Origin of the sequence: Mycobacterium sp. E802, from assembly GCF_001666875.1 — a bacterium.
Classification (GTDB): Bacteria; Actinomycetota; Actinomycetes; order Mycobacteriales; family Mycobacteriaceae; genus Mycobacterium.
The window spans coordinates 1-55,093 of sequence record NZ_LZJD01000074.1; the positions used below are offsets into that span (position 1 = coordinate 1).

Here is a 55,093-nt window from a genome sequence, read left to right on the forward strand (position 1 = left end):
GCCGAGCGCCTCGGCCACCACTGCGCGCAAGAACGAGCCCAGCGGTGGGGGCCGCCGCAGCAAGCGCGGCAAGAAGGGCAACTCCCAGACCGACAGCGCTCGCCCGGAAGAGGTGCAGGTCGCCAAGGTGCCGGCACATGCCGCCGGTGAACATCCGATGTTCAAGGCGATGGCCGCGGCGAACGGACGCCACGATGACGATCACGAAGGCGACGATCACGAAGGCCAGGACCACGAGGACGACGGCGATCACGCGGAGCACGAGGACTTCGACGAGCACGAGCCCGAGCACACCGACGGCGAGGCTCGCGCGGTAGCGGACGACCAGCAGGCCGGCCGTGACGACGCTGATGAGTCCGATGAGGACACTGAGGACACTGAGGACTCGGACGAGGACACCGATGAGGACTCGGACGAGGACACCGACGAGGACACCGACGAGGACTCGGACGAGGACGAGATCGACCTCGATGACCTCGACGATGACGACGAGGACGATGATCTCGACGACATCGACTCCGACGACGAGACGGATGAAGACGACGAGGCGGATGACGACGACACCGACGACACCGACGATGTCTACGAGGCGCCGGTGATTTCCGAGGTGCCGGTCAGCCGCGGACGTTCGCGTCGACGTGCCGCGGCCCGGCCCGCGGGGCCGCCCTCCCACGAGTAGAGGGCGGTTTGACCCTCTACCCGCTGGTCAAGTACCCTTGACCAGTTGTCTCCAGTGCCTGCGGTAGTCGCAGGCCGGTGACGGCGGGGCATCCCGCCACCCAAGACCCGCGCACGCACCGACCGGTAGCGCGCGCCCGCAGAGAGCAGCAGAGCAGAGGACACGATGGCGACATACGCAATCGTCAAGACCGGCGGCAAGCAGTACAAGGTCGCTGCCGGTGACGTGGTGAAGGTTGAGAAGCTCGACGCCGAGCCCGGCGCGTCGGTGTCACTGCCGGTGGCCCTGGTGGTCGACGGCGCCAACGTCACCAGCAAGGCCGATGACCTGGCCAAGGTCGCCGTGACCGGTGAGGTCCTCGAGCACACCAAGGGTCCCAAGATCCGCATCCACAAGTTCAAGAACAAGACCGGCTACCACAAGCGGCAAGGGCACCGTCAGCAGCTGACCGTGCTCAAGGTCACCGGAATCAAGTAGGAGGCGTTCGGACATGGCACACAAGAAGGGCGCTTCCAGCTCTCGTAACGGCCGCGAATCAGCCGCACAGCGGCTGGGCGTCAAGCGTTTCGGCGGCCAGGTTGTCAAGGCCGGCGAGATCCTCGTCCGGCAGCGTGGCACCCACTTCCACCCCGGCGTGAACGTCGGCCGTGGCGGCGACGACACCCTGTTCGCGCTGGCCCCCGGCGCTGTGGAGTTCGGCTCCAAGCGTGGCCGCAAGCACGTGAACATCGTTCCCGTGGCGCGCCCGGAGGCCTGAGGTCAAGAGGATTCTCCGCGAATGTGAAGCAGCTGCGAGTTCTCGACCGAACTTTCGCGATAGCTTCACATTCGACGGAGAGGATGTCCGATGCCCCGGTTTGTCGACCGCGTCGTCATTCATGCGAGCGCAGGCAACGGCGGCAACGGCTGTGCCTCGGTCCACCGCGAGAAATTCAAACCTCTCGGGGGTCCTGACGGCGGCAACGGCGGGCGTGGCGGCAGCATCGTGCTCGTCGTCGATCCGCAGGTACACACCCTGCTGGACTTCCATTTCCATCCCCATGTCGTCGCTCCCTCTGGCAAGCAGGGGGCCGGCAGCAACCGGGACGGTGCCGCGGGCGACGATCTGATCGTCCGGGTGCCCGACGGCACCGTGGTCCTCGACGAGAACGGCCGGATGCTGGCCGATCTGGTCGGTGCCGGTACCCGCTTCGAGGCCGCCCAGGGTGGTCGCGGTGGCCTCGGCAACGCCGCGCTGGCGTCCCGGGCCCGCAAGGCTCCCGGATTCGCATTGCTCGGTGAGAAGGGGCAGACCCGTGATCTCACGCTCGAGCTCAAGACCGTCGCCGATGTCGGACTGATCGGTTTTCCCTCGGCGGGCAAATCGTCTCTGGTGTCGACCATTTCGGCGGCCAAGCCCAAGATCGCCGACTATCCGTTCACCACGCTCGTGCCCAATCTGGGCGTGGTCTCGGCCGGTGACCATACCTTCACCGTCGCCGACGTTCCCGGTCTGATTCCCGGCGCCTCCGAGGGTCGGGGGCTGGGCCTGGAATTCCTGCGCCATCTTGAGCGCTGCGCCGTGCTGGTGCACGTCGTGGACTGCGCCACCATGGAACCCGGGCGCGACCCGATCTCCGACATCGAGGCGTTGGAAGCCGAGCTCGCGGCCTACACCCCGACGTTGCAGGGCGATTCCACCCTGGGTGACCTGGCGTCGCGGCCTCGTGCGGTGGTGCTCAACAAGATCGACGTCCCTGACGCGCGCGAGCTGGCCGACTTCGTCCGGGAAGAGGTCGTCGAGCGGTTCGGCTGGCCGGTCTATGAGATTTCAACCGTGAGCCGTGATGGATTGCGGCCGTTGATCTTTGCGCTGTGGGACATGGTCAAGGCCTACCGTGACGCGCAGCCTGAGGTGGTGCCGAGGCGTCCGGTGATCCGGCCGATCGCGGTCAACGAGAGCGGCTTCACGGTGGAAAAAGACGGGTACGGGGGCTTCTTGGTCCGCGGCGTCCGTCCCGAGCGCTGGATCGCCCAGACCGATTTCGCCAACGACGAGGCCGTCGGATATCTCGGCGACCGGTTGGCCCGCCTCGGTGTCGAGGACGAGCTGTTCAAGTTGGGTGCCAAACCCGGATGCGCGGTGACCATCGGGGACATGACCTTCGATTGGGAGCCGCAGACCCCGGCCGGTGTGGACATGCCGATGACCGGCCGAGGCACCGACATCAGGCTCGAGCAGACCGACCGGATCGGTGCTGCCGAACGCAAAGCGGCCCGACGGGAGCGCCGCCAGCCCGGTAGCGAGGACGCGTGAGCGCTCACCGCGAGGCGATCCGCACCGCACGCAGCGTCGTCGTCAAGATCGGCACCACTGCACTCACCACCCCGTCCGGCGTCTTTGACGCGGGCCGGCTTGCTGTCCTGGTCGAGGCCATCGAAGGCCGGATGCGCGCCGGCTCCGATCTGGTGATCGTGTCCTCCGGTGCCATCGCTGCGGGCATCGAGCCGCTCGGGCTCTCCAAGCGCCCAACGGATCTGGCGACCAAGCAGGCGGCCGCCAGTGTCGGGCAGGTGGCCCTGGTCAACGCGTGGAGTTCGGCGTTCGCCGTCTACAACCGCACCGTCGGTCAGGTTCTGTTGACCGCCCACGACATTGCGATGCGGGTGCAACACAACAACGCTCAGCGCACCCTCGACCGGTTGCGTGCCCTGCACGCGGTGGCGATCGTCAACGAGAACGACACCGTGGCCACCAACGAGATCCGGTTCGGCGACAATGACCGGCTCTCGGCGTTGGTGGCCCAACTGGTCGGCGCCGATGCGCTGATCCTGCTGTCCGATATCGACGGCCTCTATGACTCTGATCCCCGAAAAGGCAACGCGCGCTTCATTCCTGAAGTCGCCGCACAGGGCGACCTGGACGGGGTCGTCGCCGGCGGCGGGAGCCATCTGGGTACCGGCGGCATGGCCTCGAAGTTGTCCTCGGCGCTGCTGGCCGCCGATGCCGGGGTGCCGGTGCTGTTGGCCGCCGCCGCGGATGCCGGTGCAGCCCTGAGCGATGCGTCGGTCGGCACGGTGTTCGCGCCGCGGCCCGAGCGGATGTCGGCGCGGCGGTTCTGGGTCCGTCATGCCGCCGAGTCGCACGGGGCCCTGACCCTGGATGACGGCGCCGTGCGGGCGGTGGTCAAGCAGCGTCGCTCGCTGCTGCCGGCCGGGATCACCGAGGTCACCGGCCGTTTCCACGGCGGTGACGTGGTGGATCTGCGGTCCCTTGACGGGCAGACGGTCGCCCGCGGCGTGGTGGCCTACGAGGCGTCGGAGCTGGCCACGATCATCGGCCACTCGACGGCGGACCTGCCGGCCGAGTTGCGCCGACCCGCCGTGCACGCCGACGATCTGGTCGCCCTCTAGCGATTTGGGTGCAACGAGTAACGCTGACCGTTACCAAACGCACCCAAATCACCGGGGCGGGGACTCCAGATACAGCGCACCCCAAATGATTTCGGTCAGCGTATCGGCCAGCTCGGCATCGTAGGACGTCGAATGTGACGGCAGATTCTGGTGGCAGGTCCGTTCCACCATCCAGGTCAGCGTGCTCGCGGTGGTGGTGGCGGGCAGTTGCAACCGGATGGACCCGTCGGCTTGGCCGTCGGCGATGACCCGGGCGAGCTGATCGGCGATCCCCGCCAGCAGGTCGCGGTAGGTCTGCCCGACAAGCGGGTCGTAGGCCGACATCTCGTTGAGAGCCATCAGCACCGGTTGGTGGCGGCGATAGCTGGCGATGATGCCTGACATGGCGGCATGGACGTCGGCGGGGTCGCGACGTTCGGCCACACTCCACCACCGCTCGGCGGCCTGGGCCAGATCGCCGAAGACCTGGCTCGCCAGGCGGCGCAGCAGATGACCTTTGTCCTCGAAGTAGATGTAGAAGCTGGCCCGGGAGATCCCGGCCTCGGTGGCCAGCTTGTCCACGCTGAGCTCGGTGAAGCTGGAGCCGTCGGCCATCAAGCGGTCGGTGGCGTCGAGCAGTTGCCGTTCGATCCGCTCGCGGCGTTCCTCCCGGTTGGCCTGCGGTTTTCGCGTCACCGATGGCATGGTCCCAGCGTATCGGCTTTCGCCACACCTTGACTAGACACATTGTCTAGACCTATCGTCAGCGGCATGACTGTGTTGCCGATCACACGCCCCTACGATGCGATCGATCTGTCCTCCCGTGCGTTCTGGGCGACCACGGCCGCAGATCGCGAGGCCGCGTTCGCCGAATTGCGGGCGAACCGGCCGGTCAGTTGGCACCCGCCGGTCGAGGACGCGCTGATGCACGACCCTGAGGATCGTGGTTTCTGGGCGGTGACCCGGCACGCCGACATCGTCACCATCAGCCGGGACAGCGACACGTACCTGTCGGGCCACGGCGTGCTCTTCGAGAACATTCCGGCCGAACTGCTCGAGGCGTCACAGTCGTTTTTGGCGATGGACGCGCCGCGGCACACGTTGATCCGCAAGCTCGTCCATTCCGCGTTCACGCCTCGGCAGGTGGCGCGTATCGAAACGTCGATCAACACCAACGCACGCCAGATCGTGGCCGAACTCAAAGCGGCCGGCAGCGGGGTCGACTTCGTCGAGCAATGTGCCAAGGAACTGCCGATTCGCACGCTGTCGGACATGGTCGGCATCCCTGAATCCGAACGTCAGCAGGTGGCGCATGCCGCCGACGCTCTGGTGTCGTGGGCCGATCCGGTCTACCTGGCCGGGCGCAATCCGCTGGAGGTGCTGCTGGAGAACCAGATGTACCTGCACCAGGTGGCCAACAGTCTGGCCGCCCAGCGCCGCGAAACACCGGGCACCGACCTGATCAGTGCCCTGGTGCAGGCCGAGGTGGACGGAGATCGGCTCACCGATGCCGAGATCGCCGCGTTCTTCGTGCTGTTGGCAGTGGCGGGCAACGACACCACCCGTCAGACCACGAGCCACGCCCTCAAGGCGCTCACCGACCACCCGGACCAACGCGCCTGGCTCATGGCCGATTTCGACGACCGGATCGGCGGTGCGGTGGAGGAGTTGATCCGGTGGGCCACCCCGGTGATGACCTTTCGTCGCACGGCCGCCGTCGATGTCGAACTCGGCGGGCTGCTGATCGCGGCGGGGGAGAAAGTCGTGATGTTCTACGCCTCAGGCAACTGGGACACCGAGGTGTTCGATCGGCCGGAGGTTCTCGACCTGGGCCGAAAGCCCAACCCTCACCTCGGGTTCGGCGGTGGCGGCCGGCACTTCTGCCTCGGTGCACACGTGGCCAGAACACAACTGCGGGCGATCTTCGGCGAGCTGCTGCATCAGATCCCAGACATCGCCGCCGGCGAACCTGCCTACCTGCAAGGCAATTTCGTCCACGCTATCCGATCGATGCCCTGCACGTTCTCGTGAGTTCACCGGTCAACAGGGTCAGCATCTCCGAGCATCCGGCGTCGACCTTCACGGTGGCCAGATCATCGCCCCGGGTCGGCCCGCGGTTGACGATGGCGACCGGGATGCCGCGGGCCGCCGCGTGGCGCACGAAGCGGTAACCGGAATAGACCGTCAGCGACGAGCCCGCCACCAACAGTGCCTGTGCCGCATCGATGAGTGAATAGGCCTGCTCCACACGGTCTTTGGGGACATTTTCGCCGAAGTACACGATGTCCGGTTTGAGCATCCCGCCACAGGCCGGGCAGTCTCGAATGACGAACGAATCGGTGTCGTCGACCATGGCGTCGGCGTCCGGTGCGACGGCGATACCGCCGACCTGTTCGGCACGCTCGGCGAATCCGGGATTGAGAGCCTCCAGGTCATCGGCCAGCGCGGCCCGGCTCATCGTGTGGCCGCAGTCCAGACAGATCACCTGCGCGTAGGTGCCGTGCAGATTCACCACCGAGCGGCTCCCGGCCTTGGTGTGCAGCAGGTCGACATTCTGCGTGATCAATCCCGTGACTACTCCGGCGGTTTCCAGCACAGCCAGGGCGCGGTGTCCGGCGTTGGGCATGGTCTGGTCCATGTGACGCCAGCCGAGGTGGTTGCGGGCCCAGTACCGCCGGCGGAACTCGGGATCGGACGTGAACTGCCGGATCGTCATCGGATTGCTCGGTGGCGAATCGGGACCGCGGTAATCGGGGATCCCGGAGTCGGTCGACATTCCGGCCCCGGTCAGCACCGCGACCCGGCGACCCTGCAGCAGGGCTACGAGTTCGGGTGCGTCCACCCTCGCCAGGATAGGCCGCCGGTCAGAGGAGGCATTTGGCGGCGGGCAGGATCTCGGCACTCATGTTGCGACGCATCATCTCGACCGCCGCAGCACCCAGCTCGGCGTCGATATGGGCGACAGCGTCGCTGGGGATCACCACGTCGTAATGGCGCACGTAGGCGTCGAGCGCGCTGTAGAGGATGCACTGTTCGGTGACCTGCCCGGCCAGCACCACCCGCTTGGTGTCCAACCGGCCCAGCAGGTAATCCAGCGCCGTGGCGTAGAAGACGCTATGGCGCACCTTGCTCAGCATCAGGGCATCGTCTGCGGGCACGATCGGCCGCACCAGCTCCGGGTGCTCCCCGTCCAGTGCGGCGGCGATGATGTCGCTGAATTGCGCGGTGAAATCGCCGTAGTTGTCGTTGACGTAGATCAGGTCGACGTCGTCGCGTGCGCGTGCGCCACCGATCAGCTCGACCAGCGGGTCGATGATCGGGGCCACGTTCGGCGCCAGGTGTTCGGCATCTTCGTGCCGGTAGTGGTTGAGCATGTCGACGATCACGACGGCGGTATCGCTCATGACTCAATTGATACCCAGTCGCCCGATCTTGACACTTTTCGGGCAACAATGGAGCCGATGGACTTCTACAGCGCCTACCGCCATGGTTTCGCCAGAGTTGCCGCCTGCACCCACCACACCGCGTTGGCGGATCCGCCGGCCAACGCCGAATCGGTGCTGCGCCTCGCGCAGGACTGCCACGACGACGGGGTGGCCGTCGCGGTCTTCCCGGAACTGACGCTGTCGGGCTATTCGATCGACGACATCGTGATGCAGGATGCGCTGCTGGAGTCGGTGGAACAGGCGCTGATCGAGATCGTCGCGGCCTCGGTGGTGTTGACACCGGTGCTCGTGGTCGGTGCGCCGCTGCGGCATCGGCACCGCATCTACAACACGGCGGTGGTCATCCACCGCGGTGCGGTGCTCGGCGTGGCACCCAAGTCCTATCTGCCGACCTACCGCGAGTTTTACGAGCGTCGGCAGATGGCCCCCGGTGACGATCAGCGCGGCACCATCCGGGTCGCCGGCGCCGACGTGCCGTTCGGCCCGGATCTGCTGTTCGTCGCCGCCGACGTGCCGGGCCTGGTGCTGCATGTCGAGGTGTGCGAGGACATGTTCGTGCCGATCCCGCCGAGCGCGCAGGCTGCGCTGGCCGGTGCGACGGTGTTGGCCAATCTGTCCGGCAGCCCGATCACCGTCGGCCGCGCCGAGGACCGTTGCCTGTTGGCCCGCTCGGCCTCGTCGCGGTGTCTGGCCGCCTACGTCTATGCCGCCGCCGGCGAGGGGGAGTCGACCACCGATCTGGCCTGGGACGGTCAGACCATGATCTGGGAGAACGGGCTGCTGCTCGCCGACAGTGAGCGTTTCCCCCGCGGGGAGCGCCGCGCAGTGGCCGATGTGGATCTGGAGCTGCTGCGTTCCGAGCGGGTGCGCATGGGCACGTTCGACGACAATGCTCGACACCACAGCGACGACGTGACTGCGTTCCGCCGTATCGAGTTCCAACTCGACCCGCCCACGGGTGACATCGGATTGCGGCGCGAGGTCGAGCGTTTCCCGTTCGTCCCGTCGAATGCCGCCCGCCTGCAGCAGGATTGCTACGAGGCCTACAACATCCAGGTGTCGGGTCTGGAGCAACGGCTGCGGGCGCTGAACTTCCCCAAGGTCGTGATCGGGGTGTCCGGCGGTCTGGATTCCACCCACGCCCTGATCGTCGCGGCGCGGGCGATGGACCGCGAAAACCGCCCACGCAGTGACATTCTGGCGTTCACGCTGCCCGGGTTCGCCACCGGTGACCGCACCAAGAACAATGCGATCGAGTTGAGCCGGGCCCTGGGGGTGACGTTCGAAGAAATCGACATCAAGCAGACCGCGCAACTCATGCTCACCGAGATGGGGCATCCGTTCGGCCGCGGTGAGAAGGTCTACGACGTCACCTTCGAGAACGTGCAGGCCGGCCTGCGTACGGACTACCTGTTCCGGTTGGCCAACCAGCGTGGCGGCATCGTGCTCGGCACCGGCGATCTCTCGGAACTGGCCCTCGGTTGGTCGACGTATGGCGTCGGCGATCAGATGTCGCACTACAACGTCAACGGTGGGGTGCCGAAAACTCTTATCCAGCACCTGATCCGGTGGGTGATCTCCTCGGGCCAGTTCGGTGCCGAGGACTCCGACGTCAACACGGTGCTGCAGTCGGTGCTGGACACCGAGATCAGCCCCGAACTGGTTCCCACCGGGGAGGACGAGGAGATCCAGAGCAGCGAGGACAAGGTCGGCCCGTATGTGCTGCAAGACTTCTCACTGTTCCAGGTGCTGCGGTACGGGTTCCGGCCATCGAAGGTGGCGTTTTTGGCCTGGCACGCCTGGCATGACCGCGACCACGGAGACTGGCCGGCCGGATACCCCGAGGACAAGCGACCGGCATACTCCCTCAAGGAGATTCGGCACTGGCTGCAGGTGTTTGCCCAGCGGTTCTACTCGTTCTCTCAGTTCAAACGCTCGGCGCTGCCCAACGGCCCCAAGGTGTCCCATGGTGGTTCCTTGTCGCCTCGGGGTGATTGGCGCGCACCGTCGGACATGTCGGCACGGATCTGGCTCGACGAGATCGAGCGCGAGATTCCGGAGAGCTAGCGTTACAGCCGGCCCTCGGCACGCAGCTGCGGATGCACCCACTCCGGTGAGCGGCGTTCCTTGAACGCCCGGAAGCCCTCGACGGCCTCGTCGCCGCTGTAGCTGGCCTTCATGCCGATCCGGTCGTAGAGGCCCATGTAGCTGTCCAGGCTGGACTTGACGACGCCGCGGGCGCGGGGCGCGGTGCGGCAGCACTGGGCCAGCACTTCGGTTGCGGCAGTGAGCAATTCGTCGTGCGGCACGACCCGGGCGACCATGCCCCAGTCGACCGCCTCGGCCGCGGTCAGCGTGCGGCCGGTGAACATCAGGTCGCGGGTGCGCACCGGGCCGATCAGCCGGGCCAGCATCTGGCTGTAGTAGGTGTCGGCGATGCCGCGGTACAGCTCGGGCACCCGGAACGTGGCGCGGTCGCTGACCACGGCCATGTCGCTGCAGATCGCGATCTGCAGCCCACCGCCCTGACACAGTCCGTTGACCGCACTCACCACGGGTTTGACCGACTGGCGCAGGGTTTCGAACGGTGTGACGTCCATCGACAGCGCCGCACCGAAACTCATCCAGTCGTCGACACCGTTGCCGCCGCCGAGGTCGCCGCCCGGGGCGAACACGTCGCCGGTACCAGTGATCAGCAGGCCCGCCAGGTCCGGATCGGCCTCGACATGGGTGACCGCATACCGGATACCGAAGTACATCGCCGGGGTCATCGCGTTGCGGGCCTCGGGCCGGTCCAGGGTGACCACGCCGAACGGGCCCTGACGGTCGAACCTGAGGTACGGCGTGCCCAGCCAGTCGCCTTCGGGCGGTCGCGGCGAGAGTCCCTGCGTCATGCCGGCGACTATAACGGCAACGGTATCGGCTTCAGTGGACGCGGTTCAGTGCTTCAGGACGGCATCGATGTCAGCGGCACAGGGGGCGCAGTTGCCGGCCCCGCGGACCAGGGTGGCCAGCGCGCCGGCGGCACACGCGCGTCGCAATGCCGGTTCGTGACCGGTGCTCCAGCCCGCGGCCAGCACCCCGGCGAAGACGTCACCGGCGCCGGCCGTGTCCAGGGCGCGCACCGCGGGTGCGGGTACGTCGAACCGTTCGTCAGGCCCCAGATAGCTGGCGCCGCGCTTGCCCCGGGTGATCACCAGGTGCCGTACCGGCCAGTGCCAGTCGGCGGCCTCGGTCTCGTTGACCACCACGACGTCCACCAACTCCGAGAGGGCCAGTAAATGGTGGGCCGCGGTGCCCGGGGGCGAGGCGTTGAGCATGACGACCGCGCCGGCGGCCTTGGCCAGTTTGGCCGCTGCGACCGCGGTGGCGACGGGGATCTCCAGTTGGATCAACACCACTTCGCTCCACACGATGGCGCTGTGTGCGGCGGGCGAATCCACGTCGAGGTGGGCGTTGGCGCCCGGCGCCACCACGATGCTGTTCTCACCGACGGCGTCGACGAGGATGGCCGCCGATCCGCTTGGGCCAGGTACGCATGTCACCGCGTCGGAACCGACTCCGTTGGCCTGCAGGTGGCGGCGCAGGGACTCGCCGGCGGCGTCGTCACCGACGGCAGCCACGAGTGCGACGTCGGCGCCGGCCCGTGCAGCGGCCACGGCCTGGTTGCCACCCTTACCGCCGGGTGCGGACGTCAGTGACGAGGCCAGCACCGTCTGGCCCGGTCGCGGCAGAGTGTTGACGACGAACGTCTGGTCAGCATTGATGCTCCCAACCACGCACACCCGCGAAGCCGTCATGCCCACAACGCTAACGCCGCGGGGCACTGACACGTGTCGAAGTGCCTGAACACCTCCGATACCCTGGGGCAATGAGCGTGCAGACACCGTCCGTCAACGCCGGAACGCAGGACCTCCGCGGGCAGGTCCACGAGGCCGCGCGGCGGGCCCGCGTCGCCGCCCGCACCCTGGGCACCCTGAGCGCCGAGACCAAAAACCGTGCTTTGCACGCCGCCGCCGACAGCGTGCTGGCCCATGTCCACGAGGTGCTGGCCGCCAACGCCGCCGATCTCGACGCCGCTCGCCAGGCCGGCACGCCGGAGGCGATGTTGGATCGCCTGGCGCTCAATCCGCAACGGGTCGACGGCATCGCCGCCGGGCTGCGTCAGGTCGCCGGCCTGCCCGATCCGGTCGGTCAGGTGATCAGCGGCCGCACCCTGCCCAACGGCTTGCAATTGCGCCAGCAGCGGGTGCCGCTCGGCGTGGTCGGCATGGTCTACGAAGGCCGGCCCAACGTCACGGTGGACGCCTTCGGGCTCACCCTGAAATCCGGCAATGCCGCTCTGTTGCGCGGCAGTTCGTCTGCCGCGCAATCCAATCAGGCCCTGGTGACCGCGCTGCGTTCGGCGCTGAGCTCGGTAGATCTGCCGACCGACGCGGTGCAGTTGTTGCCCAGCCACGACCGGGCCAGCGTCACGCACCTGATCCAGGCCCGGGGTCTGGTCGACGTGGTGATCCCGCGCGGGGGAGCCGGCCTGATCGAGGCTGTCGTGCGCGACGCCCAGGTGCCCACGATCGAGACCGGCGTCGGCAATTGCCATGTCTACGTTGATTCCTCGGCCGACATCGAATTGGCCGAAAAGATCCTGCTGAACTCCAAGACCCGGCGCCCCAGCGTCTGCAATGCCGCCGAGACACTGTTGGTGGACCGGGCGTTGGAGGCCACCGCGCTGCCCAGGCTGACCGCTGCGCTGCGCCAAGCCGGGGTCACCGTGCATGCCGATCCAAGCGACGAAGAGCTGCACGCCGAGTTCCTCTCGATGGACATCGCCGTGGCCCTGGTGGACGGAGTCGACGGGGCCATTGCCCACATCAACGAGTACGGCACCGGGCACACCGAGGCCATCGTGACGACGAATCTTGCTGCGGCCCAGCGTTTCACCGAACAGGTGGACGCGGCCGCGGTGATGGTCAACGCGTCCACCGCGTTCACCGACGGAGAGCAGTTCGGCTTCGGCGCCGAGATCGGCATCTCCACCCAGAAGCTGCATGCCCGCGGACCGATGGGCCTGCCCGAACTGACCTCGACCAAATGGATCGTGTGGGGAGACGGTCAGACCCGCCCGGCTTAGCCGCCGACCAGATACAGACCAGGAGACCACATGAGCGTGCCCGCGCGCCCCGCGCCGTTGTTCGCCGACATGGACGATGTCGGGCGCCGGCTGGCCGAGACCGGCTATCTCGCCGACACCGCCACCGCGACAGCGGTGTTCCTCGCCGATCGGCTGGGCAAACCGCTGCTCGTGGAGGGGCCTGCCGGCGTCGGCAAGACCGAGTTGGCCCGCGCAGTCGCGGCCAGCACCGGTTCCGAACTGGTGCGCCTGCAGTGCTACGAGGGCGTCGACGAGGCCAGGGCACTGTACGAGTGGAACCACGCCAAGCAGATCCTGCGGATCCAGGCCGGGCAGAATGCCGCCGGCGGTGACTGGGACCAGACCAAGATGGACGTGTTCAGCGAGGAGTTCCTGCTGACCCGTCCGCTGCTGACCGCGATCAAACGCACCGACCCGACCGTGCTGCTGGTCGACGAGACCGACAAGGCCGACATCGAGATCGAGGGCCTGCTGTTGGAGGTGCTGTCGGACTTCGCGGTGACCGTGCCGGAACTCGGCACGATCACCGCCGAGCGGCCCCCGTTCGTGGTGCTCACCTCCAACGCCACCCGTGAGCTCTCCGAGGCGCTCAAGCGTCGTTGCCTGTTCCTGCACATCGACTTCCCGGATGCCGATCTGGAGCGTCGCATCCTGCTGTCGCGGGTTCCGGACCTGCCCGAGCACATCGCGGCCGAACTCGTCCGCATCATCGGGGTGCTGCGCGGCATGCAACTCAAGAAGCTGCCGTCGGTGGCCGAGACCATCGACTGGGGCCGCACCGTGCTGGCCCTGGGAATGGACACCATCGACGACGCGATGATCGCCGCCACCCTGGGCGTGGTGCTCAAACACCAGTCCGACCAGGTCAAGGCGGCCGGCGAGTTGAAGCTGAACTGATGGTGCCCCGCCGGGTTCGACCGTCCCAGCCGCTGGCCCCGCACGGGCTGCCGGGGCATCTTGTCGAGTTCGTCGAAGCCCTTCGCGGACAAGGGATCTCCGTCGGTCCGTCGGAGACGGTGGACGCCGGCCGGGTGATCACGGTGTTGGGCCTGGGGGACCGGGACGCGTTGCGGGAGGGCATCGCCTGCGCGGTGCTGCGACGCGCCGATCACCGCGACACCTACGACGCGATGTTCGATCTGTATTTCCCGGCCGCGCTGGGAGCACGCACGGTCCTCTCCGACGACGAGGGGGCCGACGGTGGCGAGGAGCAGCCCCAACTGCCGCCCGAGGACATCGAGGCCATGCGCGAGGCGCTGGTGCAGATGCTGGCCGACAACGAGGACCTGGCCAACCTCGACGACCGGCTGGCGGCCATGATCGCGCGCATCGTCGAGGCTTACGGCCGGTACAACTCCAGCCGCGGCCCGTCGTACTCGTCGTATCAGGCGCTCAAGGCGATGAGTCTGGACGATCTGGAGGGCCGGCTGCTGGCCGGGCTGCTCGCGCCGTATGGCGACGAGCCCACGCCCACGCAGGAGGAGATCGCCAAGGCGCTGGCCGCCCAGCGCATCGCGCAGCTGCGCAAGATGGTCGAATCCGAGACCAAGCGGCGCACCGCCGAGCAACTGGGTCGCGAGCACGTGCAGATGTACGGGGTGCCGCAGCTGGCCGAGAACGTGGAGTTCCTGCGGGCCTCGGGCGAGCAGCTACGTCAGATGCGTAAGACGGTGCAGCCGCTGGCCCGCACCCTGGCCACCCGGCTGGCCGCGCGGCGCCGCCGGTCCCGCTCCGGGGAGATCGACCTGCGCAAGACCCTGCGCAAATCGATGTCCACCGGCGGTGTGCCGATCGACGTGGTGCTCAAGAAGCCCCACCCGGCCCGTCCCGAACTCGTGGTGCTGTGCGACGTGTCCGGATCAGTTGCCGGTTTCAGCCACTTCACCCTGATGCTGGTCTCGGCGCTACGCCAGCAGTTCTCCCGGGTGCGGGTCTTCGCCTTCATCGACACCACGGACGAGGTCACCGACATGTTCGGGCCGGAGGCCGACCTGGCGGTCGCGGTGCAGCGCATCACCCGGGAGGCGGGCGTCTACACCCGTGACGGGCACTCCGACTACGGGCACGCGTTCGCGTCCTTCCTCGACAAGTACCCGAACGTGCTGTCGCCACGCAGTTCGCTGCTGGTGCTGGGCGACGGACGCAACAACTACCGCAATCCGGAATCCGGCCTGTTGGCGCACATGGTGTCGGCCAGTCGGCACGCCCACTGGCTCAACCCCGAACCCAAGCACCTGTGGGGCAGCGGGGATTCCGCGGTGCCCAAGTACCTCGAGGTCATCCCGATGCACGAGTGCCGGTCGGCCAAACAACTCGCCGCGGTGATCGACGGGCTGCTACCGGTCTGACCTCACCTCGACGCTGCCGTAAGCTCCCTGTTCGTGGCAACACGGCGCAGGTTGGGGGTGATGGGTGGGACGTTCGATCCCATCCACAACGGGCACTTGGTCGCCGCCAGTGAGGTGGCCGATCTGTTCGAGCTCGATGAGGTCGTGTTCGTCCCGACCGGGCAGCCCTGGCAGAAGCACGACCGGAAGGTCAGTGCCGCCGAGGATCGCTACCTGATGACGGTGATCGCGACCGCCTCGAATCCGCGGTTCTCGGTCAGCCGGGTCGACATCGACCGAGGCGGGGCCACCTACACCAAGGACACCCTGCGCGATCTGCGTCAACTCAACGCCGACACCGACCTGTATTTCATCACCGGAGCCGATGCCCTGGCATCGATCCTGTCCTGGCAGAACTGGGAGGACATGTTTTCCATGGCGAGATTCGTCGGCGTGAGCCGACCGGGATACGAGCTGGACGGCGAACACATCGAGGAAGCACTGCGCGAGTTGCCGCCGGACAGGTTGACCTTGGTCGAGGTCCCCGCGCTGGCCATCTCGTCCAGCGACTGCCGCCAACGGGCCGCCGAGGAGCGCCCGATCTGGTACCTGGTGCCGGACGGAGTGGTGCAGTACGTAGCCAAGCGCGGGCTGTACGCCGCGAGCAGCCCGGCGGTGACCCGATGAGCGCCACCGCCGAGGCCGTCGAGATGGCGACGGTGGCGGCGCAGGCTGCCGCGGCCAAGCTCGCCGATGACGTGGTGGTGATCGACGTCTCGGGTCAACTGGTGATCACCGACTGCTTCGTGATCGCCTCGGCCTCCAACGAACGGCAGGTCAACGCGATCGTCGACGAGGTCGAGGAGAAGATGCGGCAGGCCGGTTACAAGCCCGCCCGCCGCGAGGGCACCCGCGAAGGTCGCTGGACGCTGCTCGACTACGTCGACGTGGTGGTGCACATCCAGCACCAGGACGAGCGCGACTTCTATGCCCTGGACCGGCTGTGGCGGGATTGCCCGACGGTCCCGGTGGACCTCGACGTTCCCGCGGAGCCCGGCGAATGAGGACGCGGTGAGGGTCCGGCGGCTGGTGCTGCTGCGTCACGGCCAGACCGAGTACAACGCCGGCAGCCGGATGCAGGGCCAGCTCGACACCGATCTGTCCGAGCTCGGGCGGGATCAGGCTGCCGCGGCCGCCGACGTGCTGGCCAAGCGGCAGCCGCTGCTGATTGTGTCCTCGGATCTGCGTCGTGCCCTCGACACGGCGGTGACGCTCGGTGACCGGGCCGGGATCCCGGTCCAGGTCGACAAGCGTCTGCGGGAAACGCACCTGGGGGACTGGCAGGGCCTGACCCACCAGGAGGTGGATGCGACGGCGCCGGGCGCCCGGCTGGCCTGGCGCGACGACGCCCGGTGGGCTCCGCACGGCGGTGAAAGCCGGGTCGACGTTGCCGAGCGCAGCATCCCGGTGGTCGCCGAACTGGTTGCCGGACAACCGGAGTGGGGCCTGGACGGCTCGGACCGTCCGGTGGTGTTGGTGGCACACGGTGGTTTGATCGCGGCGCTGACCGCGGGACTGCTGGGCCTGCCGGTGGACAACTGGCCGGTGCTCGGTGGCATGGGCAATGCCAGTTGGGTTCAGCTGTCCGGGAATTCAGAGGAGACTGCCGATGCGTCCGACATGGACGCCATCACATGGCGGTTGGACGTGTGGAACGCCTCGGCGCAGGTGGCCAACGATGTCCTCTGACCAGACCGCAGCTCGCCGGCCGGTGCTGCTCGTGTTCGCCGACTCGCTGTCGTATTTCGGCCCGACCGGCGGTCTGCCGTCCGACGATCCCCGGATCTGGCCCAACATCGTGGCCGAGCAGTTGGGTTGGGACGTCGAGCTGATCGGTCGCATCGGCTGGACGTGCCGTGACGTCTGGTGGGCCGCCACTCAAGATCCGCGGTCGTGGGCGGCGCTACCGCGGGCCGGTGCGGTCATCTTCGCCACCAGCGGGATGGACTCGCTGCCCTCGCCGCTGCCGACGGCATTGCGCGAGTTGATCCGGTACGTGCGTCCGGCCTGGCTGCGCCGGTGGGTGCGCGACGGTTACGGCTGGGCGCAGCCGCGGCTGTCGCCGATCTCCCGCTCCGCGCTGCCCCCGCACCTCACGGTCGAGTACCTCGAGATGACCCGTAACGCCATCGATTTCAACCGTCCCGGCATTCCGGTGGTGGCCTCGTTGCCGTCGGTGCACATCGCCGACACGTACGGCAAGGCCCACCACGGCCGCGAGCCCACGGTCAAGGCGATCACGGCCTGGGCCGACGAGCACGATGTGCCCCTGGTGGATCTGAAGGCCGCGGTTGCCGACGAGGTGCTCAGTGGTCGTGGCAATCCCGACGGTATCCACTGGAACTTCGAAGCCCATCGGGCAGTCGCCGAGCTGATGCTCAAGGGACTGGCCACAGCCGGTGTGCCGCAACAGAATTCCACTGCCTGACGATGGCGGTCAGGATAGTGACCGACTCGACGTCGCGGTTGCGACCCGAGTTGTGTCAGAAGTGGGGCATCCGGCAGGTGCCGTTGCACATCCTCGATGACGGCAACGACCTGCGCGACGGCGTTGATCCGATACCGTCGGACATCCACGACCGGGCCCGGGCCACCACCGCCGGTGCTTCGCCGGCCGATCTCGCCGAAACCTATCGACAGGCACTGGCCGACAGTGACGGCGACGGCGTGGTGGCCGTGCACATCTCGGCGGCCCTGTCGAGCACGTACAGCTCGGCGGCGGCAGCGGCCCGGGAGATCGGACCGAGTGTGCGGGTGGTGAACTCGCGGGCGGCGGCCATGGGAATCGGTTTCGTCGCGCTGGCGGCCGCAGAATCGGCCGCTCGCGGAGACGCACTCGACGCCGTCGAGGCCGCGGCTCGCGCCGCGATCCCTCGCGGGCAGGCATTCATCGTGGTACACCGGCTGGACAATCTGCGTCGCGGCGGCCGGATCGGTACGGCCGCATCGTGGTTGGGCACGGCGCTGTCACTCAAACCCCTGCTGCGCCTGGACGTGGACGGCCGGCTGGTGCCCGCGCAACGGATCCGGACGATATCGAAAGCCCATGCCGCACTGGTCGATCAGATCGTCGAGGCATCCGGTGACCGGCCCGTCGAGGTCGTCGTACACCACGTCGCCAATCCGGATGCCGCCGGACAGATCGCCGCGGCGCTGACCGAGCGGCTGCCGCAGCTGAGGTCGTTGTCGGTGACCGAGATGGGCGCGGTGCTCGCGGTGCACGTCGGTGGCGGCGCGGTGGGTGCGTGCCTCAGCGTCGACGACGCGTCTTAGGTTGACACTCCACCGCCGCGACGCTGGGCGAGCAGCTATCCCGCGAACCGCCCGGTGATCGGCCGCAGATCCTTGAGGGTGAGGATGCCCGGCTCGGCCGCCACCACGGCAGGTACCGCGTTGGTGACCGGCATCGCGGTGTAGATCGAGCCCAGGCCGGAGAAGCTGGGCTCGGCCCAGTCCTTGGGCGGCAGGCAATGCAGCACCGTGCGCATGTTGGGCAGCCCGAACACCTGGATCACATGACCGTCGGCCACCGGCTTGGGCGGTGTCACATGACTGCCCATGATCCAGTTGAAGCCGACGCTCACCACGTTCTTCTCGCCCACCCAGCCGCGGTGGTAGCCGTACACGCTGCCGACCGTGCCGGCCGGGATCTTCATGAACCCCAGATCGCTGTCGGCGGTGGCGGCGGTGAAGGTGACGTCGAAGGTGATCCGGTCCAGCGTGGCGCCGATGGCGTCGGCCATCATCGCCGCGGATTCGGCGAACACCTCGCTTTCGCGGCGCACACTCTCGGCCAGGCCCGGGGTGTCGGGGTCCTGGGAGAAGCCCATCGCGGTCATCGTGTCCGCCGACTCGTAGGTGGAGCAGTCCACGGACTCGGTGATGCGGATTTCGTCGACCCGCTCACACGACCCCGACAGCACCATGCCGACCATGTTGGTGACACCTGGGTGCGCGCCGCTGCCGAAGATCGTGGACTTGCCTGTCTCACAAGCCTTCCGGATGCGGTCGAGGTCTTGCGGGGTCTGCTTGCCGCCGGTGATCCAGGCAGCGCTCGAACAGACGTTGACGCCGGCCTCGAGCAACGCGACGAGCTCGTCGATGTTGGGCCACAACGGGTTGTAGCAGCAGGCATCGGGTTTGAGTGCGAGGAGTTCGTCGATCGAGTTCGTCGCGCGGACACCGGTGGGTTCGGTGCGGCCGGCCAGCTCTGCGGCGTCCACACCGACCTTGTCGGCACCGTGGGCATATACCCCGACCAGCTCCATGTCCGTGCGGCCGATGATGGCGTGCAGCGAGCGTCGGCCGATGTTGCCGGTGGTCCACTGGATGACCCGGATCGGACGGTCCGCTGCGGTCATGTCGCCTCCCTTGCTCAGTCCTGCGCTGGACTCTAGACACTATCTCCGAAGTGTTCACCGCCGGTGAGCCCACCGGCCGTCTGGTTATCCCCAGCGCGAGGTTCATCCACAACCGGCCACTGCACCGGCCGCCGAGCCCCGGAATCGTCGCGTGCCGCCCCTACCGTGCGGGCATGGGAACGGAATTGTCGGTGCAGCGTCTCCGTCGCCGCCTGGGCGCCGGGGACGACTCCGAAACCGAGGGCGAAGGTGAACCGGATCCGGGCGCGGCCTCGGAGAGCGCGCTGTCGAAATGGCTGCCCGATACGGCATCAGCGGACAGGCCGGGGTGGCTGGCCGCCGCGCGCGCCGATCCGGGCCGCGCCGGGGCGCTGGCACTGGCCGGCGTGGGCGTGCTGGCGATCCTGGTCACCATCTTCACCCTGATCCGCCATCAGCCGGCACCGGTGGTCTCGGCGAATCTGCCACCGGTCCAGATGGTTTCGTCGGCGAGCCCGACACCGCCAGGCGGTGGCCCGGACGCTCCGGTGGTGGTCAGTGTGGTCGGCCTGGTGCACAAGCCCGGCCTGGTCACCTTGCAGACCGGGGCCCGGATCGCCGACGCGTTGGAAGCCGCCGGTGGACCGCTCGACGGGGCCGACCTGATCGGGCTGAACCTGGCCCGCCGGCTCGGCGACGGGGAACAGATCGTGGTGGGGATCGAGGCGCCGCCGGGCCAACCGACGACCATGGGTAGTTCGGTCGCCGGGCAGGCCCCGGCTCCATCGCCACAGCCGGGTCAGGGTCCGACGACCGCGGCACCGTCGGAGCCGGTGGACCTCAACGCCGCCACCGCTGAGGACCTCGACGCATTGCCGGGCGTCGGCCCGGTGACGGCCGAGGCGATCCTGGCCTGGCGGGCCGCGCACGGTCGGTTCGACAGCGTCGATCAACTCGGCGAGGTCGACGGGATCGGGCCGGCGCGGTTGGAGAAACTGCGTGAGCTGGTCCGGGCGTGACAGCCAGGGCGGGGAGCCATGGGCCGAGCGGCAGCCCCTGGATCTGCGGATCGTTCCGGCCGCCCTGACCGCATGGTCGGTGTCGGCGGTCGGCATCGCCTGGAACTCCGTCGCCGCGGTGATGGTGGGCCTGGGCGCCGTCGGGTTGACCTGGCTGGCCATGGGCTGGCGTCGAGCAGTCGTCGCCGAACGTCGGTCCATGGCCGCGCCGGTGATGGCGGTCGCGGCAGTCGCGGCCGGATTCACCTTGGCCGTCGGATTGCGGGTACATCAGGTCGAGCATCATCCGATCACGCGCCTCTACGGCGGGGCCGCGACGGTCGAGGTCGTGCCCACGGAGACACCGCGGCCGATCAAGGGCGGTCGGCTGATGTTCCGCGCCACGCTGCGCGCAGCCGACGAGGTGAGTCTGTCGGGTCGCGTTCTGGTGTTCGCCCCGGGCACCTTCGGTGCGGCCGGTCCCGGGCGGCCGCTGCGGTTCCGGGCCCACGTGGCACGCCCGACTCGCAAGGACCTCAGCGTGGCCGTGCTGGCGGCCTCCGGTCAGCCCACGCTCGGAGAGGCGTCGGCGGTGCAGCAGGTCGCCGAGCGGATCCGCTCACGCTTCGCGGAGGCGGCGCGGGCGGCGCTGCCTGCCGATCAGGCGGCCATGTTGCCGGCGCTGGTGCTCGGCGACACCTCGGCGGTCACCGGTCCGACGACGGCCGAGTTCCGCACGGCGGGTCTGACCCATCTGACGGCGGTGTCCGGCGCCAACGTGACGATCGTGTGCGGCGCGTTGCTGTTGTCGGCCGCGGTGCTCGGGCCGAGGTTGGCCGTGCTGCTCGCCGGTGCCGGGCTGGTCGGTTTCGTCGTCGTCGTTCAGCCCTCGGCCAGCGTGCTCCGCGCGGCGGTGATGGCCGCGGTGACCCTGCTGGCCGTGCTGACCCATCGGCGGCGCCAGGCGGTGCCGGCGCTGGCGGCCGGGGTGGTCGCGCTGATGATCGCCGCCCCGGAACTCGCGGTCGACGCCGGCTTCGCGTTGTCGGTGTGCGCGACGGCGGGAATCGTCGTCGTCGCGCCGGTGTGGGCGGGCCGGCTGCAGGCCCGGGGCTGGCCGCGCCCACTGGCCGCGGCGGTCAGCGTCGCGACGGTGGCCCAGTTGGTGACGGCCCCACTGGTGGCCGGTATCTCCGGAACGGTCAGCTTGGTGGCGATCGCGGCCAATCTCGCGGTGGCCGGCGTCATCCCGCCGATCACCGTGCTCGGTACCGCCGCCGCGGCGGGGATGGCGCTCTGGCCGTCCGGCGCCCAACTGCTGATCCGGTTCACCGGGCCGGAACTGTGGTGGTTGCTGTCGGTGGCGCGCTGGGCCGCGGCGTTGCCCGCAGCCGCGGTGCCGTCGCCCTCGGGGGCACTCGGCGTGCTGTCGGTGGCGCTGGCCGGGGTGGCGCTGACAGTGCTGTGGCGGCTGCGTTGGGTGCGTCGCGGCCTGGCCGGGTTGGTGTTCGCCATGCTGGCCTGGACGCTCGCGGGCCAGGTGGTCGGCGCTGTCGGTTCGACGTGACACCATCATCGGGTGAGTCAACAGATCGACGGTCTGCACCTGGTTTTGGGCGATGAGGAACTGCTGGTCGAGCGAGCGGTCGGGGCGGTGCTGCGGGCGCTGCGAGCGCAGGCCGGATCCGATGACGTCCCGGTGGACCGGATGCGCGCCGGTGAGGTCAGCACCAGCGAGCTTGCCGAGCTGCTGAGCCCGTCGCTGTTCGCCGAGGAACGCATGGTCGTGCTGGAGGCGGCGGCCGAGGCCGGTAAAGATGCCGTGGCGCTGATCGCCTCGGCCGCAGCCGATCTGCCGCCGGGCACCGTGTTGATCGTCATCCACTCCGGTGGCGGGCGGGCCAAGGCTCTGGCCGATCAACTGAAAAAGCTTGGGGCACAAGTGCATCCGTGTGCCCGGATCACCAAGCCGGCCGAGCGGGCGGATTTCGTGCGGGGCGAGTTCCGGCAATTGCGGGCCAAGGTTTCCGACGACACCGTGACCGCGGTGCTCGACGCGGTCGGCTCGAATGTCCGCGAGCTCGCCGCGGTGTGCTCACAGCTGGTGGCCGACACCGCCGGGCAGGTCGATGCGGCCGCGGTACGCCGCTATCACAGCGGCAAGGCCGAGGTGAAGGGCTTCGACATCGCCGACAAGGCCGTCGCCGGGGATATCGCCGGTGCGGCCGAGGCTCTGCGGTGGGCGATGCTGGCCGGTGAACCGCAGGTGGTGTTGGCCGATGCGTTGGCCGAGGCAGTGCACACGATCGCGCGGGTGGGGCCGTTGTCGGGCGATCCGTACCGGTTGGCCGGTGAACTCGGCATGCCGCCCTGGCGGGTGCAGAAGGCGCAGAAGCAGGCGCGCCGGTGGTCGCGTGACTCGGTGGCCGAGGCGATGCGCGTGGTCGCCACGCTCAATGCAGACGTAAAGGGCGCAGCGGCAGATGCCGACTACGCCCTTGAGACAGCGGTACGCCGGGTGGCGCAACTCGCCACCCGGTGAACCGGGAAAACTAACGAAGATTCAGAGCTTGTTGAGCGCCAGCGCCAGGGCCGACTTCTTGTTGGCGGCCTGGTTGGCGTGGATGACGCCCTTGCTGGCGGCCTTGTCCAGCTTGCGGCTGGTGGACACCAGCAACTCGGCGGCCTTGTCCTTCTCGCCGGCCTCGACGGCCTCGCGGAAGCCGCGGACGGCCGTGCGCAGCGACGACTTCACCGACTGGTTACGCAGCCGACGACGCTCGTTGGTGCGGATGCGCTTTTCCTGCGACTTGATGTTGGCCACGTAAAAGTTCCTTCGTAATTTCTCGCTGGGGTTACCGAAGTCTGGGTGCGCTCACCCGCACTGCGGGCAGCGACTGTTCAGGGTACCAGCGAGGTCCCTGAACTCCCAAAGCGCGACCGCCGGGCACAGCCGGATCTGTGCCGTCAAGACCTCCTTGATACCACGTGAACCGGCCCGTGGCCTGCCGAAACGGGTTGTGCGGTTGACCCGGCGAAATCACCACCGGTGCGGCAGCATGATGACGGTGAGCCCGAGAACCGCCCGCACGCCGGCAACCGAGTCGAACGGGTCGGCCACGGCCGGGTCACGGGGCGCGCCGTCGCGTCGCGTCAGGCATCGGGGTGTGTTCGACGGCTACCACCGGCTGGGCCGGTACTCGGCGGCGTTCGACGAGATGTTCGACGCCGCCGGCAACGTCCGCGGACCGTACAAGGGCATCTTCGCCGAGCTTGCTCCCTCGGACGCCTCGGAACTGCGGTCGCGGTCGGATGCGCTGGGCCGCGCGTTCATCGATCAGGGCATCACGTTCTCGTTGTCGGGCCAGGAGCGGCCGTTTCCGCTCGATCTGGTGCCGCGGGTGATCTCGGCGGCCGAATGGTCGCGGCTGGAGCGCGGGATCACCCAGCGGGTCAAGGCGCTCGAGATGTATCTCGACGACATCTACGGCGAGCAGGAGATCCTGCGCGACGGGGTCATCCCACGTCGGCTGGTCACCTCGTGTGAGCACTTCCACCGGGCAGCCGCGGGCATCGTGCCGCCCAACGGGGTGCGCATCCACGTCGCCGGCATCGATCTGATCCGTGACGCCTCGGGTGACTTCCGGGTCCTGGAGGACAACCTGCGGTCACCGTCGGGGGTGTCCTACGTGATGGAGAACCGGCGCACCATGGCCCGTGTCTTCCCGAATCTGTTCGCCACTCACCGGGTGCGCGCCGTCGGTGACTATTCGTCGCATCTGCTGCGGGCGCTGCGCAATGCCGCGCCCACCAACGTCGCCGACCCCACGGTGGTCGTCCTCACCCCCGGCGTCTACAACTCGGCCTACTTCGAGCATTCCCTGCTGGCCCGGCAGATGGGTGCCGAGCTGGTCGAGGGGCGTGACCTGTTCTGTCGCGACAACGCCGTGTACATGCGCACCACAGAGGGGGAGCGTCAGGTCGACGTCATCTACCGCCGCATCGACGACGCCTTCCTGGACCCGATGCAGTTCCGGCCCGATTCGATGCTCGGGGTGGCCGGCCTGCTCAACGCCGCCCGGGCCGGAAACGTGGTGATCTCCAGCGCGGTGGGCAACGGAGTCGGCGACGACAAGCTCGTCTACACCTACGTGCCGACCATCATCGAGTACTACCTGGGGGAGAAGCCGGTCCTGGCCAACGTCGACACCTTCCGCTGTTGGTTGGACGCCGAACGCGAGGAGGTGCTCGACCGGATCGAGGAACTCGTGATCAAGCCCGTCGAAGGCTCCGGCGGGTACGGCATCGTGTTCGGCCCGGACGCCTCGGACAAGGAGTTGGCGGCAATCGCCAAGAAGATCCGCGCCGACCCACGCGGCTGGATCGCCCAACCGGTGATGCAGCTGTCGACGGTGCCGACCCAGATCGGCGACACGCTGGCGCCGCGGCATGTCGACCTGCGTCCGTTCGCGGTCAACGACGGTAATGACGTCTGGGTGCTGCCGGGCGGACTGACCCGGGTCGCGCTGCCCGAAGGATCGCTGGTGGTGAATTCCAGCCAGGGCGGCGGGTCGAAGGACACCTGGGTGCTGGCGTCCCGCACGTCGGCCGCCGATCGCGAGCTGGCGGCCGCCGAGGTGGTGCGCTCGCTGCCCAAAACCTCCCAGGCGACCAATGGCGATGGTGCACTTGACGGTTCATCGTCTCAACAACAGCAGCAATAGGGGGTGGTAGTGATGCTGGCGCGCAATGCCGAATCGTTGTACTGGATCGGGCGTTACGTGGAGCGGGCCGACGACACCGCACGCATCCTCGACGTCACGGTGCATCAGTTGTTGGAGGATTCCAGCGTCGACCCGGATGTCGCGTCGCGAACGCTGTTGCGCGTGCTGGGGATCGAGCCGCCCAAGGAACGTCTGGATGTCTGGTCGCTGACCGACATCGTGGCGTTCAGCCGGGACAGCAACGGCAATTCGATCGTCGATTCGGTTTCGGCGGCACGGGAGAACGCGCGCGGTGCCCGTGAGGTCACCTCGACCGAGATCTGGGAGTGCCTCAACACCACCTACAACGCACTGCCCGAGCGGGAGCGGGCGGCAAAACGCTTGGGCCCGCATCAGTTCCTGTCCTATGTCGAAGGCCGCGCGGCGATGTTCGCCGGCTTGGCCGATTCGACGTTGAGCCGCGACGACGGCTACCGCTTCATGCTGTTGGGCCGGGCGATCGAGCGCGTCGACATGACGGTGCGGCTGCTGTTGTCGCGGGTCGGCGACAGCGGCTCGTCGCCGGCGTGGGTGACGCTGCTGCGCTCGGCCGGCGCCCACGATACGTATCTGCGTACCTACCGCGGTGTGCTCGACGCCGGCCGGGTGGTCGAATTCATGCTGTTGGACCGGTTGTTCCCGCGGTCGATCTTCTATTCCCTGCGCTTGGCCGAACACAGCCTCGACGAGTTGCTCAACCGGCCGCACAACCGGCTGGGCGCCACTGCCGAGGCGCAGCGGCTTCTCGGCCGGGCCCGCAGCGAGCTGGAATTCCTCCAGCCGGGAGCCTTGCTGGAATCGCTGGACGCGCGGCTGGCCGGCCTGCAGAAAACGTGCCGGGAGGTCGGAGACGCCTTGGCGCTGCAGTACTTCCACTCCGTGCCCTGGGTGGCTTGGACCGATGCCGGCCACGACGACGTGGTCGTGATCGAGGAAGGCGAGGTCTAGATGTGGCGGCTACGGGTGGTGCACTCCACTGGATACGCCTACAAGTCGGCAGTGACGGCCTCCTTCAACGAGGCCCGGCTGACGCCGCGGTCGGACTCGCGGCAGAACGTGATCCTCAACCGCGTCGAGACCGTTCCGGCCACCCGGTCGTATCGCTATGTCGACTACTGGGGCACCGCGGTGACGGCGTTCGACCTACACGCCCCGCACACCGAGTTGGAGGTCACGTCCTCGTCGGTGGTCGAGACCGAGGTTGCCGAGAAGCCCGAGGAGTTGGCCGGCTGGGATGACCTGGATTCGGAGGCGGTGATCGATCGATTCGACGAGGTGCTCAGCCCGACGCACTACACGCCGCACAGCAAGCGCATCGCGCGGGTGGGGCAGCGGATCGCCAAGGACCACGACCCGTTCGAGGCGGTGATGGCGGTGGCGCAGTGGGTGCGCAGCGAGCTCGAGTACATGCCCGGCACCACCGGCGTGCACTCCTCGGGCCTGGACGCGCTGCGGGAGGGCAAAGGGGTATGCCAGGACTTTGCCCATCTGTCTTTGATCATGTTGCGGTGCATGGGGATTCCGTCCCGCTATGTATCGGGCTATCTGCATCCCAAACGGGAGGCCGTGGTCGGCGACACGATCGACGGGCAGAGCCACGCGTGGATCCAGGCGTGGACTGGCGGCTGGTGGAATTACGACCCGACCAACGACACCGAGATCAACGAGCAGTACGTCAGTGTCGGAGTGGGTCGGGACTACTCGGATGTGGCCCCGCTCAAGGGAATCTATTCGGGTGAGGGTTCGACCGATCTCGACGTGGTCGTGGAGGTCACCCGGTTGGCTTGACGCACATGCCGGGATGGACCTGGACCCGGTGCAGATCGTCACCCAGCTCGATCTGCCGGTCGAATTCGGTGGCCGCCAGCGCCCGCCACTGGTCCTCGGTGCCTGGCGCGATGGCCGGCACGTAGTGGGTCAGGATGAGGATCCCGACGCCGGCCCTGGACGCGGTGGCCGCCGCCTCCTGCACCGAGGAGTGGTAGTCGCAGATGTCGCGGATGCGTTGCTGCGGAAGGAGTTCGATCAGGTCTTTGCGAATCACGGTGTGCACCAGGGCGCCGGCGCCGGCGGCGAGCCCGTCGAGACCGGGGCACGGCACGGTGTCGCCGGCGGCCACCACCGATGCGCCGGCATGCTCGATCCGGAACGCGATGGTCGGTGTCACGGGGCGATGGTCGGTGGGCGCCACGCGGATGTGCACGTCGTCGCGATCCCACACCGGTCCGTCGGTGTATTCGTGCACCTCGACCGGCGGTGGTGCGGTGAGGTCGTCGTGATGGGCGATGCGGTAACCGATGTCGAAGCCGAAGGCCTTCAGCGTTGCCGCCACCACGTCGGCGGTTCCCGGAGGGCCGATGATCGGCAGCGGTGGCACGTCCGGGGTGAACGTACTGACCCAGCGGGTGATGATGACGTCACCCAAATCGGCGATGTGGTCGCTGTGCAGATGGGTGAGCAGCAGCGCGCTGAGCCCGTTGGCCCCCGAGCCGATCGCGGCCAGGCGTTGCAGCACACCGCGACCGCAGTCGATGAGGAAGGATTGGCCGCCGGCCCGCACCAGTGTGGAGGGACCGGCCCGGTGCGGATCGGGAATCGGGCTACCGGTACCGAGCAGGGTGACCTCGATCATGGCCCACATATACCTGTTCGGGTGTTATGCGGAATACCTTTCGTCCAGACTGATGCCGCCTTAGCCTTGATGTGAGGTGGATCACGATCGGAGGCGGCCGATGCGAATCGCGGACGTGCTGAAGAACAAGGGCACGGCGGTGGTGACGATTTCGCCCGAGACCACGGTGACCGAGCTGTTGGCCGGGCTGACCGAGTTGAACATCGGCGCCATGGTGGTGATGGGTCCCGGCGGCGGGCTGGCCGGGATCGTCTCGGAGCGTGATGTGGTGCGCAAGCTGCACGAGCGGGGCAGCAGCCTGCTGGCCCAGCCGGTCTCGGAAATCATGACCACGGTGGTCGCCACGTGTACGCCACGCGACACCGTGGATCACCTCAGCGCCCTGATGACCGAGAACCGGGTTCGACACATCCCCGTCGTCGACGATGGCCGGCTGGCCGGCATCGTCAGCATCGGTGACATCGTCAAGACCCGGATGGAGGAACTGGAAGCCGAGCAGGAACACCTGCAGGCCTACATCACCCAGGGCCGCTGACCCCGCCGCATCCCGAATGCCGAAACTACGGCCGTTTGCGCGAATTTCGCCGAACTTCGCCGACAACCGTCGTTTCGCGCTGGGTGCGGTGTGGGATCGTGAGCGGGTGGCTGCCATCGATGTCCGCCCCGCGAACAGAACCGACCTCAAAGTGCTCGGCAGTGTCCTGGCCCGGGCGTTCTATCACGATCCGGTGATGATGTGGATGCTGCCCGAGGCCGAACGCCGGCAGCGGGCGCTGGACCGAATGTTCGTCACCATGGCCCGGCACCATTTCCTCCCCGGCGGCGGTAGTGAGGTGGCGCTGCGGTCCGGCACCGTCGGCGCGGCGGCACTGTGGAATCCACCCGGCGGCTGGAAACAGACCGGGCTGCAGGAGTTGCTGATGATGCCAGGCTTCGTGCGGGCCTTCGGGCGCCGGACCGCCCGCGGTCGGGAGGTCGCCGACTTGATGAAGCACCACCATCCCGAGGAACCGCATTGGTATCTCGGCGTGATCGGAAGCGATCCGACGGTCCGCGGCGGCGGTTTCGGTCATGCCCTGATGCGGTCACGTCTGGACCGGGTGGACGCCGAGCATGCGCCGGCCTATCTGGAGTCGAGCAATCCCGACAACGTTCCCTACTACCTGCGGTTCGGGTTCGAGGTGACCGGGGAGATCCCGCTGCCCCAGGACGGTCCGATCATGACCGCCATGTGGCGCCGTCCGCGTTGACCGGCGACGCGGCTAACCGAAAACTCCCGAGATCTTCATGATCAACAGCACGCCGACCGCGACGAACACCGCAATCAGCACCACCAGGCCGATGATCGCGGTCACCGACGACGGCGTGTACTTGTGCTTGGGACGGGCTTCCGGTTCGCCCAGCCCCGAGGTTTGCGCCGAGTCGGGTGGCGTGGCGCCGGGGGCGACGCCGCCGCCAGGTTCGAGGTCGGGTATCTCGGCCGGGTCGGGATCGGGTGGTAGCGCGGTCATCGTCTGGGAATTCCCGCTCGCGCCGATTTGATGCATCGGTTGTTGAAGTGCGAGCGCGTCAGCTCCAGGAATACTCGGCACGCAGCCGCACCGCGACCGCCTCGAACCGGGTCCGGTCCAGTATCGCGCCTTCGCGGCGGATGCCCTCTTCGGGCACGTCGAGCACGCGGTCCAGCCGCACCCAGCTCGGCCTGCCGTCGTAGTCCCAGGTGCCGGTGCCGATGGCGATCCAGTCCGGGTCATCACGGTGGTAGTCCTGGCTGGACAACATCAGCCCCAGCAAAGTGCGTTGGTCGCGGCCGACCACCAACACGGGGCGGTCCTTGCCCTGTGTCGGATCATCCTCGTAAACCACCCAGGTCCAGACGATCTCGCCGGGATCGGCACGGCCGTCCAGGTCGGGGGCGTAGACGATCTTGCGGGCCCGGTGCGCGGTGGGGACGCTGTGCTTGCACACCGGCCGACCCGCGGCGATCGCCTTCGGTGGCGGGGTGGCCGCGCCGGCAATGGCCCCCAGGCCCAGCTTGATGCCCTGCTGAATGCCTTGTTGGATGCCCTGCTGCACAGTGCGTGGCACGTTGTCGGTGGTCTGGAGCTGGCGAACGAACTTCGGTGCCTCGTTGAACACCAGGTGCTCGGCGCCGTCGCGGACGCCCTTGAGAACCTGCTGGAACGCCTTCCACTGCGACGCCATGGTGTCGAGCATAAGTCAGGGTTCGGCGGGCAGGAGCGCAGCGACCGGGGATCGATTAAGCCCGGCGATTGTGTCGCAAGGGTGCTCCCTCGATACCCTGGAAGCGCACAACACGTGCCCGACACCCGCGCTCACCAGGAGATTCCCATCAGCAGCTTCGCCGACAAGACGTTCACTGCGCCGGCGCAGATCAGGAACTTCTGCATCATCGCCCACATCGACCACGGCAAGTCGACGCTGGCCGACCGGATGCTGCAGCTCACCGGCGTCGTCGACGACCGGTCGATGCGCGCGCAATACCTGGACCGGATGGATATCGAGCGCGAGCGCGGCATCACGATCAAGGCGCAGAATGTGCGGCTGCCTTGGAAGGTCAACGACGAAGAGTTCGTCTTGCACCTGATCGACACCCCCGGCCACGTCGACTTCACCTACGAGGTGTCGCGCGCGTTGGAGGCCTGCGAGGGTGCGGTGCTGTTGGTCGACGCCGCCCAGGGCATCGAGGCACAGACCTTGGCCAACCTGTACCTGGCACTCGACCGGGATCTGACGATCATCCCGGTGCTCAACAAGATCGACCTGCCGGCCGCGGACCCGGAGCGCTACGCCGGCGAACTCGCGCACATCATCGGCTGCGACCCCTCGGACGTGCTGCGGGTGTCCGGCAAGACCGGGGCGGGTGTGGCCGAGCTGCTCGACGAGGTGGTGCGGCAGGTCCCGGCGCCGACCGGTGATGCCGACGCCCCGGCCCGGGCGATGATCTTCGACTCCGTCTACGACATCTACCGCGGCGTGGTCACCTACGTGCGCGTCGTCGACGGCAAGATCACCCCGCGCGAACGCATCGCGATGATGTCCACCGGGGCCACCCACGAACTGCTCGAGGTCGGCATCGTCTCACCGGAACCGAAGGCCAGTGACGGCTTGGGTGTCGGTGAGGTGGGCTACCTCATCACCGGCGTGAAAGACGTCCGCCAGTCCAAGGTCGGCGACACCGTGACGACGGCGCGCAAGGGCGCCACCGAGGCGCTGACCGGCTACCGCGAACCCAAGCCGATGGTCTACTCGGGCCTCTACCCGGTCGACGGCTCGGACTACCCGGATCTGCGCGACGCGCTGGACAAACTGCAACTCAACGACGCGGCGCTGACGTACGAGCCCGAGACGTCGGTGGCGCTGGGCTTCGGGTTCCGCTGCGGCTTCCTCGGGCTGCTGCACATGGAGATCACCCGGGAGCGCTTGGAGCGCGAGTTCAACCTGGATCTGATCTCCACCTCGCCCAACGTGGTGTACCGGGTCATCAAGGATGACGGATCCGAGATCGTCGTGACCAACCCGTCGGACTGGCCCGAGGGCAAGGTCCGCGAGGTCTACGAGCCGGTGGTCAAGACCACCGTCATCGCGCCCAGTGAGTTCATCGGCACCATCATGGAGCTGTGCCAGTCCCGCCGCGGTGAGCTCGGCGGCATGGATTACCTGTCGCCCGAGCGGGTCGAGCTGCGTTACACGATGCCGTTGGGCGAGATCATCTTCGACTTCTTCGACTCGCTGAAGTCGCGCACCCGCGGCTACGCCAGCCTGGACTATGAGGAGGCCGGCGAGCAGCAGGCCGATCTGGTCAAGGTCGACATCCTGTTGCAGGGTGAGGCCGTGGATGCGTTCAGTGCGATCGTGCACAAGGATTCGGCATCGGCCTACGGCAACAAGATGACGACCAAGCTCAAAGAGCTCATCCCGCGCCAGCAGTTCGAGGTGCCGGTGCAGGCCGCTATCGGCTCGAAAATCATTGCCCGCGAGAACATCCGCGCCATCCGCAAGGACGTGCTGTCCAAGTGCTACGGCGGTGACATCACCCGTAAGCGCAAGCTGCTGGAGAAGCAGAAAGAGGGCAAGAAGCGGATGAAGACCATCGGTCGCGTGGACGTGCCGCAGGAGGCATTCGTCGCGGCGCTGTCCACCGATGCCGCCGGGGACAAGCCCAAGAAGTAGGCCTGCTCGCCGACAAAAAGTCGGGATTGCTTCGCGCTGAGCGCAACCCTCGGCGTGAGCAGGTGAGGATCGTAGTGTCGCCGGAGTGTCCAGAGAGCTGCATCTGCTGGCCTTCGGAAACACCCGGTCAGCCGGGCCGTGGCGGCATCCAGATATCGACAACAGCACCGCGGGGGTACGCCGGCGGCTGATCAGCTATGCGCAGACCGCCGAGGCCGGCACGTTCGACGCGCTGTTCTTCGCCGACGGGTTGAACTACGGCCCGCCCGCGACGTGGGCGTACAAGATCACCGAGGACTTCGAACCCCTCACCGCGACCGCCGCGCTGTCCTCCGTCACCGAACAGATCGGGTTGGTGGTCACCGGATCGGCCACCCTGGCGCATCCCTATCACCTTGCCCGCCAGCTCCTTTCACTCGACCACCTCAGCGGTGGGCGGGCCGGCTGGAACCTGGTGACCAGCTTCGCCCAAGCCGCCGCCGACAACTTCAGCGCCCGTGGCGTGGTGGCCCACGATGAGCGGTATCGCATCGCCGAGGAAGCGTTGGAGGTGGTGCGCAAGCTGTGGGACGGCTGGGGCGAGGACACCGTCGTCGAGGATCGCGCAGCCGGGATCTTCAACGATGTCAACCTCATTCGGCCAACCGACCATCATGGTCGGTACTTCGACGTGGCCGGGCCGCTCGGCGCGGCCAGATCGGCTCAGGGGCAACCGGTTCTCTTTCAGGCCGGATCCTCGGAGACCGGGCGGGGTTTCGCCGCCCGCCACGCCGAGGTGATCTTCACCAGCCACGGCAACCGGTCCCGGGCCGGGGATTTCTACACCCAGATCCATCGGGATGCGCAAAGGTTCGGCCGGGCCACACCGCCGCTGATCACCCCGTCGCTGCGGTACATCGTCGGTTCGACCGAGGACGAGGCCAGGCGCGCCGAACGCGCAGAGTACGAATACTTCAGCCCCGAATATCAGGCCGGATGGCTGCTGGAGGTCGACGTCGACGTCACCGGCGCCGATCTGGACGGGCCGGTGCCGGAGTCGGCCTTCCCGGCGCACACCGAGACCCATCAGACCGCGCTGGCCGGCTACCGCCTGCTGGCCAGTGACGGAAACCCCACGGTGCGAGAGTTCCTGTACCGCACGGTGAACGGATGGGGCGCGGCCGTGGTGGGGACGCCCGAGCAGATCGCGGACGAGATCGAGCAGTGGTTCACCACCGGGGCCGCCGACGGGTTCGTACTCCGCGACTCCGGATTGCCCGGCCAGCACGAGTTGTTCGTCGAGCAGGTGGTCCCGGTGCTGCGCAAGCGCGGGCTGTTCCGGCACGAATACGCCGGCACGACCTTGCGATCACATCTGGGCCTCGACGTACCGCAGCGATCGCCGGTATGACCGAACCGTATGTGTTGTCGGCGTTCACGATGTCGACGGTGTCGCACGGCAACTTCGGGCTGTGGCGTCACCCGGCCGACCGCACCGCCGACTACACCGATGTGCGGTACTGGGTGGAGTTGGCCACGCTGCTCGACGACGGTGGTTTCGACGCGTTGTTCATCGCCGACGCGGTCGGGCAACTCGACGTGTTCGGTGGCGACGCCAGTGCGGCGCTAGCTCGGGCGGTGCAGACGCCGGTCACCGATCCGCTGCTGGTCGTGTCGGCGATGGCCGCGGCGACCCAGCGGCTGGGCTTCGGCATCACGGTGTCCACCACCTACGAGAGCCCGTACCTGCTGGCCCGCAAGTTCAGCACGCTGGACCACCTGACCGGCGGCCGGATCGGTTGGAACATCGTGACGTCATTGCTGGATAGTGCGGCACGTAACATCATCGGACGCGATCGGCAGATCCCGCACGACGAGCGTTACGCGATGGCCCAGGAATTTCTGGAGGTCACCTACAAGCTCTGGGAAGGGTCGTGGGAGCCCGACGCGGTGCTGCGTGACGCCGAACGTGGCGTCTACACCGATCCCGCGAAGGTCCATGACATCGGCCACCACGGCCGGTACTTCACTGTGCCCGGGGCACATCTGGTCGAGCCCTCGCCTCAGCGCACCCCGGTGCTGTTCCAGGCCGGCACCTCTGCGGCCGGCCGTGAATTCGCCTCGCGTAACGCCGAACTCGTCTTCGTCAGCGATCCTCGACCCGAGGTGTTGCGGTCCAACATCGAGGACATCCGTCGGCGGGCAGTCGGACATGGCCGGGACCCGGACTCCCTGAAGTTCATCACGTCCGTCGAGATCGTCACGGACAGTACCGATTCCGCGGCCCAGGCCAAGGCCCGCGACCTCGCCCGGTTCCACGACCTGGAGGCCGGGCTGGTGCTGCTGTCGGCCCTGTCCGGGGTGGACTGGTCGACCTACGGAGTCGACCGCCCGATCGAGCAGTTCGACACCGACGCCAGCCGGTCCATCCTGGCCGCGGTGACCGACACCGAGGCACGAGAACGTCTGACGCTGCGGGACTACGTCGGAGGGCTCGGTGGTTTCGGCGGTGAGTTGTTCGTCGGATCGGCGCGCACAGTTGCCGACGCCTTGGCTGCCTACGCCGACCGCAGCGGGGTGGACGGCTTCAACATCGCGTATCACGTGACGCCCGGCAGCTTCGCCGACGTGGGGGAGTACCTCATCCCCGAACTTCGACGCCGGGGCCGGGCGCGTGAGCTCGGCGATCCGACCACGTTGCGCCAGCGCCTGTTCGGCGGTGAGAGCGCCCTGCTGGGAGCGGGCCACCCGGCCGCCGCATTCCGTCGCAATTCTGTTCATCCGCAATAGAATCCCGCCGATTCGATAGCTGCCGCCGCGAATCCGTCTGCGGCAGTGTGGCACCCATACCGACTTGTCAACTCCCGGGCCGGGTCACGGACGGGGACGTCGCGGTCAGAAAGGGACGTTGCCGTGACTACTACAGACGATCCGAAGACGACGCGCCCCGATCCCGCGGTGGGGCGGCGCACGCTGATCGCCGCCGAATCGACCGGGCTGGAATCCGGGGCGCTCGGGCCGTGGGGTGTGTTCGCCCAGGGCCTGGCGGCCGCGGCGCCGAGTGTGGCGCTGGCCGTGGTGCCGTTCTCGCTGTTCGTGGCGGCCGGCAAGGGTGCAGCGTGGGCGGCGGTGATCGGGCTGTCGATCGTGGTGCTGGTCGCGGTCACGATCAGCTTCCAGGCCAAACGCACGGTGTCCTCCGGCTCGCTGGGCACGTACACCGGAAACGGGTTGGGACCCGGCTTCGCCTTCGCCGCGGGTTTCAGCCTGCTGTTCGGCTACATCGGGTTCGCCACCACCGGAACCCTCGGCGGTGTCCTGTATCTCGATGCGTTCCTGGAGTCGATCGGCCTGGGGTCACAAGCGGTGTGGTTCCGGCTGCTGCTGGTGATCGTGGTGGTCGGCGTCGCGGTGTACCTGCCGTACCGCGGGGTTTCACTGGCGGCCAAGTACGAGCTGGCCTTCGAACTGCTGGCGATCGCGTCGATCCTGGTGATCATCGTGGCCTCCTACATCGGCTACGGATTCCGCATCGACTGGGAGCAGTGGAACCCCCAGCATCTCGGTTCCAGCGCGACCTTCATCGCCGCGGTCACCGCGGTGGGTTCCTACGCCGGTTTCGAAAGCGTGGCCTCGCTGGGTGCCGAGGCCAAGGATGCGCATCGCAATATCGCCAGATCGCTTCTGCGCGTGGTCATCTTGATCGGCGCCCTCTACATCTTTGCGACGTATCCGCAAATCCTGCACTTCGGTGAGATCGACGGCGACAGGGCGGTCCTGCCTCAGCTGGCCACGAGCGTCGGCGTCGACTGGGTGAACCAGATCGTCAGCGGTGCGGTTGCGATCGCGTTCATCGTGTTCGTCACCGCCGTCACCACCGCCGCGGCACGTTCGTTGTTCACCTTCGCTCACGAAGGGGCCTTGCCGCAGGTGTTCACCAAGATTCACGCTACCTACAAGACGCCGTGGGCCGGGGTGATTTTCGTCGGGCTCCTGGCGTTCGCGTTCTCGGTCGCGGCCACCTTCAGTTCGGCCGGGCGGTTGGTGTTCGACGTCTACGGCGGCTACGTGGCCAACTGGGGCTTCCTGGTGAGCTATCTGCTGGTGGTCATCGCGACCCCGATCTGGCTGCGTAAGATCGGCGCGCTGACCCCGCTGCGGCTCGCGGTCGCGGTGGCGGCCACCATCGGTCTCGGGTATGTGATCGTCAGCAATTTCTATCCTGTGCCCGAATTCCCGTTCAACATCCTGCCTTTCGTCTTCGGTGCGATCCTGGCGGCCGGGCTGGCCTGGTACTGGTATCTCAAGCGCACCCGGCCCGAGGTGGCCAACCGGATCGGCAGCATCCAGACCCTGTCGGAGGCAGAGCAACAGCGACTGGCCGACGAGGGTATCGGCGAGGTGCTTCAGCAGTCGGCCCCGGCGCTGAAGGACGAGGCCCACACATGACCGTCACCGACCATCGGCCGACTGCCGGCGCGGCGGTGGCAGCGGCCACCCCACGCGACTACCCGCTCATCGCCGATTTCCTGGCCACCACGCCGGGTTTGGCCGGGCGAAAGTTCGCCGCCGATTCGCGCGACGTCGCCGAACAGTTCGACGGCGCGTATCCCGGGTCGGCACTGGTGCTGCGCGGTGAGTCCGACGAGGTGCTCGGGTACGCGGTGCTGCACCGGCCCGACGGCGCCGAACCGGAAGTGCTGGGCGACTTCGTGTTCGGACCCTCGGTGGCCGGGGCCGTGGTCGAGACGGTCGTCGGCGACACCGTCGCGCGGTTCCGCCGCGTGGCGCCGGCCGCTGCCTATCTGCGGGCCTACATCGGTGCCGATCAACCCGCCGCCATCGAAGCGCTCGTGCACCACGGCGCGCGCCGGGAGCGGCAGTTCGTCGCCACTCGAAAGCCATTGCTCGGCGAGGATCCAACCGCCCTGGCCGCTGCGCACATAGACGGCCTGACGATCCTGTCTTGGCCGGAAGTGATCTCAGGTGGTTACGCGGAGCAGGTTCGGCAACTGCAATTCGACACCTTCAGCGAGCATTTCGGGAACATGTCGAAAACCCCGCAGCGGTGGGAACATCACCTGCGCAGCCGCGCCTTCGCGCCGGACTTCAGCATCGCCGCGGTCGACGACGGCGGCGTGGTGGTCGGCTACGTATTGGGATCGACCTACACCACCGGCGTGGGTGCCGACCAGGAACGCAGCGCCCACACCGACTACATCGGGGTGCGCCGGGATCGTCGGACCCGCGGCACCGGCGAGCTGCTGTTGCGCAAGATCTGGCTGGCGGCACTGAGGCGCGGGCTCACGGTCGCGTCGCTGGGCACCGACATCGACAACGCCAGCAGAGCGCACGAGTTGTACCGGCGGCTTGGCTACCTGGCGGTCAGAGACCAGTACGCATACCGAATCGACGCCGAGGAGAATCCGTAAATGTCCACGGACACCAGCTATCTCAAGCCACCGACCGGCTACGACGGCGAACTGCGTTCGGTCTTCGGTCCGATCTTCGAGCGGATCGCCGAGGGTAACCGTGAGCGTGAGTCCAACCGCGTGTTTCCCCATGAGCAGGTGCGCTGGCTCAGCGATGCCGGTTTCGGCACGCTGCGGATCCCCGCCGAGCAGGGCGGGTTCGGCGCCTCGCTGGAACAGACATTCCTCCTGCTGGCCGAATTGGGGGAGGCCGACGCCAACGTCGCTCACATCTGGCGCAACCACCTGGCTTTCGTCGAGGACCGGCTCAACGCCACCGTGACGGAGGACAACACCACCTGGATCAAACGATTCCTGGCCGGCGAATTCGTCGGTGGCGGCTGGACCGAGGCCAACAACCTGACCCTGGCCAATCTGGCCACCACCGTCACCGCGCACGACGACCACTGGCTGGTGTCCGGCGCGAAATACTATGCCACCGGCAGCCTTTACGCCGATTGGCTCGACGTCCTCGGCCGCGGTGAGGATGGTGAGCTATGGACCGCACTGGTCCGCGCCGACGATCCGGGCGTCACCCTGATCGACGACTGGCGCGGGTTCGGTCAGCGCACCACCGGCAGCGGTTCGGCGCGATACGAGCAGGCTCGGGCCGAGCGCGGCAACGTGTTCCCGGCTGCCGAGCGGTTCACCTACCAGGCGCACTTCTACCAGATCGCGATGCTGGCAGTGCTGACCGGCATCATCCGGGCCGCTCAACGCGACGGCTCGGCTGCTCTGGCCGCGCGTCGACGCAACTACCCGCAGGGGCTGGCCGAAGTCCCGGCGGCCGATCCGCAGCTGTTGCAGGTGATCGGCGAGGTGTCGGCCGAATCCTTCAGCGCCACAGCCGCGTTGGGGCAGAGTGCGCGGACCCTGGACCGGGTCGTGGCCGGCCGGCTCGCCGGCAGCGACGATCAGGCGCGCCGGCTGCTGGTGGATGCCGAGGTGGCGGTCACGCAGGCGCAGTTGGTGATCGTGGCGGCGGCATTGCGGGCCACCACCCGGGTGTTCGACGCCCTCGGTGCCTCCGGAGTGTCCGAAGAGCTTGGACTGGACCGGCATTGGCGCAATGCCCGCACCCTGGCCTCACACAATCCGGTGGTGTACAAGGCCCGCATCCTGGGCGACTGGTTCATCAACGGCAAGGACCCGGTGTCCGACCTGGTGTCCCGAGGCCGCGGCGGGCAGGGCAACTGAGCCGTCGTCAGTCGACCTGTAGTACCGCCTTGCCGGTGACCCTGCGGTCGAGCAGGGCCTGTGCGGCAGCGGCAATGTTGCTCCAGGTGTCGCGCAGCCCGATCTGCGGGTCCATCTCGCCGTCGGCGACCAGTGTCAACAGGTAGTCGAGGTCAGCCTGAAAGGGTCCCCGAACAGTGAACGGCTCCAACCGTTTCCGGTTTCCCCGGCGTCGCTCCGCCTCGAAGTCGATGGTCGTGGGTTCGTTGGAGGCCATCCCGATCGACTGCACCGAACCGCCGTCGGACACCAGGCTGAACGCCTGCGCCAAGAGCTTCCCACCGACATTGTCGAGGGCGCCGAACACCGGCTCCGTCACGGTATCGAGTCCGACCACCACCTCGGCGGCGCCCAGCTCGGTGAGGCCCTCACCGCGGGCGGGGCTGCCGACCGCGGCGATGACATGCGCGCCGGCTCGGGCAGCCAGCTGCACCGCGAACCGGCCGACGCCGCCGGAGGCGCCGGTGATGAGCACTCGGCGGCCCACCACCGGCCCGAGGGCCCGAACCGCCTGCAACGCAGTCACTCCCGCGACCGGCAATGCGGCGGCTTCGTCGAACTCGACGAACTCGGGAAGCTCGGCGAGATTGCCGGTGGACACGACCCGTCGTTCCGCCCAGCCGGCCGCACCGCTGAAGCCGACCACGCGGGTGCCGACCGCCGGTCCGGATCCATCGGCGGCGGCCCGGACGACGACACCGGCACTGTCCCAGCCGGGCACCTCACCCGGTTTGCGCATGTGATCGATGAAATGGAGCTCACCGAAATTCAGTGCGATCGCGTGGACATCGATCAAGGCCTCGGATTCGGTGACGGTTGGTTCGTCGACGTCGTCGAAACGGAGGTTGGCCGGGGCGTGCGGGTCGTAGACGATGGCTCGCATGCAGGGGCAAACCCCGCGGCCGGGCGCATCTATTCCCGCCCGCCGACCTTTCGTAGGGTGGCGCTGATGAGTCAGCAGGATCGCCTCGACTGGGACACCACGTACCGCGGCCATGACAGCGCCGTCGATGCGCCCCGCCTGCCAGCGGTGTTCGACGCGCACGGTGACGTCTTCCCAGTGAAAGGAACGGCGCTCGACATCGCGTGCGGCACCGGTTCGGCGTCGGTCTGGCTGGCCCGACGCGGCCTGAACGTGCGGGGCGTCGACGTGTCGCCGCTGGCGCTCGGCCATGCCGGTGCATTGGCTGCCCGGTACGGCGTCTCCGAGAAGTGTCGCTTCGATGTCGTCGACCTCGATGACGGGTTGCCTGACGGCCCACCGGTCGACGTGATCGTGTGCCACCGATTCCGCGATCCGCGGCTGTACCGCCCGATGTCCGAGCGCCTGACTACCGGCGGGGTCCTCGCGGTCTGCGTGCTCAGTGAAGTCGGTGCCGCACCCGGGAGGTTCCGGGCCGCTCCGGGAGAGCTGCGCGACGCATTCGGCCGCCTCGAGGTGATCGCCGCCGACGAGGGCGGCGGTCAGGCCTGGCTGCTCGCCCGCAAGTGATTTCTCCCGCGAACAGACACAAACCCGTAGCAAATCAACGGATTTGGTACGGGTTTGCGTCTGCTCGGCGGGGCTAGGTGGGCTACATCGGCGCGTTGGCGGGCTGGAACACCCCGGAACTGTCGGACTCCTCTTCGGCGCGGATGACGTGCACCACCGCGTTGATCAGGGCCAGGTGGGTGAAGGCTTGCGGGAAGTTGCCTAGATGCCGTCCGGTTCGCGGCTCGATTTCCTCGGCGTACAGATGCAGCGGACTGGCGAACGACAACAACCGTTCCAGCAGATGCTTGGCCCGGCTCACCTCACCGATCTCGACGAGCGCCGACACCAACCAGAACGAACAGATGGTGAACGTGCCCTCTTCGCCGGACAACCCGTCGTCGGTCTCCTCGACCCGGTAGCGCAGCACCAGACCGTCCTCGGTGAGTTCGTCGGCGATCGCCAACACCGTGGCCCGCACCCGCGGGTCATCCGAGGGCAGGAACCGGGTCAGCACCGCCAGCAACAGCGAGGCGTCCAGCGCGTCGTCGTTGTAGCGCTGCGTGAGCACCCCACGCGAATCCACGCCGCGGGCCAGCACGTCGGCCTTGATCTCCTCGGCGATGGCGCGCCACTGTTGTGCGTAGCTCTTCTCGCCTTGAAGTTCGGCCAGCTTCGAACCGCGGTCCAGCGCCACCCAGCACATGATCTTGCTGGAGGTGAAGTGCTGCGGCTCGCCGCGTACCTCCCAGATGCCCCGGTCGGGTTCCTTCCAGTGCTTGATGGCTTCTTCGACCTGGTTCTTCAGTACCGGCCACAGCGCCTCGGGAATCTGCTCGCGCGACTTGGCGTGCAGGTACACCGAATCGAGCATCGTGCCCCAGATGTCGTGCTGCATCTGGTTGTAGGCACCGTTGCCGATGCGCACGGGCCGGGCGTTGTCGTAACCCGACAGGTGGTGCAGCTCTTCCTCGACGAGGCTGCGCTCGCCGCCGACCCCGTACATCACCTGTAGCGGGTGTCGTTCGCCGTTGTTGGCCCCGGACACGTCGGCGATGAACGCGAAGAAGTCGTCGGCCTCGCGATCCAGGCCCAGGGTGTACAGCCCCCACAGCGCGAACGTCGAATCCCGGATCCACGAGTAGCGGTAGTCCCAATTGCGTTCGCCCTGAGGGGTTTCCGGCAGGGACGTGGTCGGCGCGGCCAGCAGGGCGCCGGTCGGGGAGTAGGTCAAACCCTTCAGCGTCAGCGCGCTGCGCTGTAGGTAGGACCGCCACGGGTGGTCCGGGAAATCACCGATGTTGATCCATTGCCGCCACGCCTCGCTGGTTTTCCACATCTTCTCGGCGGCCTCTTCGTATGTCTGAGGAGCCGGATGCTTGGACCAACTCAGCGCGACGAACACGTTGTCGCCCTCGGTGAGCCGGGTCCGGGCACGGGCCTCCCGGCCCTCGATACCGATCCGCAGGTTCGTGGTGAGCCGCAGGGTCGGGTGTGAGTCGGGGTTGCGGGCGGCGCGGGCGATGGCCTCGCCGTAGGCGGGGCCGGAGTACTCCCACGATGCGCTGACCCGGTGGTAGTCGAAGGCCGGTTCGCAGTTCATCACCAGCTCGACGGTGCCGCTGACACAACGCACCGTGCGCAGCAGGATGTGCTCGGCATCCCAGTCCATCGGGGTGCGTCGATGCGTGCGCGAGCGGGTCTCGATGTCGTGCCAGGGTCCCATCACCAGGGCGTCGCGCACGATCAGCCAACCGGTGTGGGTCTGCCAGGTGGTCTCCAGGATCAGGCTGCCGGGTAGGTAACGGCGCGCCGAGGGCACGGTCACGCCGTAGGGGCCGAGCCGGAAGTGGCCGGCGTTGCGGTCCAGGATCGCGCCGAACACGCTCGGCGAATCGGGGCGGGGGACACACAGCCACTCCACCGAGCCGGCCGAGGAGATCAGGCAGGTGTTCTCGCAATCGGACAGAAAGCCGTAGTCGGCGATCGGCGGGAACGGGTTCCGCAGCGAGCCACTCGATGAGTAGGGCACCGGGGCGGTCACCGTCAACGGCGTGTCCGATGTCTTGGACGTCCCGGGTGTCTTTCCGAGTGCCGCGGCGGCATCCGTGGGCTCGGTGTGTTGCAGAACCATCCGCACATCATCATCTGCGGATACAGGCGGCGTCTACCCGCGCCGGGCGTGGCGAATGTTACGGGCGGGGCGGGATGAAGAACGGTGATTCGGCGATCGCCTACGCTTGGGCCCATGACGGCAATCCTGAGCTGGTGGGACGGCGTCGAACTGTGGCTCACCGGGCTGCCGTTCGTCGTGCAGACCGCGGTGGTGATGCCGGTGGTACTGGCGCTGGCCTACGGCAGTGCCGTGGTGCTCGACGGTGCGCTGGGCTGGGGAACCGCCGGGTTGCACCGGCTTCGCCATGCCCCGACGGAGGAGATGGAATCGGAGTGAACGGTATGCCGCGGTCGCGTGTCACCTTGATCTTGGTTCTCCTGGTCGTCCTGGTCATCGTCATGTGGTTGCTGACCCGCTGACTCCGGCCCGCACTGCCCGGCAGGCGCGACGGCGGAATTCTGTTATTCTTCGCGCCATGCATTCAGCGTCCGGCAAGACCGAGAGCCATGTCTTGGCTCTCATTGCCGTGGGTGCACGCGCTGTTGCTGACGTCGCCTGTTGTCGCTGACCCCAACCCGTCTGCGGTTTGGTGTCGGTGGCGGTTCTGTGCCCGGATGCTCTGCTGTTGCCTCCCTCACCTCCCTCGCCTTTCCGCATGACGGACCTCGCATTGTCCGCTGTCTGCCAGAAAGGTCCTCAGTGTCCGTCAACAAGACCAACCTCAGCCGATCGGTGTTCTCCCGTGCGCGGCTGTGGCGCACCGCCGCCGTCCTGGCCACCACCAGTGTGTTGGCGGTCGGGTGCGCCGGCGGTGCCAGCGACGTTCCCGGTGGGGACGACGCCGCCGCGGGTGCCGACACCACCCTGACCCTGGTTGCCTACGCGGTGCCCGAACCGGGGTGGAGCAAGATCATCCCGGCGTTCGCCGCCACCGAGGAGGGCAAGGGTGTTGCGGTGACCAAGTCCTTCGGCGCCTCTGGTGACCAGTCGCGTGCCGTCGTCGACGGCAAGCCGGCCGACATCGTCAACTTCTCGGTCGAACCCGACATCACCCGGCTGGTCAAGGCCGACAAAGTGGCCGAGGACTGGAATGCCGGCAACACCAAGGGCGTCCCGTTCGGATCTGTGGTGTCATTGGTGGTGCGCAAGGGCAATCCCAAGGGCATCAAGGACTGGGACGATCTGCTGCAACCCGGACTCGAGGTGGTGACCCCGAGCCCGCTGAGTTCCGGTTCGGCCAAGTGGAACCTGTTGGCGCCCTATGCGGCGAAGAGCAACGGCGGCAAGGATTCGGCGGCCGGTCTGGACTTCGTCAACAAGCTGGTGACCGAGCACGTCAAGACCCGTCCGGGTTCCGGCCGTGAAGCCACCGACGTGTTCCTGCAGGGCACCGGGGATGTGCTGATCAGCTACGAGAACGAGGCGATCAACGTCGAGCGGCAGGGCAAGCCGGTCGAGCACGTCAACCCGCCCCAGACTTTCAAGATCGAGAACCCGGTGGCCGTCGTCAAGACCAGCGCCCATGCCGACAAGGCCAAGGCCCTACTGAACTTCCTGTTCACCCCCGAGGGGCAGAAGCTGTGGGCCGAGGCCGGGTTCCGGCCGGTCGATCCGGCGGTGGCGGCGGACTTCACCAAGGATTTCCCGACGCCGGAGAAGCTCTGGACGATCGCCGACCTGGGCGGCTGGGATGAGGTCGACCCATCGTTGTTCGACAAGGACAACGGCTCCATCACCAAGATCTACAAGCAGGCGACTGGATGACGTCGGTGGCCCAGACCGATGCCGCCCAGACGGATCTGGGCGCGCCGGCAGGTGAGCGGCCCGGCCGCTACGGCAGCACCTCACTGCGCGTGGGGGCCGCGTCGATCTGGCTGAGCATCATCGTTCTGCTGCCGTTGGCCGCGATCGTGTGGCAGGCGGCCGGCGGCGGGTGGCACGCCTTCTGGCTGGCCGTCACCTCCAACGCGGCGGTGGACTCGTTCCGGGTGACGCTGACCATCTCGGCCGGCGTGACATTGGTCAACCTGGTGTTCGGCCTGGTGGTGGCCTGGGTGCTGACCCGCGACGAATTCTGGGGTAAACGGCTGGTGGACTCGGTGATCGATCTGCCGTTCGCATTGCCGACGATTGTGGCGAGCCTTGTGATGCTGGCGCTATACGGCCCGGCCAGCCCGGTCGGTCTGCACCTGCAGCACACCAAGTGGGGTGTCGGTGTCGCGCTGTTGTTCGTCACCCTGCCGTTCGTGGTGCGCTCGGTACAGCCGGTACTGCTGGAGCTCGACCGCGAGACCGAGGAAGCCGCGGCCTCGCTGGGGGCCAGTAACCGGGTCATCTTCGTGAAGGTGATCCTGCCGGCGTTGCTTCCCGCGCTGCTGTCCGGCGCCGGGCTGGCGTTCTCGCGGGCCATCGGCGAGTTCGGTTCGGTGGTGCTGATCGGTGGTGCGGTGCCGGGCGAGACCGAGGTGTCCTCGCAGTGGATCCGCACCCTGATCGAGAACGACGACCGCACCGGGGCCGCGGCGATCTCCATTGTGCTGCTGCTGATCTCGTTCCTGGTGTTGTTCGTGCTCCGGGCGGTGGGGTCGCGGGTGGCCAAACGTGAGGAGCTTTCGGCATGACGCTCTCCCCGCGGATGCGCTACCTGTTGCGGTTTCTTGCCCTGGCCTATGTGACGGTGCTCGTGGTGGTTCCGGTGGGTCTCATCTTGTGGCGCACGTTCGGCCCGGGGCTCGGCGAGTTCTTCGCATCGGTGGGCACGCCCGCGGCCATCTCGGCGCTGAACCTGTCGTTGTTGGTGGTGGCGATCGTGGTGCCGCTGAACGTGTTGTTCGGTGTCCCCACGGCATTGGTCTTGGCGCGCAACAAATTCCGTGGCAAGAGTGCGCTGCAGGCGGTCATCGACCTGCCGTTCGCGGTGTCGCCGGTGGTGGTCGGTGTGGCGTTGATCCTGCTGTGGGGGTCGGCCGGGTTGTTCGGTTTCGTCGAGAACAACCTCGGGTTCAAGATCATCTTCGGATTCCCCGGCATCGTGCTGGCCAGCATCTTCGTCACCGTGCCGTTCGTCATCCGCGAGGTCGAACCGGTGTTGCACGAGATCGGTACCGATCAGGAGGAAGCCGCCGCGACACTGGGATCGACGTGGTGGCAGACCTTTTGGCGGATCACCCTGCCGTCGATCCGGTGGGGCCTGACCTACGGCATCGTGTTGACCGTGGCCCGCACCCTGGGAGAGTTCGGTGCGGTGCTCATGGTGGCGTCGAACCTGCCGGGCACCTCTCAGACGCTGACCTTGCTGGTGGCCGACCGCTACAACCGCGGCACCGCCGACTCGGTGTACGGCGCGTACGCCATCTCGACGTTGCTCATGGCGGTGGCCGTGGTGGTCCTGGTGGTCCAGGTCATCCTCGACCGTCGTCGAACCAAGGCCGCGCAGTAGGGCCGAGAAGGGAAGAACTATGACCGACGCGATCGTGGTTCGGGGCGCGAACAAGCACTACGGCGATTTCGCCGCGCTCGACAACATCGACTTCGAGGTGCCCTCCGGTTCGCTCACCGCCCTGTTGGGGCCGAGCGGCTCGGGCAAGTCCACCCTGCTCCGTGCCATCGCCGGACTGGACCAACCCGACACCGGGACCATCACCATCAACGGCCGTGACGTGACCGGAATCCCGCCGCAGCGCCGCGGTATCGGTTTCGTGTTCCAGCACTACGCGGCGTTCAAACACCTGACGGTCCGCGACAACGTGGCCTTTGGTCTGAAGATCCGTAAGCGCCCCAAGGCCGAGGTCAAGGAGAAGGTCGACAACCTGCTGGAAGTGGTGGGGCTGGCCGGTTTTCAAACCCGTTATCCCAACCAGCTCTCGGGCGGTCAACGTCAGCGGATGGCGCTGGCGCGGGCGCTGGCCGTCGACCCGCAGGTGCTGCTGCTCGACGAGCCGTTCGGGGCATTGGACGCCAAGGTGCGCGACGATCTGCGTACCTGGCTGCGCCGGCTGCACGACGAGGTACACGTCACCACCGTGCTGGTGACCCACGACCAGGCCGAGGCCCTAGATGTGGCGGACCGGATCGCAGTGCTCAACAAGGGGCGCATCGAGCAGGTCGGTTCACCGACCGAGGTGTACGACGAGCCCGCCAACGCGTTCGTGATGTCGTTTCTGGGCGCGGTCTCCGAACTCAACGGAATCCTGGTGCGCCCGCACGACATTCGCGTGGGTCGTAATCCCGAACTGGCGGTGGCCGCCGGTGACGGCACGGCCGAGGCCACCGGGGTCTTGCGGGCCACGATCGACCGGATCGTGATGCTGGGCTTCGAGGTTCGCGTCGAGTTGACCAGCGCCGCAACGCACGTGCCGTTCACGGCCCAGATCACCCGGGGTGACGCCGAGGCGCTGGGGCTACGCGAGGGCGACACTGTCTACGTGCGGGCGACGCGGGTTCCGCAGATCGCCGGTGATGTGCAGGTTTCACGGAGCGACCAGGACGACACGGACGACAAGGGCAAGAATTCTGCGAGCCGAGACGAGGACGAGGCGCTGACGATCAACTGACCCGGCCGCGGATCACGCCAGGGTCAGGAACAGCTTCTCCAGATCGGCCACATCCATCGGCTCGTCGCTTTCACCGGCAATGCATTCGCGCAGACCGGTTGCGACGATCTTGAACCCGGCGCGGTCGAGCGCGCGGGAGACCGCCGCGAGCTGGGTGACGACGTCCTTGCAGTCACGGCCCTGTTCGATCATGGTGATGACGCCGGCGAGTTGTCCTTGGGCGCGGCGCAGCCGGTTGAGAATGGCGGCGATCGATTCCTCGTCGCAGATCATGTTGTCGCCCCTAACTTTTGAGTCTGTTGATTCTCCATCATACCCGTGGGGGTATGTGTGGGGGTCATGTTGTGGCCGCCGGTGGGCCGAACAGCCACCGCAGCGGACACCATCCCAGCCGCGCACAGCTGACGGTGCTGAGACCGGCCAGTACAGTCAGGCAGGCGGCGGTGAGCCCGACGGCCGGATCTACCTCTTGACCGAGAATGACCGATGCCATCAGCAACACGAACCAGCCGAAGGCCCGTCGTACCACGCCGGGGTCCACGTGGGCAGTCAGTCGGGTGCCGATCAGGCTGCCCAGCACCGCCGCGGCGGTGACTGCCCCGGCGATCGTCCAGTCGATCGGCACGGTGCTGAGATGGCCGGCCAGGCCCGCTGCGGAGTTCATCGTGATCACCAGCAACGAAGTGCCCACCGCGACGGGCATGGGCAGGCCGCCCAACAGCGCCAGGGCGGGCACCACGAGGAATCCGCCGCCGGCGCCGACGGCACCCGTCACCACCCCGACGCCGAGCCCCATCGGAAGCACCTTGGCGATCGGCAGCGTGCGCGTTGTCGAAGCGCAGGCGGTGCGCCTCCTGATCATCGCGATCCCGGTGGCCGCCATCACCGCCGTGAAGGCGATCAGCAGCACCGAGCCCTCGATGACATAGCTCAGCAGCCCGCCGAGATAGGCACCGACCATGCCGGCCGCCCCGAACAGCATCCCGTTGCGCCACTGCACCCGACCGGCGCGGGCATGTGACAGTGTGCTGACCGCGCTGGTGACCCCGACCACCACGAGCGAGGTGGCGATCGCCTGCTTGGCCTCCATACCGGCCACATAGGCCAGCAGCGGGACCGTCAGGATCGACCCGCCCCCGCCGAGGAGTCCGAGCGACACCCCGACCAGGACGGCCAGTGCGACAGCCAGGGCGATCATGCCGACGCGCCGGAAGGTGTCTTCTTGGTACCGATCAGCTGCTCGACCACCGCCTGGGCATCACAGGACGCGCCCCGGTTGTAGGGCAGCTTGGCCAGCATCATTCCCATGGCGCAGGTGTTTGTCAGTGCCGCGGTGGTCAACCCGGCCCCGATCGCCCCCGCGACCCATTTCAGCTTGGGGGACGCGATGCTGCCCAGCACGCTGCCGAGCACGATCGACCCCGCAACCAGGCGCACCTGGCGTTCGAGGTCCCAGCGCTGGGCGCCGCGGCGCACGACGAATCCCTTGTCCTGCCAGGCAGTCATCCCACCGTCGAGGATCGAGACATTGGGCAGCCCGGCCTCGCGAAGCGCCTGCCCGGCGGTGCCGGCACGTTGCCCGGAGCGGCAGATCAGCACCACATTCTCGTCGAGGTGCTGGGCGATCTCGTCACGATGCTCCTGCAGCAGGTCCAGTGGGACGTTGTAAGAGCCTGGGATATGGGCACTTTCGAACTCACCAGGGGTGCGGACATCGATGAGCCGCGGGCCCACGCCGTCCCGCGTCAGCTCGTTGAGTTCGGTTGCGTCGATGATCGACGGATTGGACATCAGGCCAGACCCTTCAACATCAGGTTCCAGTACAGGACGGGCAGCCCGTACTTCTTGAGGTACCAGTACGGCCGGTGCGGTGTGACCGGATCGAGCAGGGGGAAGGACGGTTTGAGGGTGAAGTCGTAGTCGAACTCGGCCAGCAGCATGTCCTTCGAGGACGTGACGATGGGGCAGGAGGCATAACCGTCGTACGAGGCGAGCAGTGGTCGCCCGCTCAACACCGCGCCGATGTTGTCCACCACGACGGGCGCTTGTTTCCGAATGGCCGCACCGGTTTTCGAGTTCGGTGACGAGCCCGCGTCGCCGAGTGCGAACACGTTGGGATAGCGCACGTGCTGCATGGTGTGTTTGTCGATGTCGACATACCCGTTGGCGTCGCCGCCGACATGGCTGGTCGACAGCGGGCTGGTCTTGATCCAGTCCGGTGCCGACTGGTGCGGCACCACGTGCAGGACGTCGTAGGGCAGCGTGGTCTCGATTCCCTCGGCCATGCTCGTCATCGTCACCTTGCGGGCGCCGGAATCGACAGAGCGGACTTCGCTTCCGGTGTGCAGCGTGATGCCGTAATCGGCGATCACCTTGTCCAGATTGTCGGCGATGGCCGGGATGCCGAAAATCCGCGGGGTCGGCACCACCAGGTGCACGTCGATGTCGTCGAGCACCCCTTGGCGCCGCCAATGGTCACAGGCCAGGTAGGCGATCTTCTGGGGTGCGCCGGCGCACTTGATCGGACCGGAGGGCATGGTGAACACCGCGGTCCCGGATCGGGTGTTGCGGATGAATTCCCATGTGCGCGGGGCGAGGTCGAAGCGGTAGTTCGAGGAGACGCCCTCGGAGCCCAGGGTGTCGGCCAGACCCTCGGTGCGGTCCCAGTCCAGCTGGATTCCCGGTGCCACGACCAGCACGTCGTAGCCGTAGGTCGTACCGTCGGCACACGTGACCGTGTTGGCGTCCGGGTCGACCGAGGTCACCGCACTCTTGATCCAGGTGGCGCCGCGGGGCATCACCGACGCCTCGGCACGCTCGGTTTCGGCGGCCGTCGCCTGGCCGCCGCCGACCAGTGTCCACAGCGGCTGGTAGTAGTGCTTGTCCGACGGTTCGATGATCGCGACGTCGGTGTGGTGCCGGCGCAACAACCGTGCGGCCACCGTGATCCCGGCTGTACCGCCGCCGATGATCAGGACCTCATGCTTGCGTGGGCTGGACATATGTGTCGTATTCTCCTGTCTCTCAAACGGTCTGGGTTGCGGCCAGCCAGGCGCCGTAGCCGCCCAGGATGTCGCTGACGTCGGTGAAGCCGCGCCGGCGCAGCAGGCTGGCCGCTACAGACGAACGGTAGCCGCCGGCACAGTAGACGACCGTCGGGCGGGTCGGGTCCAGTTCGGCCGTGCGGTCCGGCAGCTGTCCCACCGGGATGTTGATCGCGCCGGGGATCATGCCGGCCTCGGTCTCGCCTGGATTGCGCACGTCGACGATCTGGAGGTCGGCGATATCGCCGGCCCGCTCGCCGAAGGCGTGCGCGGTCAGCCGGGATGCCACTTCCACATCGTCTCGGTGCTCGAACATCGCGCGTTCGGGATCGTCGAGGTAACCCAGCACCCGGTCGAATCCGATGCGCGCCAACCGGTTCTTGCCCTCACGTTCCTCGCCCGGCTCGGTGACCAGCACGATGTCGGCATCCGGTGTGATCACCGAACCGGCGAATTCTGCATAACGACCGGCCAGCCCGATGTTGATCGCGTTGCGCAGGTGGCTCTTCGCGAAGTCCTCGGGGCTACGGCCGTCGACCAGCATGGCACCGGACGCCACAGCTTCGGCGGCGTGCCGGTAATCCAGAGCCGGCGGGGTGGCCTCCTCGTCGAGCAACGGCCGGTCTTTGCGGTTGAGGATTGCGTCGTACCCGAAATAGCTTGGTGCCGGCGGCTGTCCGGCCGTCACCAGCTCGATGAACGACTCCTTGTCCGGCGCGCGCAGTGCGTAGTTGGTCTGCTTCTGCTCACCGATCGTGGACGACAGTTCGGTGGACAGGTTCTTGCCGCACGCCGAACCTGCGCCGTGGGCCGGGAAGACCCGGGTGGCATCCGTTAGCGTCAGCAGCTTTTCGTGCAGCGAGTGGTAGAGGTTGTCGGCCAGCTCGTCGCGGGTGAAGCCGATCGACGCGAGCAGGTCCGGCCGGCCCACATCACCGATGAACAAGGTGTCACCGGTCAGCACGCCGTAGGGCGTGGCGTCGTCGGCGTGCTCATGGACCACGATGCTCATCGACTCCGGGGTATGGCCGGGGGTGTGCCGGAATTCCAGCACCACCTCGCCCAGGGAGATGCGTTGGCCATCCTCGACCCCGAGGTGATCGAATTCGGGCCGGGCGACCGACGAGTACACGATGACCGCGCCGGTGGCCTCGGCCAGCTCGAGATGGCCGGACAGGAAGTCGGCGTGGAAGTGCGTTTCGATGACGTGGGTGATCTGCAGGCCGAGTTTCTCGGCATCGGCGATGTACTCGGCGACGTCGCGCTGCGGGTCGACGACGACGGCGCGGCCGGTCGACTCATCCCCGATCAGGTATGACGCGTGCGACAGACAGTCCAGGTAGTACTGGATGAACTTCATTGTTCGGCTCCTCGGCGGACATGGCATATACCCGAGGGGGTATATCGATAGGTCCAAATATACCCCCTGGGGTATGGGAGTCAAGTGGGCGAGGGGTGCCCCTCCTGTCGCGAACAGACGCAAAACCGCTCAACTTCACCGCGAAATCGACGGGTTTACGTCTGCTCGGCAGGGGAATCAGGCGGCGAAGCCGGCGCGACGGGTGGCCAGCGCCTCTTCATAACGATCCAGCACAGTGGCCGCCACCAGCCGGTGCGCTCCCAGTGGCTCTGCCATGGGAATCCCTGCGGTAGAGGCGAATTCGGCCACCCGATCGGTGATGCGGCCGTGTGCCAGGAACCAGGGCGCGATCACCAGGCGGCGGGCACCGCGATCCCGTAACCGGTCCACGGACTCGGACAAGGACGGCGTCTGACCGGTGGCGAACGCCACATGGGTACCGGCCCAGCGCGTACCAACGGCCAAGGCCTCGGCCAAGGCCGCCGTGCGGGTGTTGGCCGCCGGATGTGATGAGCCCACGCCGACCAGGATGACGCCCAGCCCGGCGTCGAAGCGTGACACCCCGACCGCGCTGAGTCGTTCGCGCACCACCTGCAGCAATCGGGGGTCCTCGCCGAGCACGTCGGCCTGGATCACCTCGGCGCCGGAGTCGGCGATGAGCTCCGGGATGTCGATCCGGGCGTGGTAGGCGCTGCCGAGCAGCAGTGGCACCACCACGGCCCCGGCGTCGACGTCGGGGAGCACCTCGGTGAGGTTGGGTGCGTTCTGCTCACAGAACGCGACCCGCACCTCGGTCTCGGGCAGCAGACGGCGCAGGTGCCCGCCGATGGCACGCGCGTTCGCCGACGAACGCGGGTCCGCGCTGCCGTGTGCGGTGAGAACGAGCGTCACGGAAACCTCACGAGGCGTGCAGCCCGCATTCGGTCTTGGCCTGGCCGGCCCACCGGCCGCTGCGCGGATCGGCACCTGCGGCCGGCTTGCTGGTGCACGGGGCACATCCGATCGACGGATAGCCCTCGTAGACAAGGGGATTGACCAGAATGTCGTTGGCGTCGATGTAGGCCTGCATGTCCTCGTCGGACCAGGCTGCGATCGGGTTGATCTTGACCAGACCGAACGCGGCGTCCCAACTGATCAGCGGCGCGTTGGCCCGCGTCGGCGCCTCGACCCGGCGGATGCCGGTGACCCAGGCGCGGTAGCCACTCAGGGCTTTGCTCAGCGGCTCGACCTTGCGCAGCCGGCAGCACTCGCCGGCGTCCCGGGAGAACAGGTCCTTGCCGAGCAGCTCGTCCTGCTGTGCGACGGTGCGCTCCGGGGCCACGTTGACCACCCGCACGTCGTAGACCGCCTCCACGGCGTCCCGGGTGCCGATGGTCTCGGCGAAGTGGTAGCCGGTGTCGAGGAACAACACGTCCACACCCGGACGGACCTTCGCGGCCATCTCGACCAGGACGGCATCCTGCATGTTGGACGCCACCACGTAGGACCCGCGAAAATGTTCGTCGGTCCACCGCAGCAGCTCCTCGGCGCCGGCATCGGCCAGTTCGGCCGCACCGCGCTCGGCCAGCTCCTTGAGTTGTTCCTCGGTCACAGCTCTCGCTCCACTCATCGCATCTGCCCGCTCTTCGCGCAAGCGGCTCATCGCAGCTTCACGCTCTTCGCGCAAGCGGCTCATCGCAAATCGTCTTCGTCGGCCCGCACCGCCCACTGAGCGAAACGCTCACCGTCCTCGCGTTGTTTCACGAAATTGCGGACCACCCGATCGATGTAGTCGACGAGCTCGGTGGCCAGCACCTTGTGCTGGCGTAGCTTGCGGCCGAAACCGCTGTCGAGGCCCAGGCTGCCGCCGAGGTGCACCTGGAAGCCCTCTTCCGGGCCGTTGCCGTCGTCGACCATCTGGCCCTTGAAGCCGATGTCGGCGACCTGGATACGGGCGCACGAGTTGGGGCAGCCGTTGAGGTTCACGGTGATCGGCACGTCGAGTTCGGCGTTCAGATCGCCGAGCCGGGCCTCCAGCTCGGGCACCAGATGCTGGGCGCGACCACGGGTGTCGGCGAAGCTCAGCTTGCAGTACTCGATGCCGGTGCAGGCCATCAGGTTGCGGCGCCAGTGCGACGGCCGGGTGTCCAGGCCGAGCGCCTCCAGACCGTCGCGCAGCGCGTCGAGCTTCTCATCGGGGACGTCGAGAATGATCAGCTTCTGGTAGGCGGTCAACCGCGCGCGGTCCGAGCCGGCGGCCTCCATCAGGTCGGCCACCTTGGTCAGGATCGTGCCCGAAACCCGGCCGGCGATGGCCGAGGCGCCCACCGCATTGAGCCCGTTGCGGATCTTCTGCACGCCGACGTGATCGACGGTGTGCGGCACCTGCGCGGGGGCCGGACCGTCGATGAGGGGACGCTTGAGGTATTCGGTTTCGAGCACCTCGCGGAACTTCTGCGGGCCCCAGTCCTTGACCAGGAACTTCAGCCGGGCCTTGGACCGCAGCCGGCGGTAGCCGTAGTCCCGGAAGATCGAGGTGATGCCTTCCCAGACGTCGGCGACCTCCTCCAACGGCACCCACACGCCGAGGCGCTGGGCCAGCATCGGGTTGGTGGACAGGCCGCCGCCGACCCAGACGTCCAGGCCCGGACCGTGCTCGGGATGGTTGACGCCGATGAACGAGACGTCGTTGATCTCGTGGGCGACGTCCTGCAGACCCGAGATCGCGGTCTTGTACTTCCGCGGCAGGTTGGAGAACTCCGGGTTACCGATGTAGCGCTCTTCGATCGCCCGCAGTGCCGGGGTGGGATCGAGCACCTCTTCCAGCGAATCCCCGGCCACCGGGGAGCCGAGCATGCCGCGCGGGCAGTCGCCGCAGGCCTCCATGGTCTGCAGCCCGACCTCGTCGAGGCGCCGCCAGATCTCCGGAATGTCCTCGATGCGCAGCCAGTGGTACTGCAGGTTCTCCCGGTCGGTGATGTCGGCGCTGTCGCGGGCGAAGTCCACCGAGATCTGCCCCAGGGTGCGCACGGCCTGTGCCGAGAGGGCCTTGCCGTCGGTGCGCACCCGCATCATGAAGTACTTGGCTTCCAGCAGGTCGGCGTTGTCGTCGCCGGTGAAGGTGCCGTCGTAGCCCTCGGTGCGCTGGGTGTAGAGGCCCATCCAGCGGAAGCGGCCGCGCAGATCGTCCTTGGCGATGCTGTCGAAACCCTGCTTGGAGTAGACGTCGAGGATCCGCTGGCGGACGTTGAGGGCGTCGTCCTCCTGCTTGAACGTCTCAGGGTGGTTGAGCGGCTCACGGTTGCCCAGCGCCCACTGACCCTCGTCACGGGGCTTCTTCGCGGGGCGGTCGGCCTTCACGGGGGCCTCGGGGGTTGTCACTGTTGTGCTCCTTCGCAAAGGAGCTGACATTCAGACCGCGCAGATCACCGGTGGCTGTCCGGCGGCGCAGATCCGGTGCCAGCTGAAACTATGGGGCGGGCGGGGGTCCGAAATCAACGCAGGATCAAGGCAGACAGCAACAGCTACAAACGCGCTTGAAATCGACATGCCGACGGGCCACCAGCTGAATGCGGGTGGTGCTGTTGCGGGCGGCAGTCACGTCCGCCATTGTGCCACGATTGTCGTCACCTGCCCTAACCGGGCCATATTTGCGCGCACGGTGAGCAAAAGTCGGCGCTGGACAGTCTGGGAAAATCAATCTCATGAGTACCCGCACCGCGACCGCCGGCCAACCCGAGTTGGCGCCCCCGAGTTCGGCCGGCGTATAGGTGTTGAAGTCGCAGTACCCGCACCGGGTGGCGCAGAACGGTACGTGGATGTAGATCCCGAACGGACGGCCGGGCCGGGGCGCCAACTCGGGTTGGCCGGCGGTCGCGGTGCGGGTACTCATGAGATTGATTTTCCCAGACGGTCCAGAGC

The 55,093-nt window shown here is 67.5% G+C and carries 56 protein-coding genes and 2 pseudogenes; 36 read left to right on the forward strand and 22 right to left on the reverse strand.

Features of this window, described 5'->3' with window-relative positions:
* The 5 genes and pseudogenes from A5699_RS29550 to proB form a co-directional block, all read left to right on the forward strand.
* Positions 1-679 (forward strand): annotated as a pseudogene (locus A5699_RS29550) (ribonuclease E/G); the annotation flags it as partial.
* Positions 680-844: 165 nt separating this feature from the next.
* Complete coding sequence (gene rplU / locus A5699_RS10700; protein WP_003879728.1) at positions 845-1,156, forward strand: 50S ribosomal protein L21; 312 nt, start codon at positions 845-847, stop codon at positions 1,154-1,156.
* Positions 1,157-1,169: 13 nt separating this feature from the next.
* The gene (gene rpmA, locus A5699_RS10705) at positions 1,170-1,436 is read left to right on the forward strand and encodes a 50S ribosomal protein L27 (RefSeq protein WP_066898306.1); all 267 of its coding nucleotides are present in this window, start codon (positions 1,170-1,172) and stop codon (positions 1,434-1,436) included.
* 90 nt (positions 1,437-1,526) lie between these two features.
* Positions 1,527-2,975: a GTPase ObgE gene (gene obgE / locus A5699_RS10710; protein WP_067768994.1), complete on the forward strand. Its 1,449-nt coding sequence runs from the start codon at positions 1,527-1,529 to the stop codon at positions 2,973-2,975.
* The gene (gene proB / locus A5699_RS10715) at positions 2,972-4,072 is read left to right on the forward strand and encodes a glutamate 5-kinase (RefSeq protein WP_067768996.1); all 1,101 of its coding nucleotides are present in this window, start codon (positions 2,972-2,974) and stop codon (positions 4,070-4,072) included. Before obgE ends, proB begins: the two co-directional genes overlap by 4 nt.
* Positions 4,073-4,120: 48 nt before the next feature.
* Here proB and A5699_RS10720 read toward each other — a convergent pair whose 3' ends face one another.
* Complete coding sequence (locus tag A5699_RS10720; RefSeq protein WP_067768998.1) at positions 4,121-4,756, reverse strand: TetR/AcrR family transcriptional regulator; 636 nt, start codon at positions 4,754-4,756, stop codon at positions 4,121-4,123.
* Between the two features lie 66 nt (positions 4,757-4,822).
* Here A5699_RS10720 and A5699_RS10725 point away from each other — a divergent pair, with 66 nt between their 5' ends.
* Complete coding sequence (locus A5699_RS10725) at positions 4,823-6,082, forward strand: cytochrome P450 (RefSeq protein ID WP_067769000.1); 1,260 nt, start codon at positions 4,823-4,825, stop codon at positions 6,080-6,082.
* Here the strand turns inward: A5699_RS10725 and A5699_RS10730 are convergent.
* Together A5699_RS10730 and A5699_RS10735 are read right to left on the reverse strand one after the other, a co-directional pair.
* Positions 6,051-6,893 carry an NAD-dependent protein deacetylase gene (locus A5699_RS10730; RefSeq protein ID WP_067769002.1) on the reverse strand — a complete coding sequence of 281 codons (843 nt, stop codon included), beginning with the start codon at positions 6,891-6,893 and terminating at the stop codon, positions 6,051-6,053. The two genes, A5699_RS10725 and A5699_RS10730, sit on opposite strands and share 32 nt — an antisense overlap.
* 22 nt (positions 6,894-6,915) lie before the next feature.
* Positions 6,916-7,455 carry a cysteine hydrolase family protein gene (locus tag A5699_RS10735; protein ID WP_067769004.1) on the reverse strand — a complete coding sequence of 180 codons (540 nt, stop codon included), beginning with the start codon at positions 7,453-7,455 and terminating at the stop codon, positions 6,916-6,918.
* A gap of 57 nt (positions 7,456-7,512) precedes the next feature.
* Here A5699_RS10735 and A5699_RS10740 point away from each other — a divergent pair, with 57 nt between their 5' ends.
* Positions 7,513-9,564, forward strand: a complete 2,052-nt coding sequence (locus A5699_RS10740) for an NAD(+) synthase (RefSeq protein ID WP_067769082.1) — start codon at positions 7,513-7,515, stop codon at positions 9,562-9,564.
* Positions 9,565-9,566: 2 nt separating this feature from the next.
* Here the strand turns inward: A5699_RS10740 and A5699_RS10745 are convergent, their stop codons facing one another.
* Both A5699_RS10745 and A5699_RS10750 read right to left on the reverse strand, forming a co-directional pair.
* Positions 9,567-10,391: an enoyl-CoA hydratase/isomerase family protein gene (locus tag A5699_RS10745; protein WP_067769006.1), complete on the reverse strand. Its 825-nt coding sequence runs from the start codon at positions 10,389-10,391 to the stop codon at positions 9,567-9,569.
* A gap of 45 nt (positions 10,392-10,436) precedes the next feature.
* The gene (locus tag A5699_RS10750; protein ID WP_067769084.1) at positions 10,437-11,297 is read right to left on the reverse strand and encodes a ribokinase; all 861 of its coding nucleotides are present in this window, start codon (positions 11,295-11,297) and stop codon (positions 10,437-10,439) included.
* A gap of 71 nt (positions 11,298-11,368) precedes the next feature.
* Between A5699_RS10750 and A5699_RS10755 the strand changes: the two genes are divergently transcribed.
* Genes A5699_RS10755 through A5699_RS10790 form a run of 8 tightly spaced genes read left to right on the forward strand, consistent with a single transcriptional unit; the run spans position 11,369 to position 18,309 of the window.
* Positions 11,369-12,628 carry a glutamate-5-semialdehyde dehydrogenase gene (locus tag A5699_RS10755; protein WP_067769007.1) on the forward strand — a complete coding sequence of 420 codons (1,260 nt, stop codon included), beginning with the start codon at positions 11,369-11,371 and terminating at the stop codon, positions 12,626-12,628.
* A 30-nt stretch (positions 12,629-12,658) separates the two neighbouring features.
* Complete coding sequence (locus A5699_RS10760) at positions 12,659-13,546, forward strand: MoxR family ATPase (RefSeq protein ID WP_067769010.1); 888 nt, start codon at positions 12,659-12,661, stop codon at positions 13,544-13,546.
* Positions 13,546-14,997 carry a VWA domain-containing protein gene (locus A5699_RS10765; RefSeq protein ID WP_067769012.1) on the forward strand — a complete coding sequence of 484 codons (1,452 nt, stop codon included), beginning with the start codon at positions 13,546-13,548 and terminating at the stop codon, positions 14,995-14,997. The genes A5699_RS10760 and A5699_RS10765 overlap by 1 nt, the downstream gene beginning before the upstream one ends.
* Before the next feature lie 51 nt (positions 14,998-15,048).
* On the forward strand, positions 15,049-15,663 hold the full coding sequence (nadD, locus tag A5699_RS10770; RefSeq protein WP_255376486.1) for a nicotinate-nucleotide adenylyltransferase: 615 nt from the start codon (positions 15,049-15,051) through the stop codon (positions 15,661-15,663).
* Positions 15,660-16,040: a ribosome silencing factor gene (rsfS, locus tag A5699_RS10775; RefSeq protein ID WP_067769017.1), complete on the forward strand. Its 381-nt coding sequence runs from the start codon at positions 15,660-15,662 to the stop codon at positions 16,038-16,040. The genes nadD and rsfS overlap by 4 nt, the downstream gene beginning before the upstream one ends.
* Before the next feature lie 7 nt (positions 16,041-16,047).
* The gene (gpgP, locus tag A5699_RS10780; protein ID WP_067769019.1) at positions 16,048-16,725 is read left to right on the forward strand and encodes a glucosyl-3-phosphoglycerate phosphatase; all 678 of its coding nucleotides are present in this window, start codon (positions 16,048-16,050) and stop codon (positions 16,723-16,725) included.
* Positions 16,715-17,464, forward strand: coding sequence for a diglucosylglycerate octanoyltransferase (octT, locus tag A5699_RS10785; protein ID WP_067769021.1), 750 nt, complete (start codon positions 16,715-16,717; stop codon positions 17,462-17,464). The genes gpgP and octT overlap by 11 nt, the downstream gene beginning before the upstream one ends.
* A gap of 2 nt (positions 17,465-17,466) precedes the next feature.
* Positions 17,467-18,309: a DegV family protein gene (locus A5699_RS10790; protein WP_067769023.1), complete on the forward strand. Its 843-nt coding sequence runs from the start codon at positions 17,467-17,469 to the stop codon at positions 18,307-18,309.
* A gap of 35 nt (positions 18,310-18,344) precedes the next feature.
* Here the strand turns inward: A5699_RS10790 and A5699_RS10795 are convergent, their stop codons facing one another.
* Positions 18,345-19,397 (reverse strand): dihydrodipicolinate reductase, encoded by a 1,053-nt coding sequence (locus A5699_RS10795; protein WP_067769026.1) that lies wholly within the window; start codon positions 19,395-19,397, stop codon positions 18,345-18,347.
* Positions 19,398-19,570: 173 nt separating this feature from the next.
* On the opposite strand from A5699_RS10795, the gene A5699_RS10800 reads away from it, so the two are divergent.
* The 3 genes from A5699_RS10800 to holA are packed head-to-tail and all read left to right on the forward strand — an operon-like array spanning position 19,571 to position 22,916.
* On the forward strand, positions 19,571-20,395 hold the full coding sequence (locus A5699_RS10800; RefSeq protein WP_067769086.1) for a ComEA family DNA-binding protein: 825 nt from the start codon (positions 19,571-19,573) through the stop codon (positions 20,393-20,395).
* The gene (locus tag A5699_RS10805) at positions 20,376-21,941 is read left to right on the forward strand and encodes a ComEC/Rec2 family competence protein (protein ID WP_067769028.1); all 1,566 of its coding nucleotides are present in this window, start codon (positions 20,376-20,378) and stop codon (positions 21,939-21,941) included. The genes A5699_RS10800 and A5699_RS10805 overlap by 20 nt, the downstream gene beginning before the upstream one ends.
* A 24-nt stretch (positions 21,942-21,965) precedes the next feature.
* Complete coding sequence (gene holA / locus A5699_RS10810) at positions 21,966-22,916, forward strand: DNA polymerase III subunit delta (RefSeq protein ID WP_082957661.1); 951 nt, start codon at positions 21,966-21,968, stop codon at positions 22,914-22,916.
* 21 nt (positions 22,917-22,937) lie between these two features.
* On the opposite strand, the gene rpsT is transcribed toward holA, so the two are convergent.
* Entirely contained in the window at positions 22,938-23,198 is a 261-nt protein-coding gene (gene rpsT / locus A5699_RS10815) for a 30S ribosomal protein S20 (RefSeq protein WP_067769032.1), read from the reverse strand.
* A gap of 235 nt (positions 23,199-23,433) precedes the next feature.
* Between rpsT and A5699_RS10820 the strand changes: the two genes are divergently transcribed.
* The 3 genes from A5699_RS10820 to A5699_RS10830 are packed head-to-tail and all read left to right on the forward strand — an operon-like array spanning position 23,434 to position 26,925.
* Positions 23,434-25,098 (forward strand): circularly permuted type 2 ATP-grasp protein, encoded by a 1,665-nt coding sequence (locus A5699_RS10820; RefSeq protein ID WP_157561192.1) that lies wholly within the window; start codon positions 23,434-23,436, stop codon positions 25,096-25,098.
* 12 nt (positions 25,099-25,110) lie between these two features.
* The gene (locus tag A5699_RS10825) at positions 25,111-26,085 is read left to right on the forward strand and encodes an alpha-E domain-containing protein (RefSeq protein WP_067769036.1); all 975 of its coding nucleotides are present in this window, start codon (positions 25,111-25,113) and stop codon (positions 26,083-26,085) included.
* Positions 26,086-26,925, forward strand: coding sequence for a transglutaminase family protein (locus A5699_RS10830; protein WP_067769038.1), 840 nt, complete (start codon positions 26,086-26,088; stop codon positions 26,923-26,925). It begins immediately after the preceding gene.
* Here A5699_RS10830 and A5699_RS10835 read toward each other — a convergent pair.
* Positions 26,909-27,769 carry a ribonuclease Z gene (locus A5699_RS10835; protein WP_067769088.1) on the reverse strand — a complete coding sequence of 287 codons (861 nt, stop codon included), beginning with the start codon at positions 27,767-27,769 and terminating at the stop codon, positions 26,909-26,911. The two genes, A5699_RS10830 and A5699_RS10835, sit on opposite strands and share 17 nt — an antisense overlap.
* Before the next feature lie 100 nt (positions 27,770-27,869).
* Between A5699_RS10835 and A5699_RS10840 the strand changes: the two genes are divergently transcribed.
* The gene (locus A5699_RS10840) at positions 27,870-28,304 is read left to right on the forward strand and encodes a CBS domain-containing protein (RefSeq protein ID WP_067769040.1); all 435 of its coding nucleotides are present in this window, start codon (positions 27,870-27,872) and stop codon (positions 28,302-28,304) included.
* A 106-nt stretch (positions 28,305-28,410) separates the two neighbouring features.
* On the forward strand, positions 28,411-29,019 hold the full coding sequence (locus tag A5699_RS10845) for a GNAT family N-acetyltransferase (protein ID WP_157561194.1): 609 nt from the start codon (positions 28,411-28,413) through the stop codon (positions 29,017-29,019).
* A 12-nt stretch (positions 29,020-29,031) separates the two neighbouring features.
* On the opposite strand, the gene A5699_RS10850 is transcribed toward A5699_RS10845, so the two are convergent.
* Entirely contained in the window at positions 29,032-29,280 is a 249-nt protein-coding gene (locus A5699_RS10850; RefSeq protein WP_067769042.1) for a DUF6480 family protein, read from the reverse strand.
* 58 nt (positions 29,281-29,338) lie between these two features.
* Positions 29,339-29,974 carry a type II toxin-antitoxin system PemK/MazF family toxin gene (locus A5699_RS10855; protein ID WP_157561193.1) on the reverse strand — a complete coding sequence of 212 codons (636 nt, stop codon included), beginning with the start codon at positions 29,972-29,974 and terminating at the stop codon, positions 29,339-29,341.
* An 81-nt stretch (positions 29,975-30,055) separates the two neighbouring features.
* Between A5699_RS10855 and lepA the strand changes: the two genes are divergently transcribed.
* The 6 genes from lepA to A5699_RS10885 all read left to right on the forward strand — a co-directional run bounded on the left by lepA (position 30,056) and on the right by A5699_RS10885 (position 38,610).
* The gene (gene lepA, locus A5699_RS10860) at positions 30,056-31,963 is read left to right on the forward strand and encodes a translation elongation factor 4 (protein WP_231965680.1); all 1,908 of its coding nucleotides are present in this window, start codon (positions 30,056-30,058) and stop codon (positions 31,961-31,963) included.
* A gap of 85 nt (positions 31,964-32,048) precedes the next feature.
* Entirely contained in the window at positions 32,049-33,353 is a 1,305-nt protein-coding gene (locus A5699_RS10865; RefSeq protein ID WP_067769048.1) for an NtaA/DmoA family FMN-dependent monooxygenase, read from the forward strand.
* Complete coding sequence (locus tag A5699_RS10870) at positions 33,350-34,732, forward strand: LLM class flavin-dependent oxidoreductase (protein ID WP_067769050.1); 1,383 nt, start codon at positions 33,350-33,352, stop codon at positions 34,730-34,732. The genes A5699_RS10865 and A5699_RS10870 overlap by 4 nt, the downstream gene beginning before the upstream one ends.
* A gap of 123 nt (positions 34,733-34,855) precedes the next feature.
* Entirely contained in the window at positions 34,856-36,391 is a 1,536-nt protein-coding gene (locus A5699_RS10875) for an APC family permease (protein ID WP_067769052.1), read from the forward strand.
* Positions 36,388-37,374: a GNAT family N-acetyltransferase gene (locus A5699_RS10880; protein ID WP_067769054.1), complete on the forward strand. Its 987-nt coding sequence runs from the start codon at positions 36,388-36,390 to the stop codon at positions 37,372-37,374. The genes A5699_RS10875 and A5699_RS10880 overlap by 4 nt, the downstream gene beginning before the upstream one ends.
* Positions 37,375-38,610, forward strand: a complete 1,236-nt coding sequence (locus A5699_RS10885; protein WP_067769056.1) for an acyl-CoA dehydrogenase family protein — start codon at positions 37,375-37,377, stop codon at positions 38,608-38,610.
* A gap of 7 nt (positions 38,611-38,617) precedes the next feature.
* Here A5699_RS10885 and A5699_RS10890 read toward each other — a convergent pair whose 3' ends face one another.
* Positions 38,618-39,532, reverse strand: coding sequence for a zinc-binding dehydrogenase (locus tag A5699_RS10890; RefSeq protein WP_067769058.1), 915 nt, complete (start codon positions 39,530-39,532; stop codon positions 38,618-38,620).
* Between the two features lie 66 nt (positions 39,533-39,598).
* Between A5699_RS10890 and A5699_RS10895 the strand changes: the two genes are divergently transcribed.
* On the forward strand, positions 39,599-40,141 hold the full coding sequence (locus A5699_RS10895) for a bifunctional 2-polyprenyl-6-hydroxyphenol methylase/3-demethylubiquinol 3-O-methyltransferase UbiG (protein ID WP_067769093.1): 543 nt from the start codon (positions 39,599-39,601) through the stop codon (positions 40,139-40,141).
* Positions 40,142-40,223: 82 nt separating this feature from the next.
* Here A5699_RS10895 and A5699_RS10900 read toward each other — a convergent pair whose 3' ends face one another.
* A complete protein-coding gene (locus tag A5699_RS10900) occupies positions 40,224-42,254 on the reverse strand; it encodes a glycoside hydrolase family 15 protein (protein WP_067769060.1) in 2,031 nt (676 codons plus the stop codon).
* 114 nt (positions 42,255-42,368) lie between these two features.
* On the opposite strand from A5699_RS10900, the gene A5699_RS10905 reads away from it, so the two are divergent.
* The 6 genes from A5699_RS10905 to A5699_RS10925 all read left to right on the forward strand — a co-directional run bounded on the left by A5699_RS10905 (position 42,369) and on the right by A5699_RS10925 (position 46,789).
* Positions 42,369-42,572 (forward strand): hypothetical protein, encoded by a 204-nt coding sequence (locus A5699_RS10905; protein WP_067769062.1) that lies wholly within the window; start codon positions 42,369-42,371, stop codon positions 42,570-42,572.
* Positions 42,573-42,711: 139 nt separating this feature from the next.
* Entirely contained in the window at positions 42,712-42,804 is a 93-nt protein-coding gene (locus A5699_RS30260; protein ID WP_369806685.1) for an Ms4533A family Cys-rich leader peptide, read from the forward strand.
* A gap of 131 nt (positions 42,805-42,935) precedes the next feature.
* Positions 42,936-44,000 (forward strand): sulfate ABC transporter substrate-binding protein, encoded by a 1,065-nt coding sequence (locus A5699_RS10910; protein WP_369806686.1) that lies wholly within the window; start codon positions 42,936-42,938, stop codon positions 43,998-44,000.
* The gene (gene cysT / locus A5699_RS10915) at positions 43,997-44,857 is read left to right on the forward strand and encodes a sulfate ABC transporter permease subunit CysT (RefSeq protein ID WP_067769064.1); all 861 of its coding nucleotides are present in this window, start codon (positions 43,997-43,999) and stop codon (positions 44,855-44,857) included. The genes A5699_RS10910 and cysT overlap by 4 nt, the downstream gene beginning before the upstream one ends.
* A complete protein-coding gene (gene cysW / locus A5699_RS10920; RefSeq protein WP_067769066.1) occupies positions 44,854-45,675 on the forward strand; it encodes a sulfate ABC transporter permease subunit CysW in 822 nt (273 codons plus the stop codon). The genes cysT and cysW overlap by 4 nt, the downstream gene beginning before the upstream one ends.
* A 19-nt stretch (positions 45,676-45,694) precedes the next feature.
* Positions 45,695-46,789, forward strand: a complete 1,095-nt coding sequence (locus A5699_RS10925; protein WP_067769068.1) for a sulfate/molybdate ABC transporter ATP-binding protein — start codon at positions 45,695-45,697, stop codon at positions 46,787-46,789.
* Positions 46,790-46,801: 12 nt separating this feature from the next.
* On the opposite strand, the gene A5699_RS10930 is transcribed toward A5699_RS10925, so the two are convergent.
* From A5699_RS10930 to A5699_RS28440, 10 genes and pseudogenes are all read right to left on the reverse strand, one after another.
* Positions 46,802-47,062, reverse strand: a complete 261-nt coding sequence (locus A5699_RS10930) for a metal-sensitive transcriptional regulator (protein WP_067769070.1) — start codon at positions 47,060-47,062, stop codon at positions 46,802-46,804.
* A gap of 64 nt (positions 47,063-47,126) precedes the next feature.
* Positions 47,127-47,987 carry a sulfite exporter TauE/SafE family protein gene (locus tag A5699_RS10935; RefSeq protein WP_067769072.1) on the reverse strand — a complete coding sequence of 287 codons (861 nt, stop codon included), beginning with the start codon at positions 47,985-47,987 and terminating at the stop codon, positions 47,127-47,129.
* The gene (locus A5699_RS10940) at positions 47,984-48,580 is read right to left on the reverse strand and encodes a rhodanese-like domain-containing protein (protein WP_067769074.1); all 597 of its coding nucleotides are present in this window, start codon (positions 48,578-48,580) and stop codon (positions 47,984-47,986) included. The genes A5699_RS10935 and A5699_RS10940 overlap by 4 nt, the downstream gene beginning before the upstream one ends.
* Positions 48,580-49,791, reverse strand: coding sequence for an FAD/NAD(P)-binding oxidoreductase (locus A5699_RS10945; RefSeq protein WP_067769076.1), 1,212 nt, complete (start codon positions 49,789-49,791; stop codon positions 48,580-48,582). Before A5699_RS10945 ends, A5699_RS10940 begins: the two co-directional genes overlap by 1 nt.
* Before the next feature lie 22 nt (positions 49,792-49,813).
* Complete coding sequence (locus A5699_RS10950) at positions 49,814-51,193, reverse strand: rhodanese-like domain-containing protein (RefSeq protein ID WP_067769078.1); 1,380 nt, start codon at positions 51,191-51,193, stop codon at positions 49,814-49,816.
* Between the two features lie 177 nt (positions 51,194-51,370).
* Positions 51,371-52,084: a sirohydrochlorin chelatase gene (locus tag A5699_RS10955; protein WP_067769080.1), complete on the reverse strand. Its 714-nt coding sequence runs from the start codon at positions 52,082-52,084 to the stop codon at positions 51,371-51,373.
* Positions 52,085-52,091: 7 nt separating this feature from the next.
* Positions 52,092-52,802, reverse strand: coding sequence for a phosphoadenylyl-sulfate reductase (locus tag A5699_RS10960; RefSeq protein WP_067769097.1), 711 nt, complete (start codon positions 52,800-52,802; stop codon positions 52,092-52,094).
* A 62-nt stretch (positions 52,803-52,864) separates the two neighbouring features.
* Positions 52,865-54,583 carry a nitrite/sulfite reductase gene (locus tag A5699_RS10965; protein WP_369806687.1) on the reverse strand — a complete coding sequence of 573 codons (1,719 nt, stop codon included), beginning with the start codon at positions 54,581-54,583 and terminating at the stop codon, positions 52,865-52,867.
* Positions 54,584-54,677: 94 nt separating this feature from the next.
* Complete coding sequence (locus tag A5699_RS30265; RefSeq protein ID WP_369806688.1) at positions 54,678-54,878, reverse strand: Ms4527A family Cys-rich leader peptide; 201 nt, start codon at positions 54,876-54,878, stop codon at positions 54,678-54,680.
* A 35-nt stretch (positions 54,879-54,913) separates the two neighbouring features.
* Positions 54,914-55,064: pseudogene (locus A5699_RS28440) on the reverse strand (coproporphyrinogen III oxidase); the annotation flags it as partial.
* Positions 55,065-55,093: the final 29 nt, after the last annotated feature.

Coding starts and splice junctions, on each gene's coding strand:
- rplU (WP_003879728.1), top strand. CDS start 845: ATGGCGACATACGCAATCGTCAAGACCGGCGGCAAGCAGTACAAGGTC.
- rpmA (WP_066898306.1), top strand. CDS start 1,170: ATGGCACACAAGAAGGGCGCTTCCAGCTCTCGTAACGGCCGCGAATCA.
- obgE (WP_067768994.1), top strand. CDS start 1,527: ATGCCCCGGTTTGTCGACCGCGTCGTCATTCATGCGAGCGCAGGCAAC.
- A5699_RS10720 (WP_067768998.1), bottom strand. CDS start 4,756: ATGCCATCGGTGACGCGAAAACCGCAGGCCAACCGGGAGGAACGCCGC.
- A5699_RS10725 (WP_067769000.1), top strand. CDS start 4,823: ATGACTGTGTTGCCGATCACACGCCCCTACGATGCGATCGATCTGTCC.
- A5699_RS10735 (WP_067769004.1), bottom strand. CDS start 7,455: ATGAGCGATACCGCCGTCGTGATCGTCGACATGCTCAACCACTACCGG.
- A5699_RS10740 (WP_067769082.1), top strand. CDS start 7,513: ATGGACTTCTACAGCGCCTACCGCCATGGTTTCGCCAGAGTTGCCGCC.
- A5699_RS10745 (WP_067769006.1), bottom strand. CDS start 10,391: ATGACGCAGGGACTCTCGCCGCGACCGCCCGAAGGCGACTGGCTGGGC.
- A5699_RS10750 (WP_067769084.1), bottom strand. CDS start 11,297: ATGACGGCTTCGCGGGTGTGCGTGGTTGGGAGCATCAATGCTGACCAG.
- A5699_RS10755 (WP_067769007.1), top strand. CDS start 11,369: ATGAGCGTGCAGACACCGTCCGTCAACGCCGGAACGCAGGACCTCCGC.
- A5699_RS10760 (WP_067769010.1), top strand. CDS start 12,659: ATGAGCGTGCCCGCGCGCCCCGCGCCGTTGTTCGCCGACATGGACGAT.
- A5699_RS10765 (WP_067769012.1), top strand. CDS start 13,546: ATGGTGCCCCGCCGGGTTCGACCGTCCCAGCCGCTGGCCCCGCACGGG.
- rsfS (WP_067769017.1), top strand. CDS start 15,660: ATGAGCGCCACCGCCGAGGCCGTCGAGATGGCGACGGTGGCGGCGCAG.
- octT (WP_067769021.1), top strand. CDS start 16,715: ATGTCCTCTGACCAGACCGCAGCTCGCCGGCCGGTGCTGCTCGTGTTC.
- A5699_RS10790 (WP_067769023.1), top strand. CDS start 17,467: ATGGCGGTCAGGATAGTGACCGACTCGACGTCGCGGTTGCGACCCGAG.
- A5699_RS10795 (WP_067769026.1), bottom strand. CDS start 19,397: ATGACCGCAGCGGACCGTCCGATCCGGGTCATCCAGTGGACCACCGGC.
- A5699_RS10800 (WP_067769086.1), top strand. CDS start 19,571: ATGGGAACGGAATTGTCGGTGCAGCGTCTCCGTCGCCGCCTGGGCGCC.
- A5699_RS10820 (WP_157561192.1), top strand. CDS start 23,434: ATGATGACGGTGAGCCCGAGAACCGCCCGCACGCCGGCAACCGAGTCG.
- A5699_RS10825 (WP_067769036.1), top strand. CDS start 25,111: ATGCTGGCGCGCAATGCCGAATCGTTGTACTGGATCGGGCGTTACGTG.
- A5699_RS10830 (WP_067769038.1), top strand. CDS start 26,086: ATGTGGCGGCTACGGGTGGTGCACTCCACTGGATACGCCTACAAGTCG.
- A5699_RS10835 (WP_067769088.1), bottom strand. CDS start 27,769: ATGATCGAGGTCACCCTGCTCGGTACCGGTAGCCCGATTCCCGATCCG.
- A5699_RS10840 (WP_067769040.1), top strand. CDS start 27,870: ATGCGAATCGCGGACGTGCTGAAGAACAAGGGCACGGCGGTGGTGACG.
- A5699_RS10850 (WP_067769042.1), bottom strand. CDS start 29,280: ATGACCGCGCTACCACCCGATCCCGACCCGGCCGAGATACCCGACCTC.
- A5699_RS10855 (WP_157561193.1), bottom strand. CDS start 29,974: ATGGCGTCGCAGTGGAAGGCGTTCCAGCAGGTTCTCAAGGGCGTCCGC.
- A5699_RS10870 (WP_067769050.1), top strand. CDS start 33,350: ATGACCGAACCGTATGTGTTGTCGGCGTTCACGATGTCGACGGTGTCG.
- A5699_RS10880 (WP_067769054.1), top strand. CDS start 36,388: ATGACCGTCACCGACCATCGGCCGACTGCCGGCGCGGCGGTGGCAGCG.
- A5699_RS10885 (WP_067769056.1), top strand. CDS start 37,375: ATGTCCACGGACACCAGCTATCTCAAGCCACCGACCGGCTACGACGGC.
- A5699_RS10890 (WP_067769058.1), bottom strand. CDS start 39,532: ATGCGAGCCATCGTCTACGACCCGCACGCCCCGGCCAACCTCCGTTTC.
- A5699_RS10895 (WP_067769093.1), top strand. CDS start 39,599: ATGAGTCAGCAGGATCGCCTCGACTGGGACACCACGTACCGCGGCCAT.
- A5699_RS10900 (WP_067769060.1), bottom strand. CDS start 42,254: ATGGTTCTGCAACACACCGAGCCCACGGATGCCGCCGCGGCACTCGGA.
- A5699_RS10905 (WP_067769062.1), top strand. CDS start 42,369: ATGACGGCAATCCTGAGCTGGTGGGACGGCGTCGAACTGTGGCTCACC.
- A5699_RS30260 (WP_369806685.1), top strand. CDS start 42,712: ATGCATTCAGCGTCCGGCAAGACCGAGAGCCATGTCTTGGCTCTCATT.
- cysT (WP_067769064.1), top strand. CDS start 43,997: ATGACGTCGGTGGCCCAGACCGATGCCGCCCAGACGGATCTGGGCGCG.
- cysW (WP_067769066.1), top strand. CDS start 44,854: ATGACGCTCTCCCCGCGGATGCGCTACCTGTTGCGGTTTCTTGCCCTG.
- A5699_RS10925 (WP_067769068.1), top strand. CDS start 45,695: ATGACCGACGCGATCGTGGTTCGGGGCGCGAACAAGCACTACGGCGAT.
- A5699_RS10930 (WP_067769070.1), bottom strand. CDS start 47,062: ATGATCTGCGACGAGGAATCGATCGCCGCCATTCTCAACCGGCTGCGC.
- A5699_RS10935 (WP_067769072.1), bottom strand. CDS start 47,987: ATGATCGCCCTGGCTGTCGCACTGGCCGTCCTGGTCGGGGTGTCGCTC.
- A5699_RS10940 (WP_067769074.1), bottom strand. CDS start 48,580: ATGTCCAATCCGTCGATCATCGACGCAACCGAACTCAACGAGCTGACG.
- A5699_RS10945 (WP_067769076.1), bottom strand. CDS start 49,791: ATGTCCAGCCCACGCAAGCATGAGGTCCTGATCATCGGCGGCGGTACA.
- A5699_RS10950 (WP_067769078.1), bottom strand. CDS start 51,193: ATGAAGTTCATCCAGTACTACCTGGACTGTCTGTCGCACGCGTCATAC.
- A5699_RS10960 (WP_067769097.1), bottom strand. CDS start 52,802: ATGAGTGGAGCGAGAGCTGTGACCGAGGAACAACTCAAGGAGCTGGCC.
- A5699_RS10965 (WP_369806687.1), bottom strand. CDS start 54,583: ATGTCAGCTCCTTTGCGAAGGAGCACAACAGTGACAACCCCCGAGGCC.
- A5699_RS30265 (WP_369806688.1), bottom strand. CDS start 54,878: ATGAGATTGATTTTCCCAGACTGTCCAGCGCCGACTTTTGCTCACCGT.